Annotated in this window: 33 protein-coding genes and 2 pseudogenes (1 of these 35 running past the window's edge); 22 read left to right on the top strand and 13 right to left on the bottom strand. The window is 41.2% G+C overall.

What is annotated here, in order from left to right:
• Positions 1-620, top strand: the 3' portion of a protein-coding gene (locus H6G08_RS26965) for a PPC domain-containing protein (protein ID WP_190548669.1). The gene continues 718 nt to the left of window position 1, outside the view; only the last 620 of its 1,338 coding nucleotides appear in the window; the start codon falls outside the window, past its left edge; the stop codon is at positions 618-620.
• A gap of 66 nt (positions 621-686) precedes the next feature.
• On the opposite strand, the gene H6G08_RS26960 is transcribed toward H6G08_RS26965, so the two are convergent.
• From H6G08_RS26960 to H6G08_RS26950, 3 genes are all read right to left on the bottom strand, one after another.
• Positions 687-1,715: a WD40 repeat domain-containing protein gene (locus H6G08_RS26960; protein ID WP_190548668.1), complete on the bottom strand. Its 1,029-nt coding sequence runs from the start codon at positions 1,713-1,715 to the stop codon at positions 687-689.
• Between the two features lie 113 nt (positions 1,716-1,828).
• A complete protein-coding gene (locus H6G08_RS26955; protein WP_190548667.1) occupies positions 1,829-3,871 on the bottom strand; it encodes a serine/threonine-protein kinase in 2,043 nt (680 codons plus the stop codon).
• A gap of 318 nt (positions 3,872-4,189) precedes the next feature.
• Positions 4,190-5,236 carry a serine/threonine-protein kinase gene (locus tag H6G08_RS26950; RefSeq protein WP_190548666.1) on the bottom strand — a complete coding sequence of 349 codons (1,047 nt, stop codon included), beginning with the start codon at positions 5,234-5,236 and terminating at the stop codon, positions 4,190-4,192.
• Between the two features lie 197 nt (positions 5,237-5,433).
• Here H6G08_RS26950 and H6G08_RS26945 point away from each other — a divergent pair, with 197 nt between their 5' ends.
• From H6G08_RS26945 to H6G08_RS26930, 4 genes and pseudogenes are all read left to right on the top strand, one after another.
• Positions 5,434-5,985, top strand: coding sequence for a DUF421 domain-containing protein (locus H6G08_RS26945; protein ID WP_190548665.1), 552 nt, complete (start codon positions 5,434-5,436; stop codon positions 5,983-5,985).
• 40 nt (positions 5,986-6,025) lie between these two features.
• A complete protein-coding gene (purB, locus tag H6G08_RS26940; protein WP_190548664.1) occupies positions 6,026-7,321 on the top strand; it encodes an adenylosuccinate lyase in 1,296 nt (431 codons plus the stop codon).
• Positions 7,322-7,584: 263 nt separating this feature from the next.
• The gene (locus tag H6G08_RS26935) at positions 7,585-8,142 is read left to right on the top strand and encodes a DUF4126 domain-containing protein (RefSeq protein ID WP_190548672.1); all 558 of its coding nucleotides are present in this window, start codon (positions 7,585-7,587) and stop codon (positions 8,140-8,142) included.
• 1,318 nt (positions 8,143-9,460) lie between these two features.
• A pseudogene (locus tag H6G08_RS26930) lies at positions 9,461-9,586 on the top strand (IS5/IS1182 family transposase); the annotation flags it as partial.
• Between the two features lie 91 nt (positions 9,587-9,677).
• Here H6G08_RS26930 and H6G08_RS26925 read toward each other — a convergent pair.
• Together H6G08_RS26925 and hemH are read right to left on the bottom strand one after the other, a co-directional pair.
• Positions 9,678-10,730: a WD40 repeat domain-containing protein gene (locus tag H6G08_RS26925; protein ID WP_190548663.1), complete on the bottom strand. Its 1,053-nt coding sequence runs from the start codon at positions 10,728-10,730 to the stop codon at positions 9,678-9,680.
• An 84-nt stretch (positions 10,731-10,814) separates the two neighbouring features.
• Positions 10,815-11,978: a ferrochelatase gene (gene hemH / locus H6G08_RS26920; RefSeq protein ID WP_190548662.1), complete on the bottom strand. Its 1,164-nt coding sequence runs from the start codon at positions 11,976-11,978 to the stop codon at positions 10,815-10,817.
• 94 nt (positions 11,979-12,072) lie between these two features.
• Between hemH and H6G08_RS26915 the strand changes: the two genes are divergently transcribed.
• A complete protein-coding gene (locus H6G08_RS26915; RefSeq protein ID WP_190548661.1) occupies positions 12,073-12,702 on the top strand; it encodes a class I SAM-dependent methyltransferase in 630 nt (209 codons plus the stop codon).
• A gap of 81 nt (positions 12,703-12,783) precedes the next feature.
• On the opposite strand, the gene H6G08_RS26910 is transcribed toward H6G08_RS26915, so the two are convergent.
• From H6G08_RS26910 to H6G08_RS26880, 7 genes and pseudogenes are all read right to left on the bottom strand, one after another.
• Positions 12,784-13,557, bottom strand: a complete 774-nt coding sequence (locus H6G08_RS26910) for a PEP-CTERM sorting domain-containing protein (protein WP_190548660.1) — start codon at positions 13,555-13,557, stop codon at positions 12,784-12,786.
• A gap of 484 nt (positions 13,558-14,041) precedes the next feature.
• A complete protein-coding gene (locus tag H6G08_RS26905; protein WP_190548659.1) occupies positions 14,042-14,644 on the bottom strand; it encodes a cytochrome c oxidase subunit 3 in 603 nt (200 codons plus the stop codon).
• Positions 14,645-15,007: 363 nt separating this feature from the next.
• A pseudogene (locus H6G08_RS26900) lies at positions 15,008-16,399 on the bottom strand (cytochrome c oxidase subunit I); the annotation flags it as partial.
• Between the two features lie 384 nt (positions 16,400-16,783).
• Complete coding sequence (locus H6G08_RS26895; RefSeq protein WP_190548658.1) at positions 16,784-22,708, bottom strand: nSTAND1 domain-containing NTPase; 5,925 nt, start codon at positions 22,706-22,708, stop codon at positions 16,784-16,786.
• A 23-nt stretch (positions 22,709-22,731) separates the two neighbouring features.
• Positions 22,732-27,621 carry a DUF5711 family protein gene (locus tag H6G08_RS26890; RefSeq protein WP_190548657.1) on the bottom strand — a complete coding sequence of 1,630 codons (4,890 nt, stop codon included), beginning with the start codon at positions 27,619-27,621 and terminating at the stop codon, positions 22,732-22,734.
• 147 nt (positions 27,622-27,768) lie between these two features.
• Entirely contained in the window at positions 27,769-29,469 is a 1,701-nt protein-coding gene (locus H6G08_RS26885) for a hypothetical protein (protein ID WP_190548655.1), read from the bottom strand.
• A 98-nt stretch (positions 29,470-29,567) separates the two neighbouring features.
• On the bottom strand, positions 29,568-30,935 hold the full coding sequence (locus tag H6G08_RS26880) for a hypothetical protein (protein WP_190548653.1): 1,368 nt from the start codon (positions 30,933-30,935) through the stop codon (positions 29,568-29,570).
• A gap of 806 nt (positions 30,936-31,741) precedes the next feature.
• On the opposite strand from H6G08_RS26880, the gene H6G08_RS26875 reads away from it, so the two are divergent.
• Positions 31,742-33,883 (top strand): lipoxygenase family protein, encoded by a 2,142-nt coding sequence (locus H6G08_RS26875; RefSeq protein ID WP_190548651.1) that lies wholly within the window; start codon positions 31,742-31,744, stop codon positions 33,881-33,883.
• Positions 33,884-34,172: 289 nt separating this feature from the next.
• Here H6G08_RS26875 and H6G08_RS26870 read toward each other — a convergent pair whose 3' ends face one another.
• On the bottom strand, positions 34,173-34,655 hold the full coding sequence (locus tag H6G08_RS26870) for a hypothetical protein (RefSeq protein ID WP_190548649.1): 483 nt from the start codon (positions 34,653-34,655) through the stop codon (positions 34,173-34,175).
• Positions 34,656-35,026: 371 nt separating this feature from the next.
• On the opposite strand from H6G08_RS26870, the gene H6G08_RS26865 reads away from it, so the two are divergent.
• The 15 genes from H6G08_RS26865 to H6G08_RS26795 all read left to right on the top strand — a co-directional run.
• On the top strand, positions 35,027-36,373 hold the full coding sequence (locus H6G08_RS26865; RefSeq protein ID WP_190548647.1) for an ATP-binding protein: 1,347 nt from the start codon (positions 35,027-35,029) through the stop codon (positions 36,371-36,373).
• 477 nt (positions 36,374-36,850) lie between these two features.
• Positions 36,851-37,429: a contractile injection system cap protein gene (locus H6G08_RS26860; protein ID WP_190548645.1), complete on the top strand. Its 579-nt coding sequence runs from the start codon at positions 36,851-36,853 to the stop codon at positions 37,427-37,429.
• Between the two features lie 13 nt (positions 37,430-37,442).
• The gene (locus H6G08_RS26855) at positions 37,443-38,642 is read left to right on the top strand and encodes a hypothetical protein (protein ID WP_190548643.1); all 1,200 of its coding nucleotides are present in this window, start codon (positions 37,443-37,445) and stop codon (positions 38,640-38,642) included.
• 27 nt (positions 38,643-38,669) lie between these two features.
• Positions 38,670-40,109 carry a contractile injection system sheath protein gene (locus H6G08_RS26850; protein ID WP_190548641.1) on the top strand — a complete coding sequence of 480 codons (1,440 nt, stop codon included), beginning with the start codon at positions 38,670-38,672 and terminating at the stop codon, positions 40,107-40,109.
• Positions 40,110-40,168: 59 nt separating this feature from the next.
• A complete protein-coding gene (locus H6G08_RS26845; protein WP_190548639.1) occupies positions 40,169-40,600 on the top strand; it encodes a phage tail protein in 432 nt (143 codons plus the stop codon).
• 494 nt (positions 40,601-41,094) lie between these two features.
• Positions 41,095-41,592 (top strand): contractile injection system inner tube protein, encoded by a 498-nt coding sequence (locus H6G08_RS26840; RefSeq protein ID WP_190548636.1) that lies wholly within the window; start codon positions 41,095-41,097, stop codon positions 41,590-41,592.
• A gap of 45 nt (positions 41,593-41,637) precedes the next feature.
• Positions 41,638-41,808: a DUF5908 family protein gene (locus H6G08_RS26835; protein ID WP_190548634.1), complete on the top strand. Its 171-nt coding sequence runs from the start codon at positions 41,638-41,640 to the stop codon at positions 41,806-41,808.
• A gap of 4 nt (positions 41,809-41,812) precedes the next feature.
• Positions 41,813-42,520: a CIS tube protein gene (locus H6G08_RS26830; RefSeq protein ID WP_190548632.1), complete on the top strand. Its 708-nt coding sequence runs from the start codon at positions 41,813-41,815 to the stop codon at positions 42,518-42,520.
• A complete protein-coding gene (gene vgrG / locus H6G08_RS26825; RefSeq protein WP_190548630.1) occupies positions 42,517-44,289 on the top strand; it encodes a type VI secretion system tip protein VgrG in 1,773 nt (590 codons plus the stop codon). Before H6G08_RS26830 ends, vgrG begins: the two co-directional genes overlap by 4 nt.
• A gap of 134 nt (positions 44,290-44,423) precedes the next feature.
• Positions 44,424-44,726, top strand: coding sequence for a PAAR domain-containing contractile injection system baseplate protein (locus H6G08_RS26820; RefSeq protein ID WP_190548628.1), 303 nt, complete (start codon positions 44,424-44,426; stop codon positions 44,724-44,726).
• Position 44,727: 1 nt separating this feature from the next.
• The gene (locus tag H6G08_RS26815; protein ID WP_190548627.1) at positions 44,728-45,243 is read left to right on the top strand and encodes a gp25 family contractile injection system sheath assembly initiator; all 516 of its coding nucleotides are present in this window, start codon (positions 44,728-44,730) and stop codon (positions 45,241-45,243) included.
• A gap of 28 nt (positions 45,244-45,271) precedes the next feature.
• Positions 45,272-48,895 (top strand): baseplate J/gp47 family protein, encoded by a 3,624-nt coding sequence (locus H6G08_RS26810; protein WP_190548625.1) that lies wholly within the window; start codon positions 45,272-45,274, stop codon positions 48,893-48,895.
• Between the two features lie 43 nt (positions 48,896-48,938).
• Positions 48,939-49,427 (top strand): carbohydrate-binding protein, encoded by a 489-nt coding sequence (locus H6G08_RS26805; RefSeq protein WP_190548623.1) that lies wholly within the window; start codon positions 48,939-48,941, stop codon positions 49,425-49,427.
• Positions 49,428-49,642: 215 nt separating this feature from the next.
• The gene (locus tag H6G08_RS26800; protein WP_190548621.1) at positions 49,643-53,275 is read left to right on the top strand and encodes a contractile injection system baseplate wedge protein; all 3,633 of its coding nucleotides are present in this window, start codon (positions 49,643-49,645) and stop codon (positions 53,273-53,275) included.
• Positions 53,268-57,671 (top strand): hypothetical protein (locus H6G08_RS26795; protein WP_190548619.1); only part of this gene is annotated, 4,404 nt, incomplete at its 3' end. The genes H6G08_RS26800 and H6G08_RS26795, both read left to right, overlap by 8 nt.

The following is a 57,671-nucleotide window of genomic DNA, read 5'->3' as shown; positions in this document are numbered from 1 at the left end:
GATATTATCACTTCTACCAATTTGAAGGCAGAGCAAATCAATTAGTGCAAATTCGGCTTGGTGGTAGCACCGATACCCGACGCTCCAATAATCTTAGTCTCAATCCTTATATGTTTCTGCTTGACCCAGATAATAATGTAATTGTCAAGCGCAGCAGTACACAAGCAACAAATGGTATTAAAGATGCCTTTGTTTTTGTCAGATTACCTGTTGACGGTACTTATACTATCGCCGTCACTAGTCGCAATCCTGGCGATACAGGTCGCTATAGTTTAGCACTGAGGAACGATCGCGCTAGCTATGTTTTAGACGAATCTGCGCAACTAACTGCCCAAAGTCTGACTTTAAAACAAAATAAAAGTCCTTACGATATTACCAAGTTTGAGGGCAAAAAAAATCAACTGGTTAGTATTCGTGCAGATAGCTTGTATGAGGAATTTTCCCCTTATTTAGTTTTGTTAAATTCTCAAGGTCAAATTATCGCTGCTGATAATGCTAATGATGGTAGATTTAGCGCCCTCATTGACCGTGCCAGATTACCTGGAGATGATACTTATTATGTGGTAGTGACCTCTGCTAATCCGCAGGAAAGGGGTAGATACAGATTGACTTTATATTAATTTGGGCATTGGGCATGGGGCATTGGGCATGGGAATAGATAATTATTTATCTCCCTTGTCCCTAATCTAATTTAACTGCTCAACTGGCCAAACTTTAATTTGACGGTCTTTACCGGCGCTGACAATGGTTTTGCCATTGGGGTTAAAGGCTACAGCCCAAATTTTATTGGTATGTCCTTTAAAAGAGCGGATTTGTTTTCTTTGTTGCACATTCCAGAGTCTGACAGTGTTATCCCAGCCTCCACTGACAAGGGTGCGGCCATCGGGACTGAAAGCTACAGACCAAACTTTATTGGCATCGGCTTTGAGGGTACTGAGTTCTCGCCCTGTGCGCAAGTTCCACAGTTTAATCGTACCATCCCAACTCGCACTGGCAATAATTTTGCCGTTGGGACTAATCGCTATGGCATTGACTACATCGCTATGTCCTGCAAGACTTTGCTTAACAGAGCCATCAGCCAAATTCCATAGTTTAATTTTCTTTTCAAAATGATTTGTACTAGCAAGGGTTTTGCCGTCTGGGCTAAAAGCTAAGGAATTGATAATATCGCACTCCCCTTCTAGGGTGCGGATAACTTCTCCTGTGGTGACATTCCACAATTTAATCGTCTGATCCCAACCACCACTAGCTAAAGTATTGCCATCGGGGCTGAAGGCGACAGACTGAATTGAAAGTTTATGTCCTGTGAGAGTATGAAGTTCTGCACCTGTAGATAGATTCCACAGTTTGATAGTTTTGTCTATACTGCCGCTAGCTAGGATACTGCCATCAGGGCTAAAAGCTATGGAATTTACCCAATTGGTATGACCAACTAAGGTACGCAGTTTCAAGCCAGTATTCAAATTCCACAATTTAATTGTGTTATCTGTACTGACGCTAGCAAGCGTGTTCCCGTCGGGACTTATGGCTACAGCTCTGACTGAGCCGGAATTCTCGTTCAGGTTTAAAATTTCTGATACTCGTTCATTAGTATCAGTCGAACTACTACCGGCAGCTAAGGGAACTTGCGAAGACAAAACCCCCCCGAATCCTAACACCAAGAAAGCTGTGGTTGTTAAGAATTTTAATTTTGAGTGAGTGAGATTTACAGACATCGCAGATCTCCCAGTATTACTGCCCGAATAATGCACAATAACATAGCTGGTACATCGCTAAAATTACTGAATATTATATTAAATTATTATAATGTGTGGTTACTTAACTTTATCTATGGCGACATTTGCCAAATCTTCATATTGTTGTCTTCGCTACCACTGATCAGGGTTTTGCTATCTGGGCTAAAGCTGAGAGAGGTGACGGTGTTGGTATGGGCGTCTAGGGTGAGAATTTCTGCACCTGTGGTTAAATTCCATACTTTAATTGTGCGATCGCGGCTACCGCTAGCAAGGCTTTTTCCATCGGGACTTATAGCTAAAGATGTAACTGTATTATCATGCCCTACTAGTGTCCGAATTTCCATACCTGTAGTGATATTCCACAGTTTAATTGTGCGATCGCGGTTTGCACTAGCTAAAGTCTGACCATCAGGACTAATCGCTAAAGATGTAATCGTTTTGTTATCTCCTCTCAGGGTGCGGATGATGTAGCCTTTATCTAAATTCCATAATTTGATAGTTTTATCAAAGCTACCGCTAGCCAGAGTTTTTCCATCTGGACTCATAGCCAGAGAACGCACCCAGAATTCATGTCCTAGCAAGGTAGAAATTTCTCGACCGGTGTTTAAATTCCAAACTTTGATGGTGCTGTCATCGCTACCGCTAACCAAAGTGTGACCATCTGGGCTAATAGTTAAAGCATGAATTGAGTCAGTATGTCCCACCAAGGTGCGAATGAGCTTACCTGTTGCCACATTCCAGACTTTAATGGTGTTATCATCACTCCCACTGACCAATTTTTTGCCATTAGGGCTGAAAATTACCGCATTTACTCTTTGGGAATGACCCTTAAAGTTAAAGATAACTTGACCTGTGGCGAGATTCCATAATTTAATAATGCGATCGCTATTACTAGCCACCAACTGACCATCAGGACTAATCGCTACAGATAAAACCCCATTTGTACTGACTTGTAGGGTATTGACTAAAGAAATTTTCGCTAATGATGTCGATGTTTGTGACTGCTGAGTTAAAACAGCTTCGGTATTTCGCGGACGATTATTTTGTTGACTGAGGCGAGACAATAAAATATTTTGTAAATCGAGAAATGGTTTATACCAAAAGTCACCAAAGCCAAATAACAAGAAAACAGCAGAAGTTAAGACTAATAGTCTCAAAAAACTATATTTTTTCGGTAAATATTGTGTTTGAGTCTTCGGTATTTTAGCCGAAGATTTAACTATAGGTAACAGTCGCTTTTGTGGTTTTTGTGACAAATCACGAATAACTTCATCAGCAGATTGATAACGCTTATGGATATCTTTTTGCAACAGCTTATCCATTACCCGATCCAATTCTGAAGTTATGGGTTTACGCAAATATTGTCGCCAATTTGTCACCCAAGAATAGCCATGTTCCGTCCACAATTGAAACGGAGAAATACCCGTCAGTAAATGAAAACAGGTAGTCCCCAAGCCAAATAAATCGCTAGCAGGATAAGCCTTACCATCGCGAATTTGTTCGATAGGTGAGTAACCATGAGAACCAATGGAAGTACCAATTTTATTTTGAACTCTGGCTGTTAATTGCTTAGAAGAACCAAAATCAATTAAACATAAACGTCCATCACTGTGACGGCGAATAATATTTTCCGGCTTGAGATCCCGATGAATTACACCGCGCTCGTGAATATATTTCAGGATAGGTAATAAATCCAGCAAAAATGCGTGAATATCCTGATTCTTATAGGTTTTACCCTGCTGTAACTCCATTAACAAATTCTGACCATTAATAAATTGTTGTACTAAATACAGACAATGGTCTTGTTCAAAATAAGCCAATAAAGTGGGAATTTGTGGATGTTCTCCGAGTTGTTGCAGTCGTTTAGCTTCTTCAGCAAATAACTCCATCGCTTTTTTTTGCGACCAAGTGCCTTGAAACTTTGGAGCTAATTGTTTCACTACACAACGTTCGTGTAGTTTATCGACATCTTGAGATAAATAAGTTCTACCAAATCCCCCCTCATCCGAAAGGACGCGAATAACACGGAAGCGATTTCTTAACAGTCCTGAGAGTGGGGTGTTACAGGCTTGGCAAAACTTATTTTCATCGGCGTTGAGTGGATTTGAGCAATCAGGATTTAAGCAGCAGATCATGAGATGACAGGCGCTACTGCATGACAAATTATGCTAAGTTGTACCCGCAATTTCCCTAGTTTTAGACTAGCTTTTGTTTACTGATGGTAGATTATCCCTGTTTTGGAAACGGGGAGTTACTTAAGATAGTCAGCGTTTGTAGATTATAGTCAATTTTCTCTTAATTGAGGAAAATTACAAGAGCTAAAATAATTATTTGTTGATGATATAATAATCAAATTTTCTGTTAGGGACTAGAAGGACAACTTGTAGAGACGCGATTAATCGCGTCTCTGCGCAATGCCCAATGCCCATGCCCAATGCCCATGCCCCATGCCCTTATTTTTTATTTCCTCGCGCTTTCCATTCGCGAATAGCGATCGCAGTTCTTTGCGCTGGTGTTAAGTATGTTTGCGTAACTTCTGGTTGTTTATATGTCTTGGTTCTCGGTGGTTGGGTAGTTAAACAGTTTGTTAAAGTCGGTAAATAAGTTTCTAATTCCAAGGCTCTCAGAACTTCTTGAGCCGACTTAAACCGCTCTTTTAGGGAAATTTTCACCATTTTGCCCAATATCTGCGCAAAACTATCACTTACCTTGACTTCTTTTTCCCAACAAATCTCACCAGTATCTTGATCGTAGGAAAGTTCTAAAGGGCTTTTACCAGTGAGTAAATAAATACAAGTCACTCCCAAAGCATAAATATCACTGGCATAAACTGGAGTTAAAGAAAACTGTTCTGGTGGCGCATATCCCATTGTCCCGACAAAATTAGTAGTCGGATGGCGATGAATTGAGTTTTGTTCAGCATTAACTAATTCCTGTTTCACCGCGCCGAAATCAATTAACACAATTCGCTCATCATCTTCGCAACGCAACAAGTTATGCGGCTTGATATCGCGATGAATTACGCCATTTTGATGGAGATATTTTAATACTGGTAATAATTCCTGCAAAAACTGTTTCACTGCGGCTTCATTCTTCGTCCCGGATTTCTTTACTTCCCGCGCTAAAGTAGAACCACGGATATATTCTTGAACTAAATAAAACTCTCCCTTAACTTCAAAGTAGTCTAACAACATGGGAATTTGCGGATGACTACCTAGTTCGCCCAAAGCTTTGGCTTCTTTTTTAAAGCGCTGACAAGCTCTTTCCCAACTTTTGATACTGGTAACCTTCGGGCAAAGTTGTTTAATTACACACAAAGGCTTACCAGGTAATACTGCATTCTTGGCTAAAAAGGTAATCCCAAAGCCACCTCTACCTAAAACTTTGAGAATTTCATAGCGATCGCGAAATCTTTCGGAAGAGCCACACATGCGACCGAGCCGAGTTTCCTGTAAAATCCACTCGTGCAGCTGGGTTAATTGTGGCGGAAATCGATTCATCGCAACAAAGGCCAATCTTGATAGTCTTTAATTTATCTACAAAAGCGATCTTCTGTCAGTATGATTACTATATCTTTGCAGAATCCTGATTTATACCCCCACTTAACGCCAAAATTCTCTATCAAAAATTCATATTCATGAGTAAATTTACTATGGTTGTAAATATAACTCTGGAAAAGTAAAGGAATTGTACGCTAATGGAAAAATGGTTGGTTATCAATTGGCACGCAATTTTTGTTCCGAGTATGAGCGTGCTGGAATTGATTATCAGGGGATCTTTAGTTTATTTGGCACTGTTTTTGGTACTGCGCTGGCTACCTAGCCGACAAATGGGAACTTTAGGAATTACCGACTTACTGGTAGTTGTATTGTTCGCAGAAGCCGCCCAAAACGCAATGGCGAGTAATTATACATCAATTACCGAAGGAGCAATTCTGGTAGGAACTGTGATTTTTTGGAGCTATTTGCTTAACTGGTTGGGTTACAAACTGCCGCAGTTTCAGCGCTTACTTAATCCCCCACCCTTACTGTTGGTAAAAAATGGCAAAATGATTCACCGACATCTAGAACGAGAGTTAATTACAGAAGATGAGTTAATGAGTAAGTTACGCCAGCAAAGTATCGAATATTTGGAAGATGTGAAGTTAGCATTTATGGAAGCTGACGGTAGCATTAGCGTCATCACCTCCGACAGCAAAACTAATTTGATTACTCCAGAAAAAAATAAATCAAAAAGCGATCTGTCCTAATAAAAATGTAAAATATGACGGTTGTATTCTGTGGCGGATTGTGATTGATCGTTATACCTTGCCCGAAATGGGTAATCTTTGGAGTGAAGCCTATAAGCTAAAAACTTGGTTACAAGTAGAAATTGCTGTTTGTGAAGCACAAGCTGAGTTGGGTTACATTCCGGCTGAGGCGGTTGCAGAAATTAAAGCCAAGGCGAATTTTGATCCCAAGCGGGTGTTAGAAATTGAGGCTGAAGTCCGCCACGATGTGATTGCTTTTTTAACAAATGTCAATGAATATGTTGGTGATGCTGGACGTTATATTCACCTGGGCTTAACAAGTTCGGATGTGTTAGATACAGCTTTAGCATTGCAATTGGTAGCCAGTTTAGATGTCATACTGCAACGTCTAGAAGATTTAATTCAAGCTATTCGCAATAAAGCCAAAGAACACCGTTATACGGTGATGATTGGTCGTTCTCACGGGATTCATGCCGAACCGATTACCTTTGGTTTTAAACTAGCTGGATGGTTAGCTGAGGTATTGCGCCACCAAGAACGGTTACAAACTCTGCGTAAAACAATCGCTGTAGGTAAGATTTCTGGCGCAGTGGGAACCTATGCAAATATTGAACCCCGTGTAGAAGCGATCGCTTGTCAAAAACTCGGACTTAAACCAGATACCGCCTCTACACAAGTTATCTCCCGCGATATCCACGCCGACTATGTACAGCAATTAGCTTTAGTCGCCGCATCTATTGAACGGTTTGCAGTGGAAATTCGTAACCTGCAAAAAACCGATGTTCTGGAAGTGGAAGAATTCTTCGCCAAAGGGCAAAAAGGTTCCTCTGCTATGCCACACAAGCGCAATCCCATCCGTTCTGAACGCCTAACAGGGATGGCGCGACTGGTGAGAAGCCATGCAGGTGCAGCTTTAGAAGATGTAGCCCTATGGCACGAACGAGATATTTCTCACAGCTCTGTAGAACGGGTAGTTTTGCCAGATGCTTGCATTTTGACCCATTTTATGTTGCGTGAAATTACCGACTTAGTAACCAACCTGCTGGTATACCCAGATAACATGCAACGCAACCTCAACTGCTATGGCGGGGTAGTATTTAGCCAGAAAGTGCTACTAGCCTTAGTAGACAAGGGAGTTAGCCGCGAAGAAGCTTATGCGATCGTCCAATCAAATGCCCACACCGCCTGGAATAAACCAGAAGGAAACTTCCACGACTTAATTACCAAAGACCCCCGCGTCACCGCAAAGTTAACCCCAACAGAGATTGAGTTATGTTTTGACCCCCAACAACATCTGCGGCACTTAGAACAAGTTTATCAACGGTTAGGGATTTAGGAATAGGGCATGGGGGAAGAGTCAAGAGTCAATGGTCAATGGTCAATGGTCAAGAGTCAATAATCATTTATTTTCCTCCTTGTCCTCCTTGTCCCCCTTGTCCTCCTTGTCCTCCTTGTCCTCCTTGTCCCCCTTCCCCCCTTCTACCCACAAACAGAATTTTTTGTTGTAAAATATTATATAGCTGATATACTTACCCGCTTAAATCTGCTACTTCAATTAATTTTATTAAAAGCCTATTAAATAGCGCTTCTAGTGCCGTGATTATCGATATCCTAGCCGCACTTTCTGCTTCTGCGGCAGCAGGCATCAGAATAGGTTTACCCCTACTAATTATGGGATTGTTGCACGGAGTTCAGCTGTGGTCAAAAGTCCCGATTTTGTCCTATATTTCGCCACCATTGTTAATAGGCTTGTTCAGTATCTGGTCTTTAGTGGAACTGGTGGCTTCTAAAAGACGCTTGGGGCAAAGAGTCATACAAATATTTGAGTTACTATTTTCCCCGATTGTTGGCGCAATTCTCGGTTTAGCGGCTGCTTCCACAGCTATATTACCCCATTGGCTAATTGCTGTGATTTGTGGTTTATTAGCTTTGGTATTCCAACTCGTGCAAGTTGGCTGGTTTTATCGCTTGCGTGGTTTACCGTTGTGGGCAACATTTCTGCAAGATTTTTTGTGTGTTGTTTTAATTATCTTTGCCTTTCATGCCCCTTGGCCAGGAGGATTAATTACTTTTATCCTCCTTTGGTTTGCAATTCACAGTGCTAAACAATGGTATGACTGGTATTGGCAATATCGCCGTCAGCATTCAAAAAGTTAGGGGTCAAAAGTTAGGGTAATATACTGCGTAGCTTGCCGCCGCAGGCATCGCTACGGATAAAGCTGTACCTATTGAAGTCTCTAAAATTTAGGAGCTTCAAACCCAAGATGAGCCGTATTAAATTTTTGCACCAATTACAGCATCTTCCTGTAAATAGACCACGCTGTAGGGGCACGGCACCAGTAAAATTATTGTATGTACCAAAAGATTGTCAATGCCGTGCCCCTACTAAAGATGTGGTTCAAATAGGTGAAAACTGCTGTAACCTATGCCCTAGAAAGCACAGAACAGTTAGCGATGCGCATCTTAGGTCAAAGCAGCAATGGGCATGACGAAGGTTAAGACGTTTGAGGTTTACTCCCAAACGCCTAAAAATTAAAACTATTGAGAATTATTAGGTTTGATTACACGTACCTCTGCGTTCTCCGGTTGAGGAGTTTGGCAGGGGCAATTAGGCGGGGTCGTTGCCGGGGGTCGCACTAACACAAGCAGCAAGGGAATAGTACGTGTGAGTGCTGCTTTTTTATTAAAAACCAGTCGAAAACGAACCCTCACACGAGGGTTGACTTTTGTTGATTTTTGTGAAATCATAGAATCCTAAGTATTTAAAATTGACCCCTGAATTGATGCATTGCATAACTTCAGGGGTGTTTTGTTTCCATTTGAGAATACCAAAGTTTAGCCCGTGTTGTCAACCCTTATATAGATAAGGTTTGGGCATTTTAATATACGGGTTATAGAAATATGGTATAGCACTAATCTAACGCCGTCAAGTAGTTGTAACCGCAGTAAGAGAATTTTTCTGTCTCGTAACCGCATGTAGGAGAATTTTTCGTTAACCCATTTAGTAAACTCTTAGCCCTGTAAGAGAATTTTTCCTTACTCTACCCCATGTAAGATACCTTCTCTTTATTTAAGATAATGGCAATGTATGCTAACCCCGACCGCGCAAAACGGTTATGCAGCATTACCTACCCCAAATGCTTGCGATCAATAAGTTGTAACTTTCATCCCACAAGCGTTTCTTATTTTTTGATTTCTTACTACTGAGCGATCGCATTGATATTCTGGCATTTCTCAGTGCGATCGCACATTGCACACAACATAATTCTGTATCAAATCAAAAAAGGCGATCGCCGATTTTGTGGGTTGATTCCGGTTATGACGCTTATAAATCAATACAGTTCAGTTAGCGCCAAAAACCTTAAGCTGCGTAGGTTGGGTTGAGGAACGAAACCCAACATTTTCATCGGTTTGTTGGGTTTCACTTCGTTCAACCCAACCTACAATTATCCTTAACTGAACCGTATTGGCTTATAAATTTGCGCTTTGTGTTTGGTTAATGATTCAAGCTCATGTTGAGGTAATGCGGCGTACTGAGCAAGAATTTCAGATTTTGCCCAAACGTTGGGTATTAGAAAGAAAATTTGGGTTGAGGAACGAAACCCAACACTCCAAAGTCTTGCAATTGTTGGGTTTCACAATCTTCTACCCAACCTACCCATCTGTCTCATTTTTTTCTGAAATTGGTATGACTATGGTAATACCTGCCAAATCTTGATGATGCCATCCTGACTCCCACTAGCAAGAGTTGTTCCATCTGGGCTAAAAGCAACAGACCAAACTTGTTCTTTTTGCGCCATGAACGTACTCATCAGTTTGCCAGTACTAAGATTCCATAGCTTGATACTTCCATCCTGACTCCCACTAGCAAGAGTTTTTCCATCTGGACTGAAAGCAACCGCTCTCACTTCACCTTGATGACCAGTTAAAGTATTGATAAGTTTGCCAGTACTAACATTCCACAGCTTAATAGCCTTGTCACGAATGCCAATAGCTAAAATTTTTCCATCTGCACTGATAGCAACATCATTAATTAATGATTGGGCATCGAAACTGCGGAGAAATTTACCACTATTAATATTCCACAAATTAATCGCGTTACCTGAACCATTTCTCGCAAATAAAGTCTGACTATCTGGGCTAAAAACGATGGGTACAGATTTGAAGTTATCAAATCCCTTAGTAGAAGCATTAGAATCATCAGGTATAGGAATGATTTTTCCAGTACGCCAATTCCACAACCTCATGTTAGCACCTTGGTCAAGACCACTAGCTATTGTCTGCCCATCAGGGCTAAATACTATATCAATGACTGGTTGGGAATGCTGAAGGGTACGGATTAGTTCTCCTGTGTCAACATTCCAAAGATTGAGATTTCCATTCTGACTCCCACTAGCCAGAATTTTACCATCTGGGCTAAAGTTAACAGCCCAAGCCTGTCCGGTAAAGGTACGGATAAGCTTTCCAGTGCTGGGATGCCAAAGTTTAACGGTTTTAGTACCAGCACTGGCCAGAAGAGTAGAAGCAACAGGATTGTTTGCTTTCACCACTTCTGCAGAATAAGCAACAGAGTAACCCGAATCTGATTTTGTTGAAAGCTTGCGGAGTGGTTGACTATTTTGCGCAGATTGGCTAACTGAGTCCTGAAATTTGGCAGTCAATGTAGTGCAACCGCAAACAGTAGTCGTGACTAAGGTAAGAGTCCATACTGTGAGTACTTTCCCAAAGATTTGGTTGCGAGTCATTGTAGGTTTGCACCTCAAGGTTGTATATGACTCGACTCATTCCACAACACACTGTTCCGTTGTCACCTTGACTGTGCTTAGGAGTTATAACAGTCCAATCATGTGCAGTAGTCCGCGCCCAGTAACAAGCTCGATAATTAAGGCAATAAATCCGAGCATGGCAATCCGGCCATTCCAGACTTCGGCGCTGGTGGTGATACCCCATTCCCAACGCTCTTGGGGATACATTTTCACCTTTTTCTTCATTTGAGTGACTTGGGACAGCTTGAGACTGGGTTTCTGCAAGGAATCAATCACCAAATCTGCCAAGGCTCTAATAAATACGGGATGGGTATTAGGAGCAGGTGCGCGGCGGAAGTTGTGAATTCCCGCTTCTTCAGCAATTTCCCGATATTCAATGTCGATTTCTTGTAATGTCTCAATATGCTCTGAAACAAAACTGATAGGTACGACAACTATATCCTGAACGCCTTTGGCTCCTAATTCTTTCAATGCATCTTCTGTGTATGGCTGCAACCACTCTACCGGGCCGACACGACTTTGATAAGCCAAGGTGTGCGCATTAGGACGGTTGAGGGTACGCATAATCAGAACTGTACATTCCTCAATTTCTTGCTGATAAGGATCGCCTGCTTCTTCAACATAGCTTTTCGGTACGCCATGAGCGCTGAAGAAGATGTGAACTTCATCAGGGTTAGGAAATTGATCTAGTTCTTGCGCAATGAGTTGTGCCATTGCTTGGAGATAATTACTTTGTTTATACCAAGAAGGAATGACAGTGTATTCAGCAGGCTGAAGTTTGGGATTTTCTTGCCAAAGTCTTTCTAATAGTCGGAAGCTAGAACCACTGGTACTAATGGAAAATTGGGGATACAGAGGTAAAATTACCAACTGTTCAATTTTATCTTGAGTTAAAAGCGCGATCGCTTCTTCGGTATAGGGATGCCAATAACGCATTCCCACATAGATATTAGCTTCTTGCCCCAAATCTTTCAGTTGTTCTTTGAGCGCTTCGCCTTGGGCTTCTGTAATCCGGCGCAGTGGCGAACCACCCCCGATATGCTTGTAGTTTTCTTGCGATGTCTTTGTCCGCCGGGAAGCAATGAACCAAGCTAGGGGTTTTTGCAGCCAACGAAAGGGTAGGCGAATAATTTCCGGATCGGAAAACAGGTTAAATAAAAATGGCCCTACATCTTCTAGCTTATCTGGCCCGCCGAGATTGAGTAATAAGACGCCTACACGACCCATAGCAGTTATTTTCCCCCAACCTTTTCAGTTTTTTTTACTAATGTTAACAATATATCTTTATTAAATATAAAGGTTAACAGGACGCAATGATGTCATGGCAACAATTTTAAGGGAATGGAGTTACCGCTATCAATGGCTATATGATGGCATTTCTCGTTTAGCGGCGTTAAGTATAGGCGGTGAAACTCGGTTTCGCCAATTAGCTTTGCAAGGGTTAACAATCAACTCACAGACGCAAATTTTAGATTTATGTTGTGGTAGCGGTCAAGCGACGCAATTTTTAGTGAAATCTTCACAAAATGTAACAGGATTAGATGCCTCTCCCTTATCTTTAAATCGGGCCCGGCAAAATGTACCTAGTGCTGTTTATGTAGAAGCTTTTGCCGAAAACATGCCCTTTACAGATGGTGAGTTTGATGTAGTGCATACGAGTGTGGCGCTACATGAGATGGAAAGCGAGCAATTACGCAATATTTTGAGGGAAGTTTATCGAGTACTTAAACCAGGGGGTATATTTACCTTAGTAGATTTTCATGCTCCCACTAATCCTCTATTTTGGCCTGGGTTATCACTATTTTTGTTGTTGTTTGAAACCGAGACAGCTTGGCAGTTATTAAAAACTGATTTACCCAGCTTATTAGCAGAAATCGGGTTTACAGTCCCTGAACCCAAGTTATATGCAGGTGGCAGTTTACAGGTAATTCAAGCACAAAAACCATCATGAACCTAAAAAATTTAATGCCCTTGTGTTCTCCCCAAGGGCATTAGATTAAAATTGTTGACGAAAATGAGAACAACTACGCAACTATGCTGGGTGCGCAGCTTTTTGCTTGCGCTTCATCCACAAACCCAAACCAGCTGCAACTATAGTACTACCAATAGTTAGAGGTTCGGGAACCGATGGCGGTTCTAGAGCGATCGATGTACTAATTGAAAAATTAGATTTATTTGTGTGTCGTTCTGCAAAGAAGAGATTGAAATCATAAGTTTTCCCAGCAATCAGACCTAGAGTATCAAGATTTACGCTTCCTGTCTGTATTTGGTGAACGCCACCGAGATCTATGGCTAGTTTCTTATCAATGAAAACCCACAGATCGTCATCTCCACTAAATGTAAAGATTTGTCCAGGTTGATAAGTAAACTTAGAAGCGATTTCGTAAGTAAAGTGATAGTTGTGCTTACGTCCTTGGTTGCCCCATAGCTCACCATCAATGGGGAAGAAATTGTTGTTAGTATACGAGTAAATACCAGGAGGATTGCCAGTATCGTCTAAGGTAATACTATACTGTTTACTTTGATTCACACCTGAAACATCTCGATACCATTGGTCAAAGTTTTCTTGACCGCTAGTTGTTGGGTTACCTGCTTGGCCTGCATATACTGGCTTACCGTCTGCACCTAGTATTGATTGCACAATACCTTTATCGCTCTTAATTAATTTTTCAAAGTCTGGATGGGTATCGTTAAAGTCGCGAATTGTGCCTGTTAAGGTGATGGTAGCAGCATTGGCAGAAGATGCAGCGAACATCGCCATGATACTTACACCCAAAGCTTGTAGTAATACAGTGGGTTTCATCATTAATTCATTTCTCCAAATTGCTAAATGTTGACAACAGAAATGAGAATTCTGCTGATATGTAACCTGAAAATACATTGTCAATTCTGTGGTAAGAAATTTTTCTTACACAAAAAATCACGGCTGAGAAAATCTTGATGCAAGTCGTGAAGTAGATGAGATTTTTGAGATAAATCCAAGAAATTAGTTTCACCTGAATCTCATGAATTTAAGTAATATTTCGGTCAGGTAGCCCTGTATCTTTACATCATTTTATAGATAAGTACGTTTGTTTAACAACAATAAAACTGTGTCTATACAATTTCTTTATCAAAAAAACACACAGTATTTTTTTATTTTTAGACAATTTTAAATTATGTTTAGCACGTATTAATTAGTTATATGAAGGTTATTTGCTGGTTAAAATAAGGTAAAAAATACTCCTCTACGCAGTTAAGCTCAGAGGAGTGATTTAGGGGAAAGACTTGGATCGTAGACAGCGTAAAGCTTATTGCCAGATATAGATCAGAATGAACAAAACAATCCAGATAACATCGACAAAGTGCCAAAACAGTGAAGTTGCATTTACACCAAAGTGGCCGTTGTCGTAATTACCAGGAAGAAAAGAGCGAATCAAAATGATTAGCTGCAATAAAATACCGGTGAATACGTGCAAACCGTGGAAGCCTGTTAGGAGATAGAACATGCCACCAAACGTTCCGGAAGTAAAGCCAAAGGCGAGTCCGTGCCATTCAATCGCCTGTCCTAGCAAAAAGTAGCTACCCATAGCCATTGTGGCTGCGAGAAACAGACGAAATTTTAATAAATCATGGCGTTGTAGGGCGCGTTCTGCCAGGTAAATCACAAAGCTACTAGAAACCAGAATAATTGTATTGATTGCTGGGTCTTTAATTTCTAAACCAGAAACCCCAGCTGGTAACCAATTAGGCGTTGTGATTTTGTAAACGATATAGCCAGCGAAAAAACTCAAGAAAATGACGCTTTCTGAGATTAAGAAGACAATAAAGCCAAACATTTTATTGCCTTCTTCATCGTGAGTATGCTCACCATCTAGGTGATGCAACTCCTCAGTGGTAATATAACTATCCATTGGTTAAATTCTCCTTGACCAAAAAAATGGGATACAAGCCCCGTCGTTCTACGAGGGCTTTCTGGTAAAATATGTATAGTCGCCATAGGGCATTGGGAGACTTTAAACGGACATGGAGGGATGGTAAGACCACCTGTGGCGCAACCCAGCGAAGTGTCAAGGAATCCTCGCTCCTTCAGGACGAGGAGGTATGTCAACTTACAGACTGCGGCAATTTAGGGGTTAGGGGCTAGGAAACAGAGCTAGCTAGTAGGTTGGGTTGAGGAACGAAACCCAACATTTACGTAACTTCGTTGGGTTGCGCCTACTTTCCACAACCTACTTTTGGAGTTTGCAAACACGCCCTAGCCCCTATTGCATTACTTATGACTGGGATTGTTGATGAGCCTGAAGAGTTAAGGGTTCAGACTTACCGTAGCCGTAGGGTTCGCTAATAACGATGGGGATTTCTTCAAAGTTTTCTACTGGGGGTGGTGAAGAAACTAACCATTCCAACCCAATCGCCCGCCAGGGATTGCTGAGTGCTTTCGGCCCATGCATCCAAGAAACTATCATGTTGAAGATGAAGGGCAATGTAGACATACCTAAGAGGAAGGAACCAAGGCTAGCGATGATGTTCCAAAATTCATATTCTGGGGCGTAGGAGGAAACCCGACGTAACATCCCTTGCAATCCTAAGGGGTGCATGGGTAAAAAGTTGAGGTTCACGCCGATGAATGTTAACCAGAAGTGCAATTTACCCCAGCTTTCGTAATACATCCGACCGGTCATTTTGGGGAACCAGTGATAGAAGGCTGCATACAAGCCCATTGTCACGGTACCGAAGAGTACATAGTGGAAGTGACCGACAACAAAATAGGTGTTGTTTACATGTACGTCTACAGGTACGGAGGAAAGCATAATGCCAACGATACCGGCGAAGACGAACAAAATTAATCCGCCAAGGGCAAATAGCATGGGTGTGGTAAGTCGCAATTTACCACCCCAAATGGTTGCTACCCAAGCAAAGACTTTGATACCAGTGGGTACTGATACTAACATTGTCGTCAACATGAATAGCATCCGCATCCAAGCAGGTGTGCCACTGACATATAAATGGTGTACCCAAACAATGGCACTAACTACGGCAATTAAGAGGGAGGAAACTGCAACTACTTTGTAACCGAATAAAGGTTTACGGCTATATACGGGGAAGATTTCCGAGAAAATACCAAAGATAGGCAGAATAATCACATATACGGCTGGGTGGGAGTAGAACCAGAAGTAATGCTGGAACATGACTGGATTCCCACCTTTGCTGGGGTCAAAAAAGGCTGTACCAGCAGTGAGGTCAAGTAGTAGCATGACTGCACCGGCAGTCAAAGCAGGTAGACCAAAAAGTTGGATGATTTGGGCGCTTAATACTGCCCAAACGAAGAGGGGCATCCGGAAAAAGGTCATGCCTGGGGCCCGCATTTTGACGATGGTGGTGACAAAGTTAACTGCCCCCATAATCGAGGAAACGCCGGATATGGCAACTGCTAATAACCAGATGACTTGACCGTTAATTAAATGGCCTGTGGGGTTTTGCAGACTGACTGGTGGATAAGCCCACCAACCTGCTTGGGCGGGGCCGCCGGGAACGAAGAAACTAGCCATTAAGAGAATGCCGACTACTGGCACCATCCAAAAGGCAACGGCATTTAGGCGGGGAAAGGCCATGTCTCGTGCCCCAATCATCAGAGGCACTAAATAGTTAGCAAATCCAACAAGAGATGAGCGTACAAGGGACAGCCACAGATCTTGCAAGACAGGGAGCATCCACTCTTGGAAGAAACATAATTATTCAGGACAGAAGCCCCACTATAGCAATCCTATTTGAGATGCAAACAAAAAGGACAAGGGAGACAAGGAGGACAAGGGGGACAAGGAAGATAAGTATTTATAATTCATTTAGGGTTGCTATATATGGGTTGTTCACAAAAGAACCTGACTTTTGACCATTGACTTTTGACTTTTGACCACCCTTGTGAGGGTTTTTGTGTTCGGTGCGTAAGTCCTAGATTTGATAGTTAAAAATCTAATATCTTGGCAACGTAGACAAGAATATGCGGAGCGCAATCAGATGCATTACCAAATCATCACGCAAATATGCAACGCCTACTTTGATGTGCCCATATCATCACACATATTGCGATCGCTCTTTTCTACCTGTTGGTTATAGTGCAGATAATCTCTAACCGAATTGCAAGCAGTCACTATCAAATCATCTAAAAGTGCATCTATATCTAAATCATTAATATCCCACAAAATTATGTTATTGTCAGCGCTACCAGAAGCCAGGGTATCGCCATCGGGGCTAAAAGCCATAGTTTTTATCCCAGCCTCGTGTCCTATCAAAGTTCGTTTAAGATTACCCTGAAAATCCCAGAGTTTAATTGTCTTATCTTCGCTGAGAAAAGCAATAGTTTTACTATTTGGGCTGACAACTATTTTTGCCAACTGATTCTCATTTACTTTGAAGGTGTGGAGTTGCTTCCCTTGTAAATCCCATAAAATTATTGCCCAGTCTGCACTCATAGAAACCAGATTTTGGCTATCTTGGCTAAAAACTATATCTTTAATTCCTGCTTGATGTCCTTTGAAAGTAGCTAGTTCCTTACCTTGTAAATTCCACAGTTTGATAGTCTTATCTTTACTACCAGAAGCGATAATTTTACCATTAGGACTCAAGACTATAGTTGTAATTTCTGCTTGATGTCCTTTGAAGGTAGCTAGTTTCTTACCTTGTAAATTCCACAGTTTGATGGTCTTATCTTTACTACCAGAAGCGAGAATTTTATCGTTATGGCTGAAGACTATAGTTGTAATTTCTGCTTGATGTCCTTTGAAAGTAGCTAGTTCCTTACCTTGTAAATTCCACAGTTTGATGGTCTTATCTTTACTACCAGAAGCGAGGATTTTATCGTTATGACTGAATATTATAGTTGTAATTTCTGCTTGATGTCTTTTGAAATTAGCTAATTCCTTACCTTTTAAATCCCAAAGTGTGATGGTTTTGTTTTCATTCACAGCAGCTAGATTTTTACTATCATGGCTGAATACTATATCTATAATTTCTGCCTCACCATTTTTGATAGTAGCTAGTTCTCTACTCTGTAAATTCCAAAGTTTAATGGTATTGTCTTCACTTGCTGATGCGAGAGTTTTACCATCCGGGCTAAACTTAACTGCATATACAGTATCCCGATGTCCTTCGAGAATATGCTTACCTTTTAAATTCCAAAGTTTAATGGTATTGTCTTCACTTGCTGATACTATAGTTTTACCATCGTTGCTAAAAGCAACACTAGTGACAGCAGCTTGATGTCCTCTCAAAGTTTGCAATTTCTTACCATTTAAATCCCAAATGATGATAGTACGATCTAGACTTGCAGAAGCTAGATTATCACTATGGGGACTGAAGGCAACACTGGTAATACCAGCCTCATGACCTTTAAATTTATGCAATTGATTGCCCTTTAAATCCCAGATAATAATAGTTTTATCGTCACTACCAGAAGCCAATTTTTGACTGTCGGGGCTAAAGGCGATGCTGGTAATAGCAGCCTCATGCCCTTTGAATGTTTGCAGTTGCTTACCATTCAAACTCCATAAAATGATACTCTTGTCAACACTTGCAGATGCTAAAGTTTGACAATCTGGACTAAAAGCTAGACTAGTAACTGCATATTTATGTCCTCTCAATATTTGCGGTTGCTTCTGTCCTATATCCCAAATATGCGGCTTATTTTCCCTTAAATCCCAAAGTTGAATGAGATTGTCTTTAGTTGCAGCAGCGAGGAACTGACAGTTAGTTTTTTGTGAAAGATTATGGGGAGAAAAAACTACACTAGTAAATCCTGCTTGTTCTCCGGGGATAGTTACGTTGGATGGGGAATTAGTTTTTAAATCCCAAATTTTTACAGTTTTATCTTCACTAGTAGAGGCAATTGTATTACCATCAGCACTAAAAGCTACACTGGTGACAGCAGATTTATGTTCGTTAAAAGTGCGTAGTAATTTACCTCCTAAATTCCATAGTTTGACTGTATTATCTTTACTAGCAGAGGCAATATTTTTACCGTCAGGGCTAATAGCAATACTGGTAACTCCAGCTTGATGTCCTGTCCAGGTTTGTAGGAGTTTGCCTCCTAAATTCCAGAGAATGATATTATTATCCTTACTAGCAGAAACGAGGCCACTACCGTCAGGACTAAAGGCTAGGCTGGTGATATCACCCTCATGTCCTTTAAAAGTTTGCAGTTGATTACCATTTAAATCCCAAAGGATGACGCTATTATCTTCACTACCTGTGGCGATAGTTTGACAGTCGGCACTAAAAGCTAGAGTGGTGATTTTTGACTTATGCTTGAAGGGTTGTTTTTGCTGTTGATTTGGGTTGATATTTTTAATTGTAAAAATATTATCTTGAATCTGCGACTCTTGAATAGTGAATTGATTAGTTGCTAAGGCTTTTGTCAGTTCTTTATCCTGTAAATCCCAAAGCAAAATGGTATTATCTTTTGTTACAGTAGCAATAGTTTGGCGATCGGGACTGAAGACTAAATTAGTTTCTCCAGATTTATCTGCAAAGGAGGTTTTTGCCAGTTCCTTACCCTGTAAATCCCAAAATTTGACTGTGTGATTCTTTGTTGCTGTGGCAATAGTCTTACCATCGGGACTGAAGACTAAACTTGTAATTGCCGCATCCTCTTGATGGAAGCGTGTTGGTAGTTCATAGCCTTGTAAATTCCAGAGAATCACCCTACGATCCAAACTTGCTGTAGCAAGAGTATTACCATCGGGGCTGAATGCTAAACTTGTAACGGCTGCATCATGTTTGAGCAGAGTTCCTAACTGATGATTGGCTTGTAAATCCCAAAGTTGAACGGTTTTGTTGTGAATAACTGTGGCTAGAGTTTGGCTATCAGGGCTGAAGGCTACCTGAGTTACCCCTACATAATATTTGAGCCGAGATTTTGTTAATTCTTGACCTTGCAAATCCCAAAGTTTGAGAGTTTTATCTTTACTAACTGTGGCAATCATTTTACCATTGGGGCTAAAGACCACTGTTGTAGGCGTAGAACTATGTCCATTTAAGTAATTGCGTGCTTTTACTCCATCTATAGCTCGCTGTAACACTGCAATTACCTGAGCCAAAGAGTTAATTTGGTCTTGATTTTTAATAATTAAGCTGCTAACTTTTGACAAAAATTTCGTATCTTGGATAATTTTTGCCGACTTAATTGCATTGGTGAGTGCTTCTAAATCTTTGGCAGATCTAGACAATGACAAGGAACTTTGACGCAGAGAATCGGCTTTACTTAATTCAGCTTCATACCCTTTCTTCACAGCTATTAGCCCTAAACTAGTAGTCAAGAAGATCGCAACTGCTCCTGTGAAGATTGTCCATTTAATTTGAATGTCGCGACGACGACGGGCTTCTTGTTCTTGCTGTTGGCGATCGCGCAATTCTAGGCAACTTTGGACATAATTAGTTTCTAAGACGTTGAAAAAATTGGATTTAAGTAATTCTTGGGCGTTTTTTAAGCGTTCCCCGCGATGTACTAAATAGCTTTCTTCTTTTTGATTGTTTTCCCATTCTAAAGCTTCTTGACGAATCTTTTCGCGCAGTAGCAGTAGAGAACGGTTTTCATCTAACCAATTTAGCAACCTCGGCCAGTAACGAATTAAGGCTTCATGGGCGACTTCTACCTCTTCTCGTTGTGTGGCTGAATCTACACTAGTAACTACGAGGCGAGCGCCTTCACCTGCTAGTTTCTTAACCAGCTGTTGAATCAGCGCCTCATCATTCACAGTAGGAATTAATTCTTCTAACCAAACTCGGCGGCGGGTGTCGCGGCGTTTCTCTCCGGTTGGGGCTGAATCATCTAAGCGAGTTAAGCGAATAAAGATATTCTTGATTTGTTCTTTTTGTTGTGGTTCACATTGATCGTAAACAGCATCAGCAGTTTGCGCGATCGCTATTTTCACACCACCAATGGCTTCATACTCCATTGTCCTTAACCATCTGCCATGTCGCCGTTTCCACAACTCTAGCAGTGCATGTTGCAATAATGGCATCGCCCCTGGTTCACCTTGCACATCATCCAAAATCTGATTACTCAAGTCGGCTTCAAAGCGTAACCCTACTTGCGCAGCTTGCATTTCCATCGCCTTCCGTAGTTCGGCAGTATCCATTGGGCCGATCAATTCTTGGCGCGATTGCATTAACTGCTTCAGTTGGGGATAGGACGCACATTCACCCCAAAAGTCTGCTCGCATGGTAACCACAACTTTTTGCTGCTGGATAGTAAACAGCAATTTATCGATAAATTCTTGTCGGCGCTGATTGTCAGTACAGAGGGTGAACAGTTCTTCAAATTGGTCGATCACTAAAATTGCAGCTTGATTTTGCACCTCTAAGAAACTGGCTTGCATTTGCTCAATGGGGTTACAGTTGGGTGTCATGTATGCCATTTGCAAATCCGACTGTTTTTCCTTCAGCGCTGGAATTAGCCCTGCTAGTACCAAGGATGATTTACCACTACCAGAAGCCCCAAACACAGCTAAAAAATTGTCTTTTTCTAGCTTTTGTTGTAATTGTGCAACTAATTTTTCTCTACCAAAGAAAAATTTCTGATTTTCGACGCGGAAGGGATATAAGCCCAAAAAAGGACAGCGAGCATCGTAAATTGGTGGTTCCTGACCCAAGGCGACGGCGTTAAAACTGATATCAAGCACAGCAATAGAGAGATTGTTTACATCTTCTAGTGCCTGTTCTCGCTCTTTTCGGGCTTCTTTGCTCAAAGCTGCTAAATCTATATGCAGCAGATTTGTCAACTTTTCGACTCGGACTTCCAGCTTTGGTAACAGTATAGGCGATCGCTCTTGAAACAATACTTGCAACTGCTCTAAACCATATTTAATTTCGCTGTTAGTTAATTTGCGGTCAAGTTGGTCGCTAAACAAAGGTCGCCCACCCAAGCGGCTAAACAGAGCAGGGACAGTAATATCTTGCCGCTCTGCTAAGGATGCGGCTGCTTCTTGCAGTGCTAAATCTACTTCCCCTGATTTACTCAACTGCTCGTAAAATTTTGCCCCCAATACCAAAGCGGTTTTGACTGTGACTTTCTCCGTCATCGCAATCACCGCCGGCATTCCCAAATCCCGGACTAATCTTTGTCCTAAACCCCCCAATGCCGCTTCTGCTTCTGGGCTAGCACTTTCGCAAGTCGAAAGAAAGGTCAAATGTGGTAGCCCCTTACTGGCTGAGAGCGATCGCAATCTCTCAATTAAGCGCGTTCCTGTAACTGGGTCTACTTTATTCTCTGATGTTGCCCAGTAGAGAACTGTTTCGCCGCTATCCTGAATCACGCGACTATGACTGACGAAGTGCAGCAAAGTATACTGCTTTGTTCTATCTGTTAAGTATTTACACAACTCATCAATAGTCGGTTTGCCAATTGCACCTTCGACTGTAGCTAAGACATCACAGGGGATTTTACCTAATGCTTGCCGCACACCTGAGACTGCGGCTTCTACATCAAATGAGTCTAATTTATACCGTTCTATTTCCTGTGGGCTAGCTACTAAGATTAAGGCGCGTAAATCTCTCCTACCAATGGGGGGAAATCGACGGTCTGTAATCGCGGGGATATAAAGTGAATATGGTGTGCGCTGTTCTAGGCTTAATAAATGCCATCCGTCATCGATGTTGGCGCAGAGTCTTTCCCAACGCAGGGTTCTGATTTCTTTGTCTTCAGCTTCAATAAATAACAATACCCTGACTATGGCATCGGAATCCCGCAAAGCGCTGACAAAAGCGTCTCTGATTTCTTCTTTAAATAGTGCTTTCCCTAAAAATGTACCGTAGTCTTTGGGCTGTCCTAATAAACTAGTTAGTTGCTGAAAATCAGTAGATGTGAGTTCGAGAATTCCTTCCGAACGCGATGAGAGCAGTTCACCAGGGCGACTATGTTCTACAACAATCGGCCAGTGATTTGCTGATTTGCGCTGGATGTTTATCTCGAATGTGTTCATAAGTGCATATATGATGAAAATTATTAATTTTTGCCAATATCATCGCATATATGCCTATCGCTCTCTTCTACCTCCGCGCTATTGTGAAGATAATCTCGCGCCCAATTGCAAGCACTCACCATCAAAGAATCTAGATTCCAATCCCATAAAATCACGGTATTTTCACTAGCAAAAGCAATGGTTTTGCCGTCAGGACTAAATACTACATTATTGATAACAGCATCATATTTCCATGTTTGCAGTAACTTGCCGTTCAAATCCCAAAGTTTCAAGCTACTGTGTTTAGACTTGATATCGCCATAACCTGCTGTAGCGATAGTTTGGCCGTCTGGACTAAAGGCTACGCCTTTTACACCTTCCTGATGTTGAAATTTCCTCACTTGTTTGCTGCTGATTACATCCCACAGTTTGACGGTACCTTTACTTTCAGGGCTTGCAGTAGCGATAGTTTTACCATCTGGGCTAAATACCACGATTGTGACCTTTTGCTGGTCTGTTTTGATGGTTCGCTGTTTATTCTTTTTAAAATCCCAAAGTGTCACATTTTTGTCTTGACTAGCAAAAGCAATGGTTTGACCGTCAGGACTAAAGACCACACTTTTGATGGCATTTTCATGTTCTATAAAATTTGGTAGTTGATTGCCTTTTAAATCCCAAAGTTTCAAAATATTACCACTAACAGTAGCGATGGTTTGACCTTCTGGGCTAAAGATCATGCTATCGAACAAGTTCTCTTGTTTTTTAAAGATTGGCAATTCTTGACTGCTGCTTAAATTCCAAACTTTTATACTGTAATCATTGTTGACAGTAGCGATGTTTTGACCGTCTGGGCTAAAGACTACGCTGTTGACTTCATCTTGATCGGGAAAAGTTTTTAGTGGCTTGCCGTTTAAATCCCAAAGTTTCACGGTTTTGTCCTTACTAGCAGTAGCAATGGTTTTACCATTGGGACTGAATACCACACTGTTGATATTTTGTTGATGTTTCAAGGTTTGCGGTTGTGGGCTTTTGACATGCCAAAGTCTCACTGTTTTATCCCAACTAGCAGAAGCAATAGTTTGACCATCTGGACTAAATACCACGCTTGTGACTAAATTTTGATGTCCTTGAAAAGTTTGTAGTGGTTTTGGTGCTTTGCTTTTGATATCCCAAAGTTTTACTGTACTGTCACTACTACCAGAAGCGATGGTTTGACCGTCGGGACTAAATACCACGCTGTTGACTATATCATCATGTTTGAAGGTTTGGATGAGCTTGCCGTTTAAATCCCAAAGTTTCACTGTTTTGTCATTACTAGCAGTAGCAATAGTTTGACCGTCGGGACTGAAAGCTACGCTTTTAACCTCATCATCGTGTTTGAAGGTTTGGATGAGTTTACCGCTTAAATCCCAAAGTTTCACGGTTTTTTCATTACTAGCAGTAGCAATGGTGTCATCAGTTGGACTAAAGACTATGCTTTTGACCTCTTTGTCATGTGCTTTAAAAGTTTGGATGAGCTTGCCTTTTGAATTCCAAAGGTTGATGGTACCATCGCTATTTGCAGTAGCTATACTTTTACCACAAGGACGAAAGGCTACACTGGTGACAACTTGTTGATGAGGGTAGGTTTGAATAAGCTTGCCGTTAAAATCCCAGAGTTTTACAGTTTTGTCATTACTAGCACTAGCAATAGTTTTACCGTCAGGACTGAAGGCTACGCTGTTAACCTCATGATCATGTTTGAAAACTTGCAGTAGTTTGCCCTTTGAATCCCAAAGTTTCACAGTACTATCATTACTCAAAGTAGCAATGGTTTTACCATCGGGGCTATAGTCTACACTATTGACTAAATCCTCATGCTCAAGATTATTTTGTTCATTCACTCCATAAACTGCTTTCTGCAAAGCGCCTATAGCTAGGGAGTGGGTTAGGGACTGGGGGATTTTGAGATCTTTCAGTATTTTTCCAGCCTGAATTCCTTCTCTAAGTGCATCCAACTCTTGGTGAGAATCAAAGAGTGCTAAAGAAGATTGGCTGATGGCCTCAGCTTTAGTTATTTCAGCTCTTTGCTTTTGTGTTTCCGCTTCGTGTTTTTGTGCTTCTGCTGTTTGCTTTTGATACCAAGCTACTACTCCAAAAGTACCACTAACAATCACCGCAAAAACTGCTCCGATCGCAACTCCCCAAGCTGTTCTAATTTCTCGACGGCGATGCGCTTCTTTTTCTTGTTCTTGACGCAGGCGCAATTCTACACAAGTAGTTATGTAATTAGCCTCAAGTTGGTTGAGAAAACCAGCTTGCTTGGCTAAGGCATAAGCGTCATCTAATCTCCCACCACGATGCACTAAATAATTATCATCTTTTTCCTGCTTTTCCCAATCCAAAGCCGCCTGACGGATGGTTTCTCGTAGCTGCAAATTCGTCCGATTTTCATCTAACCAATTGAGCAACCTCGGCCAGTAGCGAATTAAAGCTTCATGGGCTACTTCTACTTCTTCTCGCTTTGTCGAGCCGTCTACGCTGGTAACTACCAATCTAGCACCTTCTCCTGCTAACCTATTGACTAATTCCTTAATTAGTGCAACTGTTCCACCCGCAGGTACTAATTCATCTAACCAAACTCGTCGGCGTGTATCTCTGCGTTTCTCTCCCTGGAGGGCGCTGTCATCTAAGCGGGTTAAACGAATGAAAATATTTTTAACTTGCTCTTGTTCTGGGGGTGATAATGTATTGTAAACATCATCGGCAGTTTGCGCGATCGCCATTTTCACACCACCAATAGCTTCATATTCCTTGGCTTGCAACCATCTACCATGTCGTCGCTTCCACAACTCTAGCAGCGCATGTTGCAATAATGGCATTGCCCCTGGTTCGTCTTTTACTTCATCCAAAATTGAGTTACTTAATCCGGCTTCAAAGCGTAAACCCACTTTGGCGGCTTGCATTTCCATCGCTTTTCGCAACTCAGCATTGTCCATTGGCCCAATTAACTTTTGTCGCGCTTCCATCAATTCTTTTAATTCGCGGTAGGGAGCGCATTCACCCCAAAAGTCTGCCCGCATGGTAATCACAACTTTCTGTTGCTGGGTTAAGTTTAAAACTTGCTCAATAAAGGCTAGACGTTCGTTTTCATCAGCGCAAAGAGTAAATACTTCCTCAAACTGGTCAATTACTAAAATAGGCGTTTTGTTAATAGTTGCGGCGACATTCCACTCTCTGGTTAAAGGTAAATAACTACCTGCTGAGTTAGTGACGAGTTCTGGCTTTGGTGCCCATTCGCTATCCACAATGGAATGTATTTCTTTTTCTACCCCAGCAAGAGTAGCTTGTAGTTGTGCGAGTGGATTATTATTCGGTGTCATATATGACACCACTAAATTAGGTTCTTTCTCCTGTAGCGCCGGAATTAGCCCAGCTAACACCACTGATGATTTCCCACTCCCAGAAGCACCTAACACAGCTAAGAAGTTATGCTCTCTCAGCTTTTGTTGCAATTGAGCAATTAATTTTTCTCGCCCAAAGAAAAATTCGCGGTTGGACTCGCGGAAAGGATACAAACCCAGGAAGGGACAACGAGCATCATAAGCAGGTGGTTCTTGTCCTAAAGCTAGGGCGTTAAAACTGAGGTCTACTATTTCCTCACAGAGAGTATTTATCTCTGCTAATGCTAGCTCTCGTTCATAACGGGCTTGTTTGCTTAAGGCTGTAATCTCTGTCCCTAAACAGGTGTATAGTTTCTGGGCTTGCTCTGAGAATCTCTGGCGGAGTGCAGGGGCGCGTTCTAACAATAACTTCTCAAATTGCTCTAAACCATGCTGAATTTCGGCGTTAGTGAGTTCTCTGTCCAGTTGGTCGCTAAATAAAGGTCGCCCACCCAAGCGGCTAAACAAAGCAGGGACAGTAATATCTTGCCGTTCTGCTAGAGATGCGGCTGCTTCTTGCAGTGCTAAATCTACTTCCCCAGATTTACCCAACTGCTCATAAAATTTTGCCCCTAATGCCAAAGCTGTTTTAACAGTGACTTTCTCCGTCATCGCAATCACTGCCGGCATTCCCAAATCCCGGACTAATCTTTGCCCTAAACCCCCCAATGCCGCTTCTGCTTCTGGGCTAGCACTTTCGCAAGTCGAAAGAAAGGTCAAATGTGGTAGCCCCTTACTGGCTGAGAGCGATCGCAATCTCTCAATTAAGCGCGTTCCTGTAACTGGGTCTACTTTATTCTCTGATGTTGCCCAGTAGAGAACTGTTTCGCCGCTATCCTGAATCACGCGACTATGACTGACGAAGTGCAGCAAAGTATACTGCTTTGTTCTATCTGTTAAGTGTTTACACAACTCATCAATAGTCGGTTTGCCAATTGCACCTTCGACTGTAGCTAAGACATCACAGGGGATTTTACCTAATGCTTGCCGCACACCTGAAACTGCTGCTTCTACATCAAATGAGTCTAATTTATACCTTTCTATTTCCTGTGGACTGGCTACTAAGATTAAGGCGCGTAAATCTCTCCTGCCAATGGGGGGAAATCGACGGTCTGTAATCGCAGGGATATAAAGTGAATATGGTGTGCGCTGTTCTAGGCTTAATAAATGCCATCCGTCATCGATGTTGGCGCAGAGTCTTTCCCAACGCAGGGTTCTGATTTCTTTGTCTTCAGCTTCAATAAATAACAATACCCTGACTATGGTGTCTGAGTCCCGCAAGGCGCTGACAAAAGCATCTCTAATTTCTTCTTTAAATAGTGCTTTCCCTAAAAATGTACCGTAGTCTTTGGGCTGTCCCAATAAGCTGGTGAGTTTTTCTAAGTCTGCTGATGTTAGTTCGAGAATTCCTTCCGAACGCGATGAGAGCAGTTCACCAGGGCGACTATGTTCTACAACAATCGGCCAGTGATTTGCTGATTTGCGCTGGATGTTTATCTCGAATGTTTTCATAATTTTTTAGCTAATAAAGACCCTGTCTACGACGAGTTATATACGATGTACAGCAGATTTTTGGTAAGGGCACTGTTCTGCTGCCCCTACCCGCGTACCTGATTATCAAGAAAGTGCGTAGTAGCTTTTGCTACTACGCACCTATGGTTATTTCAGCTTTTTCAACGCCTCTAATAAACTCATCACTCCAGAAATCGCCGCCTCAAGCTTTTCTGTGCGAGTTGCAGAAGCTTGATCGACATTTTGAATAAACTGTTCTAGGGCTTGATTTAAATCTGTCTGCGCCTTTTTAATTGCTGATGTATCACCAGTGCCATTAGAGGTAGAGGTATTTGGTGCAGCAATTGCAGCAGGTAATTTCACTGACTCTATGGTTTGTCGCTCTGAAGCATTTTGGCGATCGCTCACTACCAACCGCACTGCAGGATCGCCGACAATGGCATAACTACGAGCATCGTTGTTTGCTGTCCACATTCCTGCCAAGCTGACTGGATTGGCTGTCGCGCCAAATTTGATTTCTTCGAGTTCAGTACTCAAATCAGAAGACAGCTCGGCATACCGTTCATTGAAATACTCAACCGCAGACCCTACAGGATGACCCTCTAACAGCCGCTTTAAAGTACTTTCAAATACTGCTAACTGCTTACCTGTTTTCTCCCAAACAAACGAACAACCCCAAGCTCTTTCCACATGACCAATTACAGCTAAGGCTCCGCCGTTGGGATGGCTAAGTAACCGTCGCGGTAAAGGTGCAATAAATGCATGGGGAGCAATAGTGGCTCTTTCATTAGAGCCTTTTTGATGGGCAAATTCATCTAGTTTGGGCGTACCCGCACCGTAACAAGCAAAGTGAAACGCAATTAAGCCTAACAACCGCGCATCAGCGCCAACATCATCTGCTGAAAAGTAAAAGTCTTCTGGTATCGGCTTACCGCGCCATTGTATAGGGCCTGGCCAGTCTTGGCACAGTAGGGCACCTTGATGGCGTAATTGTCGTTCATCCCCATTGGGAAAACCCATACCATGACTACCAGTGAATAACAATGCAGGTGTGTCTTCACCGCCTAAGAGTTTCTTGAGTCTGGCTTTGGTGGCTTCTTGTGCCAGGATAGTTTCGACTTTCCAATCTTTTTGCTCTCCAACCATCCATTCAGCAAGAGGTTGAATTAAGTTCTTCGCACTTAATTGTGTAGCTGCATCACCACTGGTTTGGACACCAAAGAAGCTAGCCCGCCGAGGAAGTGAAAACCCTGGACTTTCAGCTTGTACAACGCTGCGAGCATATTGGGCATACTCTTCGGGGGTATCAAAGTAAATCCGACCAACTGCATACTGCACATCAAGTTGGTACTGAAAGCGATAGGGAATTGTTTCTGGATCGCCAACAATCAGCAGATAATAAGGCATTTTTTCTGGATCTGCTGGGCCAGGCCCAACTCCATGACGCGCTAAAAATGCATTCTTTGACTCACCAGGACGATAACCTCTAGGGCCAGTATATTCCTGATAATAATGGTCGTAATTTTTGGTTGCTTGTCTTTGGCGATGCTCTAGCAGTTCCTTGAGCGCTTCTTTAATAGCGGGATCGGCATTATAGGCAAAAATAACTCCCCAACCTGTTTCAGCCAAATTTTTCGGATCTACTCCTTCTATCGGGGCAAAGTCTGGTTCTAGACCTTTGACATGGAGATCCTTTTTCTTGAGTTCGCTAATTTCTATTGGGTCGAAGTCTTCGCCTTGAGCAATTCTCGCAACTTGTTCCGGCGTTAAAGGAGGTAACAAATAACCTCCGGAAGCGCCATCAATGCCATTGAAATATAGTTCTTCTGTAAGCTGTTCTACACTCATGCTCTTTGTCTCCTGATGTTTGTGCCAGATATGTCTTGTATTAAGAGGGCAGTGCTTACCCTACGGTGATTGAGAATGATGCTAAGAACTTGTAACTGCTAATTAACGAGGGCAGCAGACCAAACAGCATGAGCGACAGCAGGATTATCAATCGCGTTGTGTGCGCCGACAAAAGGATCGGGATTGGGAACAGTAATATAATTGCTGCTTTCTAAGTTGTAAATTTTACCTGGTTTAAAATCATAGGATTTGTTGGGGTTGAGCATATCGATATCCGTAATATCTAAATCTTCCCCTTGAATTCCATAGAAACCTATGCCACCGACACCTGGATAACTTGGTTTAGAGACATCAAAATGGATATCTTGGCCGATTCCTAATCCCATTGTTCCAGCTACAGGATAAGCTACCCTGACGGCATTGTCATAGCGAGATTGAGTTGTGATAATTGGCCCGGACACTTTGCGATCGCTAATGATGGGGTGAAAATAACCAGCCAGATTTTGTCTGTAGGGAACCTTGCCAGTATAAGACCAAAGCGATACAGCTCCCTGAATTAAGGCTAGAGAATTCACTGGGCGCACAAGTCTATTATTATCTTTTGTACCTGCAACTGTTGCCGATACAAAAATAGTCCCAAAGCTATGACCCATGAGGTGGAATCGGACGCGATCGTCTGCGACTTGTTGTAGTTTGGTCAATAAGTTAAAGCCACTAGTTTGACCAATTTTACGCGCCAGGTCTTTCATTTTCCAGAAAGATAACAATCTGGGTACATTCAAAAACTTATCCCAAGCTGATGCGATGGAATCGCCTATGCCAAAGCTGATTTCTTCGGTATTTTCTTCTAAGCTGGCTTGATATACAGTTTCCGGATCAAAATTTAAGGGTTCGGTGTCGTTCCATTCGGAAGTATCTTCACTTTGATTGTATGAGGATGCTTCCACAAGCAATACCTGATAAGCTGCGGCAACTTCTGGTGGTAAGTTTTCTGGTGGCGTGTCATATTCAATAGCCGCACTAAAAATTGTTCTGAGTGCTTCTCTACTAGCTTCTGTGTCTGAAACTTGACGAGCATAATCATCAATCAAATCATTCAATTGAGAGTCTGCTGTGTCAAAAGAGGGAATTTGAGCGTTTAAGTTTTCATTTCCCCAAGGCTTACTTGGCCAATGCAACCCAATAAGTAATGGACTAAACCCAGGTTGTAGCTGTTGCATTTTTTGAATGTCAGCTTGGTTATCTGCCATAGCTGCAATCCAGCGTTGGTATTGGTCTTTGGCAGCCGGAATGTCTCCTTGCCATCCATGACTCATCAAGAAAACATCTGTAATCGGCTGACTAGTTAAAACATCTAAGACTTGTTGACTAGTTAACTTGCCATTTTCTGGACGTTCGTGGCCTTTCTCATCAAAAGAAATTAGATAGTATTCCAAAGAAGTACCACGTACTTTTTCAAGCGCCATAGGTTAGCCCTTATACATAAAATCTTAGTAATAAACCATACTTCACTTATGAGGATAATACAACTTTTCTTAAATCCGGAAAGAGAAAAATAATCTACAAAATGCCGTATTTTTTGTATGTTTTTATACAAAAAATACGGCAATGATAAGAATGTATTAATCTCAAAAACCGCCTTTAGTCTCAATAAAGTTAGCTTATTGACATTTTACTTCTAAAAATTTTACTTCTAAAAAATAAAATCAACGATAAAATCAGATTTTTGCGTTAAACACAAATTGAGTACATTTTGTCAATACAGCGCTTGGATGATATATTGCAATATTTCGTTATTATTAATTATTTTTATAATATATTCTGTACACAATGTTATTCTTAAGACATAATTAAATAACATCAAACCCCAGCCGCATTGAGTATATAAAAGTACAGTTAATGCGTTTTCGTGTGACAAGGTTAAAAAATAATTGCACCCTCTAAGTAAGTAGACATAATTAAATATAAGTCGTCATAAAGTAGCTGAATTCCGGCAGGATGGAGAAACAACAAGGCAATTGTAAAAGCTGGGATTGCTACTCTTCTGCTATCGTGCTACGCGAACAATTTCTCTCAGGTAAGAAGTAGGTTACTCTCTACAAGACACTACGTGTAGCGTCTCCTTGAGGAAAAACTATATGCTGGGAACACAGCATATTATATTTATTTACATCTGCATACTTAGTCTTAATTAATTACTTCTATCCTTGTCAAAATTAATTCTGCTCAATGCTCAACCATCCATGACAATTGATAGCTAAAGGAGAAAAATATGCTGAATCAACAAGATTTGCTTTTACTTTTGTATAAGCTTGTAGATCGTTATATCTTGACTCAAGGTGATAGATATGAATACAACTACAACTATCTAAACCCTTTGGCGATGACAGATGTGCCGAAAATGCCATTAATCAATTTACCTAGATTGCCAAAAGATGAGCTTCCTAGCCGGGAGTGGCTACTTTTAGTATTAAAGGCAATAAGTGTTTATAATATCAATAACACTTCTAAAGCTAGTGGTGGTAATGTCTCGTTTAGTACAGATGATGTAGACAGCGATAGCATCTTTTTAAGCGATAAACTTAATTCTTTAGAAACAATTGAGCAGCAGATAAACGAAGTTAAAACGACAGAAAATGTCAATGATATTGCTTTTCAGCTAGTATCAACTCTCAAAGAAGTTAACGAGCATCTCTCAATTAATGAACAAATTGATGAGTATCGCAGTCACAATGATGCTAACGCAACAGATAGTAATACTCAATTTTCATTTGAAGACGAGTTCCAAAAAATTGATGCTCAGATTGCTGAACATTTAGAAGAGAATCCAGATAATATTTCCTTCGATTTGGATTCTAGCGAACAAATTGCGATCGCTAATCTGAAAAATATCATCAGATATAACGCTCAGTTATTAGAACTTGCTGATATGCAAGCTACTGAGAATGCTGAAGATGCGGCAAATGTTAACTTTGGTTCTGTGGGAGATAATTATTCACATACCCTTGAGGATTACGATAACCTATTTCGACTGATAACCAAACCAGAGATTTCTGCAAAATTCCAACAGGATATAGTTTTTGCCTATATGCAGGTGGCTGGGCCAAATCCAGTCATGCTCAAGCAAATCAAAACAGCAGATCCACGTTTGCCCATCACTGGCGAACAATACCAACAAATTACCGCTAAAATCATTGGTAAAGCCGATTCTCTAGATGTAGCGCTGCAAGAAGGCCGAATTTACTTAGCAGACTATTCTCTATTAGAGGGTATGGCAAATGGGAATTTCCCCAGAGACCAAAAATATATTTATGCTCCCTTAGGACTATTTGCAGTTCCACCGGTTGGTAGTTCCTCTCGCTCTTTGATACCAGTTGCAATCAAGATTCAACAGGCTGTATTTACACCACTACATACAGGAACCTGGATGAGTGCTAAGAGCATTTTACAAATGGCAGATAGCAACTACCATGAGGTTTATAGCCACTTAGGCCAAACTCACTTATTTATTGAGCCTTTTGTCGTTGCAACTAATCATTTGCCTAAGGATCACAATCTCAGAAAACTGTTGAAACCGCATCTAGAAGGTACGGTATTAATCAATTATGGCGCTCATCAATCTTTAGTAGCACCAAAGGGTTCTGTAGATAAGTTGCTAGCTAGTAATATTAACTCTGATCACCAGCTAGCTGTCAAAGGAGCGCAGATTTGCCTATTGAACTTTAATGAAGTTGCATTTCCCAAGACTCTAGAACATCGAGGTGTTAACGATCCGAGTCAACTACCTATTTATCCTTACAGAGATGACGGAATGCTGATTTGGAATGCTATCCATAATTGGGTGAAGGGTTATTTAAGCTCTTACTACAGTACAGATTCTTCCGTTGAGAACGATCAAGATTTACAGAAATGGGCTTCGCAATTAGTTTCTCCAACAGGAGGCCGCCTCAAGAATTTCGGTGAGGATGCTCAAGGTAGAATTAAGACGCTCAATTATTTAATTGAGGCTGTTTCAACAGTTATTTTTACTGCTAGCGCTCAACATGCTGCTGTTAACTTTGCCCAACGTGGTTTAATGCTCTATCCGCCAGCATTTCCTTTAGCACGTTATATTCCTGCACCAACAGATCCCAATCAGCAAGAAAATTTTATAGATGGTTTACCACCACTAGATAGAGCTACAGACCAGATTAATTTACTGTATTTACTTGGCTCTGTTTACTACACGAAGTTAGGCGATTACACTAACTCTGATTTTCACTCTTCGCCACGAGTACAAGATGCTTTGAACAATTTCCAGAAGGAACTCAAAGATATTGAGCAACAAATTCGGCAACGTAATCAAAGTAGCGAAAGATTATTAGCTTATGAGTATTTGCTACCTTCTAAGATTCCTCAAAGTATCAATATCTAAGTAGGCATATTGAACTGCTTACAAGTATTGGAGCAGAAAGCCCACCAGTAACAGATTGAAAATTTTTTGGATTTTCAATCTGTTACGTCCTTCAGGGGTGGGACGGGCAGTTTCCTCAAGTCGGGAAACCCGCCCACGGAACTGCTCTCATGAATGCGAAGCACCTAAAGGTGCAGTCCCTTTATTCAGATAATATTTTTATTCCTCCCCCTGCTCCCTGCCCCCTGCCCCCCTGCCCTCTGCCCCCCTGCCTACGCAGCGATGGGATATTTTTTTTGTTGGAAGTCCCTTATGTGTCACCAGAGGTAGTTGTCTGTTTTGGCTTGATTGCAGAAGATGTTGTGGAGATAGGATTATCCCATCCTAAATATTTTTTCACGAATGAGTCCGCCCAATCGTATGTACGAGCAAGAGGCCATAGAAGAAATTGGAACAAAGTAGATATGGTTTGCTCGAGAGTCGGTTGTTCAACTTCCAGCTTATTGCGAAAAATTTGACCCATTTGAAAACAAAAACCCGATATCCAGATAATCAGGGCAATCAGTAATTGGCATAAAAAGAAAATAACTGCCAAAGCTTGCTTTAACAGATCCCAAGTTTTACCAGCCGCCTGTTGATAAACTTCTACAGTCTTGCGATCGGAGATATTCGCCCATAGCTGTATAGCTTGTTGAATAGGATTATGCTGGATTATTTGGGATTCATCCTGTTTGTAGAGAACTGGAAGGTTTCTCAGGGATTCCTGAATTGGTTGAGCTACTGTTTCTTGCATAAATTTGAGTCAGTCTCTAGGTTTGATACCACTACAATCAATTGACAATTGGATATTTTTGTTACTTTTTATACAGAAAATTATTAGTTTGGTCAGCACTTGAGATAGAGATGGCTTATAAAAAAGTAAGCTCTTGACGAGATTTTGCGTTTAAACTGAGCTATTTATGACATTAACAATCTAATTTATTATGAAATCACAGGCTCGGAACAAAAATTGATACATTAATTAAAAACTCAATATCTTTTTACTTTTGGCATTGCCAGTAGATGAGAATCTAGATCTACTAGATATATTTTAAATGGCTACAGCAGATTTGCCCCTGGCTGTGTGCCTCATCGATTGTCGATCAGATTCTCTAAACCGCACACATGACACGTTTGCTTGTAATCCAAACTTTACAAACAGCACTAAACTACCTAGCCCAAGTGATTCAGTGGCGCTTGGACTATCACTTGGGCGATCGCGAAGCAGAAACGGTGGCAATGATGCCGCATCCACCAGCTGAATGGTTAACAGCCCAAACGCCTCTCACCTGCTTTATTCGCAATCATCAATTAGATATTGCCGCCCAACTAACTTTATTGATAGCCTTGGCTCCCCACTTACAACCTGACTTTTTCGATCGAGCGATCGCAGCGCAGTTACCCCAAGCCGGAGACTATCCACAAATTGGCGGCTGGCGGGGTAAATCCCATCGGGGTTTTCTCCCAACTGGTGAAACGGTGTTGTTTATCTTGGGGGGTAGTGACTTTAGCGATCGCCTCATCCTACAACAAATTTTCAGCGAAGATCATCCATTTGCCCGTGAAGGTGTACTCTACCTCGATGCACCACCAGAAGGCGAACCATTAATGAGTGGCAAACTCGTCATCACTCAGGATTACATTGACCTATTCATTCAAGGACACTTTTCTCGTCCTCATTTTAGTATGCGTTTTCCCGCCCAGCGCATTACCACAGATATGGAGTGGGAAGACTTGGTTCTCAATGCCCAAACCTTACAACAAATTCGCGACTTAGAAGCCTGGATTATTCACGGCCCCACCATTCTCTATGATTGGGGGATGAAAAAGAAACTCAAATTAGGTTACCGCGCCTTATTTTACGGCCCCCCTGGTACAGGTAAGACGCTCACAGCCAGCCTTTTAGGCAAATATACAGGCAAAGATGTTTATAAAGTAGATATCTCGATGATGGTATCCAAATTTATTGGCGAAACAGAAAAGAACCTCGCCAATCTCTTTGCTAGAGCCGAAAGTAAAGATTGGATTCTCTTTTTTGATGAAGCTGACGCTCTTTTTGGTAAGCGTACCAATGTCCGCGATGCCCATGATAAATACGCTAACCAGGAAGTGAGCTACTTGCTACAGCGGGTGGAAAACTACGATGGTTTGGTGATACTCTCTTCCAACTTCAAAAGTAATATCGATGAGGCCTTCATCCGCAGATTTCAATCCATTATTCAATTCCCCATACCAAGTCCCAAAGAACGCTTGCAACTGTGGCAAATGGCCTTTCCATCACAATTAAAGCTAGCCGATACTCTAGACCTAGAACAACTTTCCACAACCTATGAACTCACCGGTTCTGACATTATGAATGTAGTGCAATACTGCTGCTTGCAAGCACTACAGCAAGGTGATACGCTCATTCATCAACAGGATTTACTCTCTGCTATCAAGCGAGAATTTAGTAAAACGGGAAAGATGATCTAGGATATCGGGCATGGGGCATTGACTAAAAACCCTATTTTTTCAGGGTAATAGACTTTAGTCACAAAACCGAGGGAGTGAAAATACAGAGAATAATAAAAATTATTACATTCAATAAGAGAAAAGTCAGAGAAAAGATATTGTCTTAATTGGGTAATTTTACGGTTGTAAATTAAGATTGTGGGTTAAATATTTCTATTTTTCAAGGAGTAAAGTCGGAAATTAGCATAAATTCCTATAGGTTTTTCTATGGATGTACTTTAAGCCTGCATTCTTAGCTAAAACCATTAAATAAATACCTACCTGTCCAAACTACTTCGGAGCTTTGTGACAAAAAATCATGTTGCAAAAAGTACTTTTTGTTTAACACTTTTGTTACAAAATTTTTTTCAGTATTACGTGTTAATATGACTCGTAAATTTATGTATCGATATAGATGAAACAGTATAGCCCTCTGAGTGATTCATGAACTGACTGATTATGATATTTGATGCAATGAGGTTGATACAGGTTGCTTTGCAGCGCTACATCCTAGAGCTTGAGCCAGAACTCGGGCTGGGACAGATTGTGTTAATAGATAACATTGGCATGGCGGAAGAACTTGGAGGCCCCAACAATCAGTTAAACGGTCATATCGTCATGAGCTTAGTAAATCTCCAAGAAGAGGCTACGCTAAAAAATGGTAGTCACTATCGAATGGATAATGGGCGGACTATTTACCAAAATCCTCCTGTCAACCTCAACCTATTTATTCTGTTTTCCTCACTGCACAATCAGTATGAAACAGCCCTGAGATTGCTGTCGCGGGTAGTAGAATTTTTTCAGTCACAACAGGAAATTTCGTTTACCTCTACGCCAGGGAATGGCAGTATTTCGCGCAATGTGCGGCTGATACCAGACCTTTATTCCCTCAGTTTTGAACAAGTTAATCAAATTTGGGGTTCTTTGGGCGGAAAACAAGTACCTTTCGTAATGTACCGCGCCCGCCTTGTAGCTATAGAGGCACAAAAACGTCAGGGTGAAGGTGAAGTCATCACTGGAGTCTCTATCAATGAGTGAGGCATAATCGCCGATGAAGGTTTTATATCAAAAAATCCTGGATTTAGAGATTTGGCATGACTATTATCTAGGCCAGCCCAATCCCCCAAAACTACCAGCCAATGATTATGACATCTCACAAATGTTAGCTTTAGTACCTACGTCAGAATGTCTGCGAATATTGCGAAATCTTCGCTGGTTATTTCGTCCACAATCACGGGGTGCAAGTATCTATGCCCATGTAGAGCCAGGTAAGTCAGGTGATTGGCAGACTTTATTACCAGTGAACCGACCGGAACGACTGACATTTTGGCTATTGGTGCGCGATCGCTATTTTGCCAATTTTACCAATCTATCCCTGACTACAAACCGCCAGCAGATTTATTATTTCTCCAATCTTTGGGGTAATCAGGGTCATGCTTTATTCTTGACCCAACCTCTGCCAAGCTACAAGCCAAAAAGCGAATATCATCTAGGGCAATTAGTAAATCATGAGGGGAAGACCCTAGAAGCCTGGCGTTATCAAGCTTCAGCTAGCGTGAAACCAAACAATAATGATTGGGATATTTTGCCTCAAAGTCAATATGTATCTGAGCAAGATAGGTTAACTAAACAGGGATTGTCTCGCATCTATACAATCCCCAAAGCTAATCCGGGAGAGACTTGGCGCTTTACCTTGCAAGATGTGAACGAGCAGGTAACTTTTGCATTAGATGTTAAGATTGGGGATAATCATCAACCAGGTGATGCGATCGCTTGTAATCTCAATTTTACCGGACAAATTCCTGGATTTTACAAGCTAAGTCTCAATAATCGCCAAATTGACAAGTTTGTTCTGTGTGACCCAATTACGTCCAGTGAGGCCTTTGCGCTGGTGGAAATAGTGCTGAATCAGAGCCTCGTACCTCCAGCTTTCACCCTCTTGCAAAATCAGGACGGAAACACTTTAATTAAACCCAAAACCTATGTCATTCGTTGCAAAAATCGGGCGACTCGCTGGCGCTATCGTTACGAAAAACCGCATGGCTTTAATGCGGCTAATTTACCTAACTTTGAATTAATCGATGCCAAAACCTATGTTACTAAACGGCCTCTAGGTCTGCGTTTGCAACCAGATAAACTACTCACCGATGGTAAAGACCAGTACTTACCAGCACCTGCGATCGCGCTGATTAAGCCCGAAACCGATGCACAGTCCCGCGTCACCACCATCTTCTCAGATATTCATCTCTAAACAACCAGCAATTACCTTCCCAAAATTATGCCAAGCACTTATAAAACTCCAGGTGTTTACATCGAGGAAATATCCAAGTTTCCCCCCTCTGTCGCCCAAGTTGAAACTGCCATCCCGGCATTTATTGGTTATACCGAAATAGCTAAATACGGTGTCGAAAACTTTCACGCCGATACTAGTAACCCCGTTATTCGACCGATCCGCATCACTTCCTTACTTGAATACGAACAATTTTTTGGCAAAGCTAAAAAAGAAACCACAATTGAAGTTGTCATTGCCGATACCAAAGATAGTGCTGGCAATCTCATTGATCGCAAAGCCAATGCCCTGATCACCGCCCCAAATGCCAACAATCTGTATTACGCCATGCAGGCTTTCTTTAGCAATGGAGGTGGCCCTTGCTACATTGTCTCCGTCGGGAAGATGAACGGCACTATTGAATTAGCCGCCTTGCAAAAAGGTCTGGCGGAAGTTGCTAAAGAAGATGAAGTTACCCTGCTGGTATTCCCGGAAAGCCAAGCCCTCAGTGACGCTAACTACGCTGCCTTGATAAGTGACGCTTTAAATCAATGCGGTAAGCTACAGGATCGGTTCACAGTCATAGATTTGAAACTGCTGACCCCACCCAAAACCATCCTCGATGCAGCAACTACGTTTCGCGGATTAGCCCTACCTTTAAATAACCTGAAATACGGCGCAATCTATACCCCCAATATTGAAACTATCTTCAACTACTTCTACGACGAGGCTCAAGTAAAGATTTACCGCAGCGAGGATGGAGAACCTAGAACAGAAGCTGGGACTATGGCTAGTTTCAATCCCGCCACTACAACTGGTGCTGATGGTACTCAATATGCTTTGATCAAAGCAGCCATTGATCAATTGCCCTTAGTACTGCCACCTTCACCCTTGGTAGTTGGTCAATACGCCAGTACCGATAACACCCGTGGCGTTTGGAAAGCCCCTGCCAACGTTGCTCTTACCTCAGTTATCAAACCTACCTTAAAGATTTCCAACGATCAGCAAGACAACCTCAACGTTGATACTAGTGGTAAATCAATCAACGCCATCCGTGCTTTTACTGGCAAAGGTACGTTAATTTGGGGTGCGCGGACTCTAGCAGGTAACGATAACGAATGGCGCTATATATCAGTCCGTCGCTTCTTCAACATGGCAGAAGAATCGATTAAAAAAGCTACCGAAGCCTTTGTGTTCGATCCTAACGATGCCAATACTTGGGTGAAAGTGCGGGCGATGATCGAAAACTTCTTAATTCTCCAATGGCGGGCTGGGGCATTAGCTGGAGCCAAACCAGAACAAGCCTTTTATGTGAAAGTAGGGCTGAATGAAACCATGACCGCCTTAGATATTTTGGAAGGCCGCTTGATTATCGAGATTGGTATGGCTGTAGTCCGTCCAGCAGAATTTATCATCCTCAAGTTCTCTCATAAGATGCAGGAAAGTTAATTCTATTCCCGATTCTGGACAAAAGTTTCTCAATAAACCCATCAACACATTAAGCATTTATGGCAGATTATCCTTTACCCAAGTTTCATTTCCAAGTAGAGTGGGGCGGTACTCGCTTAGGATTCACTGAAGTTACCGGGCTAGAAGTAGAAACCGACATGATTGAATACCGCGAAGGTAACATGAAGGAATATCACAAATTGAATATGCCCGGTATGCAGAAATTGAGCAAAATCACGATGAAGCGGGGCACTGTTAAAGCTGACAATGATTTTTATAAGTGGTGGAATACGGTAGCTTTAAATACTATTGAGCGCCGTGATTTAACTGTTAGTTTGCTCAATGAAAAACATGAACCTGTGGTAGTTTGGAAAGTTAAACACGCCTGGCCGACCAAGGTACAATCTACCGACCTCAAAAGTGATGGTAACGAAGTGGCGATTGAAAGCATTGAAATTGCCCATGAAGGGTTAACTATTCAGAATGGATAGCGATAATCGCATTAATTTGGTGATGTAAACTTACTATTCTCTTTCTCTTTTTTTTCTCTTCTTCGCGAACTTAGCGTCTACCCTGCGGGAACACCTGTGGCGAATGCGGTTAGTGCCTCAATTCTTCAGAATTAATGCCATAAATCAGTAGTAATTCACCAATCTTTCGATGGGATTAGAAATAGAGCAATACGGTTCAGTTAAGGATAAATGTAGGTTGGGTTGAACGAAGTGAAACCCAACAAAGCGCAGAAAATGTTGGGTTTCGTCCCTCAACCCAACCTACGTCAAATCTGTTTTTTGATGCTAACTGAACCGTATTGAGATATAGAGAACAAACGACAAAGGCGCATTCGACTAAATCGTTCCCGGAGGGTAGAACGCGAAGGAAGAGGAAAAGAATAAAGATTGCCAAAATCACTCACATATCCAAATTCAACTGGTGGATGAGTGGTTTGTTAGATTAATTTTGCTCAGTTTTTAATCAGTTAGCTATGACATATAGTTATCCCCCGGTTAGTTTCTTTTTTGATGTTAGTTTTCAAGGTCAATTTGCAGGCGAAAGATTAGATAAAAATGTAGTTGAGACACGCTTTCAGAGTGTGACTGGTTTGAGTGTAGATATGCAGACTGAAACTTTAAAAGAAGGTGGTGAAAATCGCTTTGAACATATCTTACCAGTGCGGACTAAATACGACCCTTTAGTGCTAAAGCGTGGCTTAGTTAAGAATTCCCAGATGGTGAAGTGGTGCATGGATGCTATTCTTAATTTTGATATTAAACCGATGGATTTATTGGTAAGCTTGCTACATGTCCAGTCTGCTGGTGCGAACCCAGCACCGCAAACAACCGCACCTCTGGTAACTTGGAAGGTGATTAATGCTTGGCCGAAAAAATGGTCTGTCTCGGAATTCAATGCAGAACAAAATTCCATTGCCATTGAATCTTTGGAATTGAATTACAGCTATTTTGAGATGATAGGCAAGTCTTAAAAAAAATAATTACTGCAATAAATATTAAAATCAAGTGAATCATTTATGCCATTAGAAATTAGAGAATTAGTGATTAAAGCCTCAGTGAATGAAGGACAACAACGACAAAATTCTGCGCGAGAATCCGGCAATTTTGATGCTGATACTCAAGCTGCCATCATAGCTACTTGTGTGGAACAGGTTCTAGCCATCTTGAAGGAAAAGTCTGAGCGGTAAATTTATGACGGGCGAACTCAGCAAAGTTAAAATTCAAGCTTATAAAGACAAGCGATTTGAGAATAAACATGGAGAATTTGATCTACCGATTAATCCGGAGCAATTGTCCCAAAGTTTTAAGGTGGAATACGATGCTGCACAAGACATAGGTGCCCAAGGTAACGATTTACAGTATAAATGTACAAAACCTGAAGAAATTAAGCTGGAATTTACTTTTGATGGGACTGGTGTAGTACCAATTAAGGGTAAACCTAATACATTTTATAAAGACGTAGGTAAACAGGTACAAGAGTTGCTGAATGTGGTTTACACCATGCAAAGTGATACTCACAGACCTAATTTTCTCCGTCTGCTGTGGGGAAACTTGACCTTTGGGACGACAAATAGCTTTGATTGTATCCTCATAGATTTACAGATTAACTACACTCTGTTTGCTCCCGATGGTAAGCCTTTGAGGGCAAAAATTAACGCTACTTTTGTTAGTTATATTGAAGCCCAGCGTCGTGTTCGTAAAGAAGGGAAACAATCGCCAGATGTGACCCATGTACGCAAGGTTACAGCCGGTGATACCTTACCGTTGATGACTCATCGTATTTATGGCGACCCATCCTATTATTTGCAAGTTGCTAAAGTCAACGGGTTGGTGAATTTTCGCCGTTTGCTGGATAACAAGGATTTGAGATTTCCGCCGTTGGAGAAAACTGAAGTATGACTGACCTGATTATTCCGCAAAATGCGCTTTATAATGTCGCTACGTTTAAGTTGCTCTCTGATGGTAAGGAAATTACCAACACTTATACGGTATTGTCTTTGACAGTGAACCGCATAGTTAACCGTGTACCAACAGCACGGATAGTGCTGCGTGATGGTGCGGTGGATGCAGAAACCTTTGCTGCTAGTGAGGGGCCTGACCTAATTCCGGGTAAGGAACTAGAAATTGCGCTTGGTTACGATGGTAATAATAAAACTGTTTTTAAAGGGCTAATTGTCAAGCATTCCTTGAAGATTGGTGCTAATGGCGATTCGATATTAGTGCTTGAGTGTAAGGATAAAGTCACAAAATTGACTATTGGTCGCCATAGTCGATATTTTACAGAAGTTAAAGATAGTGAAGCGATCGCCCAAATTATTGGCAGTTACAGTGGTATTAGTCAAAATATAGAAGCCACTGAAATTCAATATCCCGAAATTGTTCAACATTACGCTACTGATTGGGACTTTATACTATCGCGGGCGGAAATCAATGGGCAGATTGTCCTAGCAGAAAACGGTAAACTGACAATTAAAGCTCCAACTACCAGTGGTAGCCCCTTAGTTACCCTCACCTATGGTGTCAACATACTGGAATTTGAAGCAGAAATGGATGCACGTTCCCAGTATGCAGCGGTGAAAGCAAAAGCTTGGAGCTACAAAGATCAGAACTTGCTGGAGATTGCCGGAACTGAGCCGACGGTGAACAAACAGGGTAACCTGTCAGGGAAAAATTTAGCGCAGGTCATTGCTCTGGAGGCTTGGGAATTAAGCCATAGTGGTCGGGTACAAGAACCGGAACTCAAAGCCTGGGCTGATGCCCAATTATTGAAGAGTCGGTTAGCTAAGATACAGGGGCGAGTCAAGGTTAAAGGCTACCCTGATGCCAAACCGGATACCTTAATCGAGTTAGAAGGCATGGGGAGACGCTTCAACGGTTTAGCCTACGTCTCCGGGATTCGTCACGAACTCAATGGTGGAGCATGGTATACAGACATACAGCTTGGTTTGTCGCTTCAGTGGTTTTACCAGGAAACAGACATTGTCGATCAACCAGCTTCCGGACTGCTTCCTGGTGTCAACGGCTTGCAAATTGGGGTAGTAGTCAAGTTGCAAGATGACCCCAACAACGAAGACCGTATTTTAGTTAAAGTTCCCACTATCGACAATAAAAATGAGGGTATTTGGTCGCGGATTGCCACCTTATACGCGGGACATAATCGCGGTTCGTTCTTTCGCCCAGAAATTGGCGATGAAGTGATTGTTGGCTTTCTCAACGACGATCCTCGCGATGCGATTGTGCTGGGAATGCTCAATAGTAGCAAGAATCCCGCACCTCTGAAAGGTTCTGACGAGAATCATCGCAAAGGCTTTTTTACCCGTTCGCAAATGAAGGTGACTTTCGATGACGAAAAGAAGATCGTGTCCCTGGAAACCCCTGGTGGTAACAAAATTATTATCTCTGATGAGGATAAAGGTATTGCTTTAAAAGACCAAAACGGTAATACCCTGACGATGAACGATCGCGGTATTGTTATGAAAAGCTCCAAAGACATCACCATCGAAGCCACGGGTAAGTTAACCCTGAAAGCTACTCAAGACGCCAGCGTTCAAGGCTTAAACGTTAATGTCAAAGCCAACGCCCAATTTAAAGCCGAAGGTAGCGCCGGCGCGGAAGTGTCCACCAGTGCGATCGCCATTCTCAAGGGATCGTTGGTGCAAATTAATTGAATATGGGGATGGGGCATGGGGCATGGGGCATTGGGCATGGGGCATTGGGCATGGGGCATTGGGCATTGGGCATTGAGAGGAATTGACAACTAACAACTAACAACTGACAACTAACAACTGACAACTAAAAAATTATGGGAAAACCTGCTGCTCGTATTAATGATATGCATGTCTGCCCAATGCAGACTCCTGGTGTTCCGCCTATACCCCATGTGGGTGGCCCGGTAGTGGGGCCGGGAGTACCGCAAGTTTTGATTGCAGGGATGCCGGCTGCTGTATTAGGGGATACCTGCACTTGCTCGGGCCCGCCAGATAACATTGTGATGGGATCGACCACTGTAACCATTGGGGGAAAACCGGCTGTGAGGATTGGCGATACTACAGCTCACGGTGGCTCGATTGTTTTAGGCGCATTGAATGTGTTGATTGGAGGGTGATATGCGGGATATCTCTACACAAATTACAGCAGGGGAACGCAGTAACGCATATTTGGGTACTGGCTGGGGATTTCCACCGACTTTTGATCGCGCTAGCAAAGGTGTAAAACTAGTTAACGCAGAAGATGACATCCGCCAGAGTTTGGAAATCCTTCTGTCTACTAATTTGGGCGAACGGGTGATGCAACCGACTTATGGCTGCAATCTGCATGATTTGCTCTTTGAAACCTTTAGCCCTACAGTTGCTAGTAGTATCAAAGAAATCATCCGCATTGCGATTCTGTATCACGAACCGCGTATTCTGATTAATCAATTAGATTTGCACATGGATGCACAGATAGCAGGTGTGATTTATATTACCGTAGACTACACGATTATCAGTACTAATTCTCGCTTCAATTTTGTCTATCCTTTCTATTTGCAAGAAGCTAGCGGTAATCTGCTGGCGGTGCCACCGGAAACCGCCGAGTTTCCTGTACCGCAAAATTTAAGCGCGATCGCTGAGCCTAGTAGATAGCTGTCTGAAGTTGGTAATTGAGAAAACCATGAGCATTCGCCCCAATTTACCGAAAAATCCCTTAATCCGCGATGGGGTAAGCCAGCGCCAGCGACAGCTTTTAGCTTTGTCGCCCGATTACGTCAAAATTGATGCAGGTGACTTGGCTGATTTTCTGGTGTTTGCTCACAAACTCAGTCAGCAGGTTCATTACTATAGCTTAGAAAAGCAAAAAGATGGTAACTGGGAAGACTTTTTTACTAGTAGCACGCCGATACAAATCGCTTTAATTAGTAAAACCCAACCGGAAAAGGTTAAGGCTAAATATCAGCAAAATTTGCCAGCTTTTATCGAAAATCAGTCAGTTGCAACGCTGCAACCAATTCTGGATTTGTGGAAATCTGAGTTATTAACACCCATTGCTAACTGGTATGAGCATTTAGAATCTTATACGCCGTTAAAAGCGATTATTCAAGGACTAGTGAAAACTAATCTGCAAGAACCTTTACGGCGGATGCAGTCTTTTGAAAGAAATCAAGGTTTAGAAGGGACATTTTACACAGATTTTGAGAAAGTTTTGGGACTGGATTTGAATGCAGATTCCCCAGGCGATCGCACTCGGTTTAATGATACGTCAGAACCGCGTGCAGAAATAGATGCAGTGTTTCAGATGTTATTTCAAACTTATCGCCAAATTATTCAAGAAGCACCGCAATATTTAAAAGCTAGTTTGACAGATAGACAAGATCATCCACCCCATCTGGCTTTGTATTTTGCCTTTTGGGAAGTGATGCAACCAGCCAGAGACGATTTCAATCGGATGACGCAGAGACATCTGGACTTTTTTTACCGTCAAGTGTTGTATCTGCGCGATCGCCCAGCCCAACCAGACCGGGTTCATTTAATCTTGGAATTGGCGAAAACGCAAACAGAATACAAACTCGCCGCCGCAACGCCCTTTCCGGCTGGTAAAGATGCTAGTGGTGTGGATATATTTTACCAGCTTGATGCCGAAACAGTTTTCCATCAAGCGGCGATCGCCAGTTTGCAAGGGCTATTTTTAGACTCACAAGAAATTGCAACTGGTGATATTCCTCAAAATTTACTGGGTTTGTATGCTTCACCAATCGCCAATTCCTTTGATGGCAAAGGTGGAGATTTCCCCAAAGACCAAGTGGTGAAGACTTGGCGACCCTTTGGCGATAGGACACGCAACCATGCTGTTTTAGGATTAGCGATCGCGTCGAATATTTTTTATCTTCAAGAAGGGACGCGCACCATTATTTTTACCTTAACTTTTAATCGTGTTATTGATAATATATTAGCCAGCGAGTTAGCGAATATTTTTACAGTTGATTTTAGCGGTAAAAAAGATTGGGTATTAGGGAAAATTCAACCAATTACAAATAATGAAACTAGTCTAACTGGCGAAACATTAACATTAGAAGTCACTTTAACTGCCGAGCAAGAACCTATTGAAAGTTATCATCCAGAATTACCAGGAGCCAGACTTAATACTAATTTACCTGTTGCCAGATTGCATTTAAAAGATAATGTATTAGTGAATGGTTTATCTGCTTATAGTTATTTCCGTAACCTGAAACTGACTAAATTTAATATCAGCACTAAAAATATAGAAATTCAAAATTTATTACTACAAAATGATTTATCTCCCATTAATCCCGGTAAACCATTCCAACCTTTTGGCCCCAGACCAGTAGTAGGTTCAACATTTTATGTCGGGAGTAAAGAAATTTTTCAAAAAAATCTTTCTTTGCTGACAATGAAAGTTGTTTGGCAAGGATTACCTACTGATTTAAAAAATCATTATCGTGGGTATTATGGTGATAATGATAGTAGTAAACCAAAGTTTGATAAGTTTACAGCTGATGTTAAGCGACTGACACAACACAATTGGTCAGGAGAAAGCTTACCTAGTGAATATAATCTTTTTGTTCCCGCAGGCGATCGCATTCTTGTAGACAGAACAGCCTCCACACCTTTACCTGGGGCTAAAATTGACGAATTAACTAGCTTTAACCTAGATACTGCTAGCGGTTTTCTGCGTTTCGTCCTCAAACAGAACTTTCTCCACGAAGAATTCCCCCGCAAATATGCGTTGCAAACCTTAGCTTCAGCGAAAAATTTTGCGGCTGGAGAATATGTCAATGGTGCTGTGTATGAAGTGGTAACAGTTGACGGTGACAAGAAAACCAGCACTTTCCAACGCTGGCAACCTGGTGATACTCTCAGTACTAATCTCCAGAATGTCGCACCAGTTATTCTCAACGAACCTTATACCCCCGTAATTCAGTCTATTTCCCTGAGTTACAACGCTGTTGCTGATGGGCGAGATTGTAGATTATTCCATCTCCACCCCTTTGATAGATTTGCAGAAGTAGTAGCGAATGATACGCCTGACTTTTTACCGCAATTTACCAACGAGGGTGAATTGTTGATTGGGTTAGCAAACTTAGATCCGCCTACGAGTTTACCCTTATTATTCCAAGTAGCACAAGAAACAGCAGATACAGCTTTAGAAAAAGTTGATGTGCAATGGCACTACCTCAAAGATAATACTTGGATATCCTTGAGCGATCGCATCGTCAGCGACACAACTAATGGGCTAATTACTTCCGGTATCGTCAATTTAGGAATTCCCGGAGACATCAGCAAACAGAATACCACCATCCTCGATCCGAGTTTGCACTGGATTAAAGCCACTGTTCCCGCCCGGAGTGGGGCGATTTGTCAAATTCTTGGCGTATATACCCAAGCTGCGCGGGTAACTTTCACCGACGCTGGTAACGATCCTCAGCATTTAGCTACACCTTTACCAGCAGGAACCATCGCCAAACTAGCTGTACCCATACCGGAAATTAAAAAAGTCGAACAACCCTATGATTCCTTTGGCGGACAAATTAAGGAAAAACCAGAGCATTTTTATACGCGAATTAGCGAACACCTGCGCCATAAAGGGCGGGCTGTGAGTATTTTTGATTATGAACGCTTAGTATTAGAAAAATTTCCCCAAATTTATAAAGTTCGCTGCATTAATCATGGAAAAGTAGGACAAACTAATCAGTTATATGAACTAGTACCGGGGGCTGTCACTTTGGTAGTAATTCCTGATTTATCCCAGCGTAATAGTACCAATGATTTAGAACCTAAAATTAATATCAATCTCCTAGAAAAAATTGAGAAATATTTAGCTGGTTTGAGTTCGCCTTGGGTAGATATTAGAGTTGTCAATCCTGTATACGAGCATATTCAAGTTGAGTGTGAGGTGCAATTTAAACCTCCATATAATAGTAACTTTGGTTATTATCGCCGGGATTTAGAACAAAGAATTACCCAATTTTTAACACCTTGGACAGTTGATAAAGGCGCAGAAATTAACTTAGGAGGTACTATGTATCGTTCATCTATTCTCAATTTTATTGAACAGCAATACTATGTTGATTATGTGGTTAATTTTCAGATGCACCATGACAACCAGCGCAATGTTAAAGAAGCGATCGCCTCCACTGCACGCTCTGTACTTACGTCAGTTTCCGTACTGACTACAGGACAAACCCACATTATTCAAGAAGCACATACTATTGCAGAACAGCCCAAATTAGCATCAGGAATTTTGGGTTATGAATCCTTAGATAATTTGGAATTGGGTTGACTGTTGACTGTTAAGATGTAGTTTTTAATTTTGAATTGAGATTATGTTGAGCTTATCTACTATTGCTGTGAATTGGAAAAATCGCGCAGATCTGAAAGTTTTATTTAAAAATAAAAGTCGGTTATCAGAAACTCAGTTTGCTGATTTGATTGACTCGACTTTAAATAAAAAAGAAGATAAATTTTCCGGAGTTTGGCAAGAGGGAAGAACATATTCTCCCGGAGATGTAGTTTATTACCAAGGTGTTCTTTGGGAAGTACAAGGGAAAACAGAGATTTGTGCTAAACCAAATGAACCACCAGGAACAGGTAGCAATTGGAAATCTTATGTCAAGGATTTAGAGCAAAAAGTTAACAAACTTGAACAGAATTTAACAACGCTGAATACAGCATTCACTGAATATAAACAGCAAATGGAATTACGTTTAGACAAACTGCTCAAATATATCACATTACTCAGTTTGGGAGTAGCGATCGCGCTTTTGTGGTTGGTGATTGAATCGATTTATCAACTATTCAAGTTTGCAGCCTGAAAAAATCATTAAATAATAAGAGAACTGAAGAATGATTGCGACAAATGTAGGTTGGGTTGAGGAACGAAACCCAACATCCCAACGCCTTGTATATGTTGGGTTTACACACGGTAAGCCCAACCTATGCATCTGTCGCATTCTTTTTTTAAATTGGTATTACTTAACCCACCCGATAAATTTTTTGCTTGTTTATTATCTAAAAATACCTAAATTCCATGCTGGAATATTTAAGCATCTCAAAACGTCAGCCTGAATTTCCCGATTACTTAGATTTTCAAAAATTGCGGGAAATCGGTATCAAGCACCTGCAAGCCCTGTCTGGTAAACTCTGGACAGACTATAATCTGCACGATCCTGGTGTTACTATCCTGGAAGTGTTGTGCTATGCGGTTACAGATTTGGGCTACCGCAATAATTTAGATATTCAGGATCTACTGGCTTTACCGCCTAATAGTCAGGAAAATAACTTTTTTACCGCCGATGAAATCTTAAGCTGTAATCCTGTTACAGAATTGGATATTCGCAAGCGCCTAATTGATATTCCTGGGGTGCGTAATGCTTGGTTGAAAAAAGTTACAAATTATGAGCCTGCTATTTATATAAACAGCGATCGCAGTCTTTTACAATCCACTCCCCCAGATGGTGAAGCGCCAGAAACAGCCCCCCGATTGCATCCGCGCGGGCTTTACACTGTGTATATTGACTTGGATGTGGGATACCGCAGAAATGCTTGCGGACAGCTTTACCTTTCTTGGGCTGATACTCTTGAGGAAGTGAAAAAAGTGCTGTGTCAATATCGCAATCTCTGCGAAGATATCCAAGATGTGATTGTTTTGGGTGATGAAGAAATTGCTATTTGTTGCGATATTGAACTTAAAAATGATGCTGATGCTGAGGATGTATTAGTAGATATATATACAAGATTAGAAGCATTTATTTCGCCTAATTTGCAATTTTATACTCTCCAACAATTGTTAGATAAAGGTAAAAGTATAGATGAAATTTTTGCCGGGAGAGCAACAGTAACTAACGATGAATCTTACCAAAGTCATGGCTTTATTGATACTGATGAATTAGCAAATCTGACTCAGCCGACAATTATTTATACTTCAGATATTTACCAAGAAATATTAAAAGTTCCTGGTGTCGCCGCAATTAAACATCTGAGTATTACTAACTATATCAATGGTTTGCCCCAGTCCCAACATCCCTGGTATTTACATTTAACGGAAGGTTACAGCCCAGTTTTAGGGATGGAACAGTCTAACATTACTTTATTTAAAGGTGTTTTGCCTATTACTGCTGATGTTAATGAGGTGAAGCGCCGCTATTATGAACAACAAACTGCATATATCAAAAATCTGCGGGAAAATTATGAATTAAATCTCCCTGTACCTAAAGGTAGTTATTACAATCTTGCGGATCATTATTCGATTCAGCATGATTTTCCCCTCAATTATGGTATTAGTGAAGATGGCTTACCAGAGACGGTGAAAGCATCGCGGAAAGCCCAAGCCCTGCAATTAAAGGGATATCTAGTATTTTTCGATCAGTTATTGGCTAATTACCTTTCCCAACTGGCGCATGTGCGGGATTTATTTTCTTGGGAAATGGATAAAAATCATCAGGGAATTAGGGATACAAATCAGTCTTCTCTAACGCGCAAAACTTACTTTATTCAGGCTTTAGATTTTCCCAATCGCCCTGCTATTCTTGACGATCATTATCTCCAATCTCTAGAAGAAGAATTAGATACAGAAGCTTATCGCGAGCGCCGCAATCAATTTCTCGATCATCTTCTGGGGCGATTTGCAGAGTCTTTTAGTGACTATGTGCTGCTAAATTACCAGATGACGCAGAAACATAGCGATCGCGAACAGCACGACATTGAACTGATATATGATAAGACAAACTTTTTAAAAGATTATCCCGCTTTAAGCCGCGATCGCTTCCGGGCTTTTAATTATTGTAACTTGCGTGAGGTTTGGAACACCGAAAACGTCTCTGGCTTTAAAAAGCGGGTTTCTCGTCTGTTGGGTATTGACGATGTGCGGCGGCGCGATCTGTGTCATTATCGTGTTGTTAATACTGCTAGATTTATTTTTTCTGTTAAGTGTGGTTCCCAACAGGTATTAACCAGTTACGAAATTTACCCCACCCAAGCACAAGCGCAAGCAGATTTAGAGAAGTTTTTACTAGTAGCTTTACATGAGGATTTTTATCAGCGTCTTACCTGTCAGGGATTGACTGACTATGGCTACGCTGTCATCGATAACCAAGGAAAAGTACTAGCAGAAAAATGCGATCGCTTACTAACTCCAGAAGCACGGGAAATAGATCTGCAAAGCTGGTTCAGCAACATTCAACTGAACCATAATCAATTTAAATTTGTAGTAGAAAAATTTCCGGATCGGGAGGAATATTTATTTAAACTTCAACGCAATAGTGACAATCAAATCATATTGCAAAGCGATAAACATTACACCACAAAAATTGAAGCTTGGAAATCTGCTGCTCAGTTTGCAGAACATCTGCGTTACCTAAATCGCTATGTGAATCTTCCACAAAATTCCCAAGGTTATAGCTTGGGTATTACCGATAAAGCTGGTAAAGTAGTCGCAATTTCACCCAGCCAGACAGATACTTTTGCCACCTTTAAAATGCTGAACTTGCTGGATGAATTCTTAGAAATAGAAGCGCTAACTGCAACAAATTCCGGTTATCGTTTCCGGTTAAATTGGCAAGGAATCACCTTATTACAAGGTACAGAATTATTAGGAAATGAAAATACAGCCCGCGATCGCTTTTATCGCGAGCTGTTAGGTATCTTAGATTCAACCGCAATTCTCCCCACCCAAACCCCAGATGGTTTTAGCTTTAAGGTACTAAGCAAACCAGGAGATAGCAATACTGAAGTTGCTATCCATCCCCACAACTATACAACAGCTACAGAGCGTGATGCTGCAATTAATCGCCTGTTTCTGTTTGTGCGCACAGCGCGTCTCACCGCACAGACAAACAATTTTTCGTCTACTTATCTGGTGCATATTGAGGATGAAAATGGGCAAAAACTATTACAAAGTAAAAAAGAGCATATTGATGAAAGCGCAGCTTGGAAAACCGTCAATCAATTGCTAGAAATAATTCAAAAGCCAGGTAATTTCCGCTTAATTAACAGTGAAAATGGCCCCTATGGCTGGGAAATAATTTATGAGAATAAAAAAGACCATAAAAAAGAAATCTTAGCTAACCAGTATTACACCAGTAAAGTAGAGCGAGATAAAGCAATTACAGAAATTCAAAATTCCGTAAATGATGAAGGGTTTCATCTGCTAGAGCATATTTTGTTGCTACCACAAACTAATGTCTCTGTGTCTATTTCTGAGAAATCCCCAACCGATACAGACAAGTTTTTGCCCATTTTTATCAATGCGGATGATGGAACTAACTCAGAAGCAGAACCTTGGCGCTTAACTCAACAAGATCCCTATTCTTTTTGGATTAGTATCATTCTCCCCTATTGGCCAGAACGCTTTCGCGATATGAATTTTCGCACTTTTGTCGAGCGTACCTTGCGACTGGAAGCACCAGCGCACATTGCGTTGAAAATTGCTTGGCTGAATCTGGAACAGATGCGTCAGTTTGAAGATTATTATCGCAACTGGCTTCAGGAATTAGCCCAGAATGGGAGGAATTTAACTCTAGCACACAGCAATCTTGTAAAATTACTCCCCAACCTGCGAAGTATTTATCCAGAGGGTAAATTGTACGACTCTCAGCAAACTACTAGCTGTGAAGCTCAACCCATTATTCTCAACCAAACTGTTTTAGGAAGTACAAATGATTAAGGCTATTAATACAATTATCAACCACAGTGGCTATCCCCATTTTACAGCTAACCAGGTTTTGAGCAAGGATGACCTCAATCACCTTGTTAATTATCTTGATGAGCAAAATCGCCTTACCCGCGCCTATTTTATTGGTATGGGAATTGTTGGCGGGTTGGAAGTAAGCAGCGTTTACGATTCAAAACAATCACAATCACACATTCAGATTTCCGCCGGATGTGGTATTACTTCTGAAGGGTATGCGATCGCGCTTGCAGATACCAAGCTGACTCATTATGACACCGAACAGGAAGTTCCAGTTACTTTATTTGCATCAAGTCAGAAGCAAGAATCAGAAAACAGTCCTGATAAAATCAAACTTATAGAACTATTTTCTCCCTCCGAAAAAGATACAACACATATACTTCTCCCCCAATCAGAAACAGCGTTTCAAGAATTACTGAAAAATCGCGTATTGGTGGTATGCTGTGAGCTTGAGAAGATTGAGCGCGATACATGCCGACTAAATTACGATAACCTAAGCAACGAAGTTAATCTCAAGTACCGCTTTTTTCTCATCCGCCCTAATGATGTTGCAGCAAAGCTTCCAAAAACCGTATTTTCGACTGAGCAGAATATTGAAGCATTGTTTACCGCACGGAATCACTATCTCCAAGAAGAACTGGAGCAGAAAACATTCAAAGATTTTGCACCTAAAATACAACGCTTTGGCTATAAACAATCTGACAATATTAGTATTATAGATTTAACAAAAATTAGTGACTATGAGGCATTTTGGCAAGAATACCACCAGGTTTGTGAAAATGCGATCGCCTCAATTGATAATGCTTTTCGCAAATTGTCTCGCCTATTCTCACCTTTCTTTAGTTCCTTTAACCCCAATTCTCAAACTGATTTTAGTAAGCTGAAAGAAAACTTAGAAGAAATACTCAAAGGAATCCAAGCACCACCAGATAACCCAAACCCCATACCATCAGAAAAACCTGAACCAAGCTACGCCATACAATATTTTTATGATTACCTGAGTCAACTAGTGGCTGCTTTTGATGAATTAGCAGCAGCAGCTTTTGATTTAATGGATGATTACGCTCCTGATACTCAGCGGTTCCCCAAATTTCTCATGTTGGGAATATTTCCAGATTCCCAGCAAGAACCTAAAGTATATGAACCCGCTTCCCCTTATCGTAGCTACTTCACCCAGCCGCCAATTTATAACGGTAATCAACAGCGTGTTAAACAAGTACGTTATCTGTACGAGCGCCTAATTAAATTATGCCAAGAAACGAGCTTTTACCTACTACCATTTTCTGACACTCCATTAAAAATTACTCCTAGTAAAGATAGTTCAGTTCCCCTGAGTGAACAAGCTATTCCTTATTACTTAAACTATCCACAAATTTATCTTTACTGGAATTACGATGCTTATCGTAAAGGTAGAAGTCACCTAATACCTGCTTATTTTTCTCAAAAAAATAGTGACAATACACCAGCTATTCCCCCAGGAGAAGATTTAGTTTATCGTTTAGATAAACATAATTTTTACCGCATCGAAGGACATATTGGTAAAGCTAACGGCGACGTATTTAAACGCATCAAGGAATATCAGAAACTCTACAATTTACCATTTGATGTCCTTACCCTAAAAATTGGTAGCCAAGCCAGCCTGCAAGATTTAAATATTGCTGGACAATTTGATGACTTAGAATTAGATTTTAGTCGGTTAAAAGAAAATTTTCAAACAATTTTGCATAAGAATGAAACGGCATCAAAAAATGTTTTACTTAATACTTTAAAAGAAGTTTTCTTTGACCAACCTAGTTTGACTGCTATCAATCTCAATCAAATATATAATCCTATTTTAGAGTTTGCCCGTCAACCTGAAGCTTATGAATTTGTCAAAGGCGAGCAAAACCAAACTTATCAGCTATTTATCCGCGACAAAAACAATAAGCGAATTGCACAATACGTTATTAAGAAAGACGGCACTCAGGGAAATATTTTACAAAATTTTAATGATCTGGATATCGATTTTTCTCAACTTAATGGTGATGAAATTAATCGGGAACAACAACGCATCACCAGAGAAATAGCAAACAGTCTATCACTAGGAAAAATAACTTACGGAATAGTAGATGAAAATCCTAATTATTACCTAAAACTTTCAACTGATTCTGTCGTAAATCTCCCAATCAAGGATAATAAAAATAGCAATAAATATACACTTACTTTACTTTCTTCGGGAAGTTTTACTCTTAGGAATGATTCAGCACAACCAACAATCGCACAACCGGAGTTTCAAGATATTGAAACACTTTACAGTTGGTTACGAGATTTACCTACAGATTTACCTACAGATTTACCTACAGATTCATCTAAAAAAGGTAATAGTGACTCTGGAAAAAGCTACAAAATGGGTAATCCTCAAGCAGCAGAGGAACTCAAATATTCTGAAATTATCCGATTGATAAATACTTATCAGCGCCGACTTGAACAAATGATACAACTGCATTTGTTCAAAAATTTTGCTGAACAGTATCCGGGTGTAGAACATTTAGGAGGAGTCCCAAAAGGTGGGACATTTATTTTAGTATATGTAGATGGTAAAGAAATTAATCAACTACTAGCTGCTGACAAAGATCCGTTTATTTATAAATTACGTAGCTCACGCACGAGAACTATTAAAGAATCTGCTTGCTTACCACCAGACAGGTTTGAAGAATCAATCAACAGTTGGGAAAAACTATTCCAAGAATTGCAAAAGCGTAAAGATGTAGTTGTCGGTGATTTTTGCTTACCTTATCGTTGTAGTAATGATGCACCAGCAATCAATTATATAATAGCTAAACCAAGACCGATAATTTTATTAGAGAAAACGGTATTTTGCGAAAATGATCGCAAGAAATATCAATTCATTTTAGAACCAGAAGGTGGTACGGTTAAAGGAGAAGGAGTTGTATTTGAAGGTATCAAACAACTCTTTCAACCTAGTAGCATCAACCAAGCTAGCAAAGACGATTTAGCTAAGGGTCTAGAAGTAGTAATTACTTTTGTCTATACTGTTAATGACACTTCAGATACATTGACGGTAACTGTCTATCCCTTACCAGATGCAGGGTTTAGTATTGGTCAAGATCCAGATAAAAATTATTTTTGTATTAATGATAAACCAGTAAGCTTAACACCAAAGCTGGCGGGTGGTACATTCCAAGTGCTAGATGCACAAGGTAAAGTAATTGAAAATGCGTTCGCTAACAATCAATTCCATCCAAACGCTATCAAACTATCTGAAAACCAAAATTCTCAGGCAGTTACCTTAAAATATACCATTACCAGCAGTCAAGGTTGTACTAAGTCTGTCGAGAAAACTTTGACAATTTATGCGCTACCAGATGCGAGTTTCCAAGTAGGTAGCGATCCGCAAAAAACTAGTTTCTGTGGGAATAATGAAGCTGTTACCCTGATACCCAAAGTTGGGGGTGGTAAATTCCAAGTAATTGATGCACAAGGTAAGGGACTTGAAAATGCGATCGCTAACAATCAATTCCTCCCCAAAGCAGTCACAATCGGTGAAGCTGAAACATCTACACAGGTTACCTTAAAATACGAAATTACCAGCGATAAAGGTTGTACCAACTCCACACAGCAAATTTTGACGATTTTCGCCGTACCAGATGCGAGTTTCCAGGTAGGTAGAGAAGAAAATCAAACGAGTTTCTGTGCAAATGATGAAGCTGTTACCCTGATACCTAAAGTTGCGGGTGGTAAATTCCAAGTAATTGATGCACAAGGTAAAGTCATTGAAAATGCGATCGCTAATTCTCAATTCCTCCCCAAAGCAGTCACAATCGGTGAAGACGAAACATCTACACAGGTTACATTAAAATACGAAATTACTAGCGACAAAGGTTGTACCAACTCCACACAGCAAATTTTGACGATTTTCGCCGTACCAGATGCAAGTTTCCAGGTAGGTAGAGAAGAAAATCAAACGAGTTTCTGTGCAAATGATGAAGCTGTTACCCTGATACCTAAGGTTGCGGGTGGTAGATTCCAAGTAATTGATGCACAAGGTAAAGTCATTGAAAATGCGATCGTCGCAGACGTTGGCGCAGCCATCACTAATTACCAATTCCTCCCCAGCGCTGTCACAATCGGCGAAAACGAAACATCTACACAGGTTACCTTAAAATACACCATCACCAGCAGTCAAGGTTGTACCAACTCTGCACAGAAAACTTTGACAATTTTCGCCGTACCAGATGCAACTTTTCAAGTAGGTAGTGAAGAAAATCAAACTAGTTTCTGTGCGAATGATGAAGCTGTTAATCTTATACCCAATGTGACGGGTGGTACATTCCAAGTGCTAGATGCACAAGGTAAAGTGATTAAAAATGCG

Source organism: Calothrix anomala FACHB-343 (assembly GCF_014696435.1).
Classification (GTDB): Bacteria; Cyanobacteriota; Cyanobacteriia; order Cyanobacteriales; family Nostocaceae; genus Aulosira; species Aulosira anomala_A.
This window is presented reverse-complemented; position numbering and strand designations above follow the sequence as displayed.

Excerpts from the sequence above, each read along its gene's own strand:
- H6G08_RS26960 (WP_190548668.1), bottom strand. The coding sequence starts at position 1,715 with ATGTCTGTAAATCTCACTCACTCAAAATTAAAATTCTTAACAACCACA.
- H6G08_RS26955 (WP_190548667.1), bottom strand. The coding sequence starts at position 3,871 with ATGATCTGCTGCTTAAATCCTGATTGCTCAAATCCACTCAACGCCGAT.
- H6G08_RS26950 (WP_190548666.1), bottom strand. The coding sequence starts at position 5,236 with ATGAATCGATTTCCGCCACAATTAACCCAGCTGCACGAGTGGATTTTA.
- H6G08_RS26945 (WP_190548665.1), top strand. The coding sequence starts at position 5,434 with ATGGAAAAATGGTTGGTTATCAATTGGCACGCAATTTTTGTTCCGAGT.
- H6G08_RS26925 (WP_190548663.1), bottom strand. The coding sequence starts at position 10,730 with ATGACTCGCAACCAAATCTTTGGGAAAGTACTCACAGTATGGACTCTT.
- hemH (WP_190548662.1), bottom strand. The coding sequence starts at position 11,978 with ATGGGTCGTGTAGGCGTCTTATTACTCAATCTCGGCGGGCCAGATAAG.
- H6G08_RS26915 (WP_190548661.1), top strand. The coding sequence starts at position 12,073 with ATGGCAACAATTTTAAGGGAATGGAGTTACCGCTATCAATGGCTATAT.
- H6G08_RS26910 (WP_190548660.1), bottom strand. The coding sequence starts at position 13,557 with ATGATGAAACCCACTGTATTACTACAAGCTTTGGGTGTAAGTATCATG.
- H6G08_RS26905 (WP_190548659.1), bottom strand. The coding sequence starts at position 14,644 with ATGGATAGTTATATTACCACTGAGGAGTTGCATCACCTAGATGGTGAG.
- H6G08_RS26895 (WP_190548658.1), bottom strand. The coding sequence starts at position 22,708 with ATGAACACATTCGAGATAAACATCCAGCGCAAATCAGCAAATCACTGG.
- H6G08_RS26890 (WP_190548657.1), bottom strand. The coding sequence starts at position 27,621 with ATGAAAACATTCGAGATAAACATCCAGCGCAAATCAGCAAATCACTGG.
- H6G08_RS26885 (WP_190548655.1), bottom strand. The coding sequence starts at position 29,469 with ATGAGTGTAGAACAGCTTACAGAAGAACTATATTTCAATGGCATTGAT.
- H6G08_RS26880 (WP_190548653.1), bottom strand. The coding sequence starts at position 30,935 with ATGGCGCTTGAAAAAGTACGTGGTACTTCTTTGGAATACTATCTAATT.
- H6G08_RS26875 (WP_190548651.1), top strand. The coding sequence starts at position 31,742 with ATGCTGAATCAACAAGATTTGCTTTTACTTTTGTATAAGCTTGTAGAT.
- H6G08_RS26870 (WP_190548649.1), bottom strand. The coding sequence starts at position 34,655 with ATGCAAGAAACAGTAGCTCAACCAATTCAGGAATCCCTGAGAAACCTT.
- H6G08_RS26865 (WP_190548647.1), top strand. The coding sequence starts at position 35,027 with ATGACACGTTTGCTTGTAATCCAAACTTTACAAACAGCACTAAACTAC.
- H6G08_RS26860 (WP_190548645.1), top strand. The coding sequence starts at position 36,851 with ATGATATTTGATGCAATGAGGTTGATACAGGTTGCTTTGCAGCGCTAC.
- H6G08_RS26855 (WP_190548643.1), top strand. The coding sequence starts at position 37,443 with ATGAAGGTTTTATATCAAAAAATCCTGGATTTAGAGATTTGGCATGAC.
- H6G08_RS26850 (WP_190548641.1), top strand. The coding sequence starts at position 38,670 with ATGCCAAGCACTTATAAAACTCCAGGTGTTTACATCGAGGAAATATCC.
- H6G08_RS26845 (WP_190548639.1), top strand. The coding sequence starts at position 40,169 with ATGGCAGATTATCCTTTACCCAAGTTTCATTTCCAAGTAGAGTGGGGC.
- H6G08_RS26840 (WP_190548636.1), top strand. The coding sequence starts at position 41,095 with ATGACATATAGTTATCCCCCGGTTAGTTTCTTTTTTGATGTTAGTTTT.
- H6G08_RS26835 (WP_190548634.1), top strand. The coding sequence starts at position 41,638 with ATGCCATTAGAAATTAGAGAATTAGTGATTAAAGCCTCAGTGAATGAA.
- H6G08_RS26830 (WP_190548632.1), top strand. The coding sequence starts at position 41,813 with ATGACGGGCGAACTCAGCAAAGTTAAAATTCAAGCTTATAAAGACAAG.
- vgrG (WP_190548630.1), top strand. The coding sequence starts at position 42,517 with ATGACTGACCTGATTATTCCGCAAAATGCGCTTTATAATGTCGCTACG.
- H6G08_RS26820 (WP_190548628.1), top strand. The coding sequence starts at position 44,424 with ATGGGAAAACCTGCTGCTCGTATTAATGATATGCATGTCTGCCCAATG.
- H6G08_RS26815 (WP_190548627.1), top strand. The coding sequence starts at position 44,728 with ATGCGGGATATCTCTACACAAATTACAGCAGGGGAACGCAGTAACGCA.
- H6G08_RS26810 (WP_190548625.1), top strand. The coding sequence starts at position 45,272 with ATGAGCATTCGCCCCAATTTACCGAAAAATCCCTTAATCCGCGATGGG.
- H6G08_RS26805 (WP_190548623.1), top strand. The coding sequence starts at position 48,939 with ATGTTGAGCTTATCTACTATTGCTGTGAATTGGAAAAATCGCGCAGAT.
- H6G08_RS26800 (WP_190548621.1), top strand. The coding sequence starts at position 49,643 with ATGCTGGAATATTTAAGCATCTCAAAACGTCAGCCTGAATTTCCCGAT.